The organism is Nocardia sp. NPDC060259, assembly GCF_042728775.1.
Taxonomy (GTDB): domain Bacteria; phylum Actinomycetota; class Actinomycetes; order Mycobacteriales; family Mycobacteriaceae; genus Nocardia.
On the sequence record NZ_JBHXAY010000027.1, the window covers coordinates 1 to 54982 of the forward strand.

General features: G+C 68.4%; 55 protein-coding genes (1 of these 55 cut by a window edge). 27 read left to right on the forward strand and 28 right to left on the reverse strand.

Translation table 11 applies throughout. The annotated features are described in order from the left end of the window. Positions 1-17 precede the first annotated feature (17 nt). The 3 genes from ACFWF2_RS13380 to ACFWF2_RS13390 all read right to left on the reverse strand — a co-directional run bounded on the left by ACFWF2_RS13380 (position 18) and on the right by ACFWF2_RS13390 (position 4906). Entirely contained in the window at positions 18-1562 is a 1545-nt protein-coding gene (locus ACFWF2_RS13380) for an acyl-CoA carboxylase subunit beta (protein WP_379307725.1), read from the reverse strand. 154 nt (positions 1563-1716) lie between these two features. After that, a complete protein-coding gene (locus ACFWF2_RS13385; RefSeq protein WP_379307726.1) occupies positions 1717-3498 on the reverse strand; it encodes an FAD-dependent oxidoreductase in 1782 nt (593 codons plus the stop codon). After that, positions 3491-4906, reverse strand: coding sequence for an NAD(P)/FAD-dependent oxidoreductase (locus ACFWF2_RS13390; protein ID WP_379307727.1), 1416 nt, complete (start codon positions 4904-4906; stop codon positions 3491-3493). The genes ACFWF2_RS13385 and ACFWF2_RS13390 overlap by 8 nt, the downstream gene beginning before the upstream one ends. A gap of 202 nt (positions 4907-5108) precedes the next feature. Between ACFWF2_RS13390 and ACFWF2_RS13395 the strand changes: the two genes are divergently transcribed. Further along, positions 5109-5747, forward strand: a complete 639-nt coding sequence (locus ACFWF2_RS13395; RefSeq protein ID WP_379307728.1) for a TetR/AcrR family transcriptional regulator — start codon at positions 5109-5111, stop codon at positions 5745-5747. Between the two features lie 12 nt (positions 5748-5759). Here ACFWF2_RS13395 and ACFWF2_RS13400 read toward each other — a convergent pair whose 3' ends face one another. After that, positions 5760-6545 carry an alpha/beta fold hydrolase gene (locus ACFWF2_RS13400; protein ID WP_379307729.1) on the reverse strand — a complete coding sequence of 262 codons (786 nt, stop codon included), beginning with the start codon at positions 6543-6545 and terminating at the stop codon, positions 5760-5762. Between the two features lie 185 nt (positions 6546-6730). On the opposite strand from ACFWF2_RS13400, the gene ACFWF2_RS13405 reads away from it, so the two are divergent. The 4 genes from ACFWF2_RS13405 to ACFWF2_RS13420 are packed head-to-tail and all read left to right on the forward strand — an operon-like array spanning position 6731 to position 8693. After that, complete coding sequence (locus ACFWF2_RS13405; protein WP_379307730.1) at positions 6731-7228, forward strand: STAS domain-containing protein; 498 nt, start codon at positions 6731-6733, stop codon at positions 7226-7228. Between the two features lie 17 nt (positions 7229-7245). Continuing rightward, on the forward strand, positions 7246-7941 hold the full coding sequence (locus tag ACFWF2_RS13410; RefSeq protein WP_379307731.1) for a hypothetical protein: 696 nt from the start codon (positions 7246-7248) through the stop codon (positions 7939-7941). Between the two features lie 26 nt (positions 7942-7967). After that, entirely contained in the window at positions 7968-8201 is a 234-nt protein-coding gene (locus ACFWF2_RS13415; RefSeq protein WP_379307732.1) for a hypothetical protein, read from the forward strand. Positions 8202-8240: 39 nt separating this feature from the next. Further along, positions 8241-8693: an SRPBCC family protein gene (locus tag ACFWF2_RS13420; protein ID WP_379307733.1), complete on the forward strand. Its 453-nt coding sequence runs from the start codon at positions 8241-8243 to the stop codon at positions 8691-8693. A gap of 15 nt (positions 8694-8708) precedes the next feature. On the opposite strand, the gene ACFWF2_RS13425 is transcribed toward ACFWF2_RS13420, so the two are convergent. The 10 genes from ACFWF2_RS13425 to ACFWF2_RS13470 all read right to left on the reverse strand — a co-directional run bounded on the left by ACFWF2_RS13425 (position 8709) and on the right by ACFWF2_RS13470 (position 19745). After that, a complete protein-coding gene (locus ACFWF2_RS13425; RefSeq protein ID WP_379307734.1) occupies positions 8709-9776 on the reverse strand; it encodes an NAD-dependent epimerase/dehydratase family protein in 1068 nt (355 codons plus the stop codon). A gap of 100 nt (positions 9777-9876) precedes the next feature. Then, positions 9877-11502 carry an FAD-dependent monooxygenase gene (locus ACFWF2_RS13430; RefSeq protein WP_379307735.1) on the reverse strand — a complete coding sequence of 542 codons (1626 nt, stop codon included), beginning with the start codon at positions 11500-11502 and terminating at the stop codon, positions 9877-9879. 94 nt (positions 11503-11596) lie between these two features. Further along, positions 11597-12070: a hypothetical protein gene (locus ACFWF2_RS13435; protein ID WP_379307736.1), complete on the reverse strand. Its 474-nt coding sequence runs from the start codon at positions 12068-12070 to the stop codon at positions 11597-11599. Between the two features lie 89 nt (positions 12071-12159). Continuing rightward, positions 12160-13869, reverse strand: a complete 1710-nt coding sequence (locus ACFWF2_RS13440; protein WP_379307737.1) for a glycoside hydrolase domain-containing protein — start codon at positions 13867-13869, stop codon at positions 12160-12162. A 216-nt stretch (positions 13870-14085) separates the two neighbouring features. Beyond that, on the reverse strand, positions 14086-15693 hold the full coding sequence (locus ACFWF2_RS13445; protein ID WP_379307738.1) for an acyl-CoA synthetase: 1608 nt from the start codon (positions 15691-15693) through the stop codon (positions 14086-14088). A 24-nt stretch (positions 15694-15717) separates the two neighbouring features. Next, positions 15718-16956, reverse strand: coding sequence for a hypothetical protein (locus ACFWF2_RS13450; protein ID WP_379307739.1), 1239 nt, complete (start codon positions 16954-16956; stop codon positions 15718-15720). Between the two features lie 5 nt (positions 16957-16961). Beyond that, positions 16962-17513, reverse strand: a complete 552-nt coding sequence (locus ACFWF2_RS13455) for a nuclear transport factor 2 family protein (RefSeq protein ID WP_379307740.1) — start codon at positions 17511-17513, stop codon at positions 16962-16964. Next, positions 17513-17740 (reverse strand): ferredoxin, encoded by a 228-nt coding sequence (locus ACFWF2_RS13460; RefSeq protein ID WP_379307741.1) that lies wholly within the window; start codon positions 17738-17740, stop codon positions 17513-17515. Before ACFWF2_RS13460 ends, ACFWF2_RS13455 begins: the two co-directional genes overlap by 1 nt. Continuing rightward, positions 17737-18540, reverse strand: coding sequence for an SDR family oxidoreductase (locus tag ACFWF2_RS13465; protein ID WP_379307742.1), 804 nt, complete (start codon positions 18538-18540; stop codon positions 17737-17739). Before ACFWF2_RS13465 ends, ACFWF2_RS13460 begins: the two co-directional genes overlap by 4 nt. Then, positions 18540-19745: a cytochrome P450 gene (locus ACFWF2_RS13470; protein ID WP_379307743.1), complete on the reverse strand. Its 1206-nt coding sequence runs from the start codon at positions 19743-19745 to the stop codon at positions 18540-18542. Before ACFWF2_RS13470 ends, ACFWF2_RS13465 begins: the two co-directional genes overlap by 1 nt. 267 nt (positions 19746-20012) lie before the next feature. On the opposite strand from ACFWF2_RS13470, the gene ACFWF2_RS13475 reads away from it, so the two are divergent. The 9 genes from ACFWF2_RS13475 to ACFWF2_RS13515 are packed head-to-tail and all read left to right on the forward strand — an operon-like array spanning position 20013 to position 28632. Further along, positions 20013-20957 (forward strand): ABC transporter permease, encoded by a 945-nt coding sequence (locus ACFWF2_RS13475; RefSeq protein ID WP_379307744.1) that lies wholly within the window; start codon positions 20013-20015, stop codon positions 20955-20957. Further along, on the forward strand, positions 20957-21823 hold the full coding sequence (locus ACFWF2_RS13480; protein WP_379307745.1) for an ABC transporter permease: 867 nt from the start codon (positions 20957-20959) through the stop codon (positions 21821-21823). The genes ACFWF2_RS13475 and ACFWF2_RS13480 overlap by 1 nt, the downstream gene beginning before the upstream one ends. Positions 21824-21827: 4 nt before the next feature. Then, positions 21828-22886, forward strand: a complete 1059-nt coding sequence (locus ACFWF2_RS13485) for an MlaD family protein (RefSeq protein WP_379307746.1) — start codon at positions 21828-21830, stop codon at positions 22884-22886. Next, entirely contained in the window at positions 22886-23884 is a 999-nt protein-coding gene (locus ACFWF2_RS13490; RefSeq protein ID WP_379307747.1) for an MlaD family protein, read from the forward strand. Before ACFWF2_RS13485 ends, ACFWF2_RS13490 begins: the two co-directional genes overlap by 1 nt. Further along, the gene (locus ACFWF2_RS13495) at positions 23872-24894 is read left to right on the forward strand and encodes an MlaD family protein (RefSeq protein WP_379307748.1); all 1023 of its coding nucleotides are present in this window, start codon (positions 23872-23874) and stop codon (positions 24892-24894) included. Before ACFWF2_RS13490 ends, ACFWF2_RS13495 begins: the two co-directional genes overlap by 13 nt. A 2-nt stretch (positions 24895-24896) precedes the next feature. Further along, positions 24897-25997, forward strand: a complete 1101-nt coding sequence (locus ACFWF2_RS13500; protein ID WP_379307749.1) for an MlaD family protein — start codon at positions 24897-24899, stop codon at positions 25995-25997. Next, positions 25994-27082 carry an MlaD family protein gene (locus ACFWF2_RS13505; RefSeq protein WP_379307750.1) on the forward strand — a complete coding sequence of 363 codons (1089 nt, stop codon included), beginning with the start codon at positions 25994-25996 and terminating at the stop codon, positions 27080-27082. The genes ACFWF2_RS13500 and ACFWF2_RS13505 overlap by 4 nt, the downstream gene beginning before the upstream one ends. Continuing rightward, positions 27079-28035, forward strand: a complete 957-nt coding sequence (locus ACFWF2_RS13510) for an MlaD family protein (RefSeq protein WP_379307751.1) — start codon at positions 27079-27081, stop codon at positions 28033-28035. The genes ACFWF2_RS13505 and ACFWF2_RS13510 overlap by 4 nt, the downstream gene beginning before the upstream one ends. A gap of 18 nt (positions 28036-28053) precedes the next feature. Continuing rightward, positions 28054-28632: a hypothetical protein gene (locus ACFWF2_RS13515; RefSeq protein WP_379307752.1), complete on the forward strand. Its 579-nt coding sequence runs from the start codon at positions 28054-28056 to the stop codon at positions 28630-28632. 5 nt (positions 28633-28637) lie between these two features. On the opposite strand, the gene ACFWF2_RS13520 is transcribed toward ACFWF2_RS13515, so the two are convergent. Next, positions 28638-28784 carry a DUF1059 domain-containing protein gene (locus ACFWF2_RS13520; protein WP_379307753.1) on the reverse strand — a complete coding sequence of 49 codons (147 nt, stop codon included), beginning with the start codon at positions 28782-28784 and terminating at the stop codon, positions 28638-28640. Between the two features lie 87 nt (positions 28785-28871). On the opposite strand from ACFWF2_RS13520, the gene ACFWF2_RS13525 reads away from it, so the two are divergent. Continuing rightward, a complete protein-coding gene (locus ACFWF2_RS13525; RefSeq protein WP_379307754.1) occupies positions 28872-29528 on the forward strand; it encodes a class I SAM-dependent methyltransferase in 657 nt (218 codons plus the stop codon). Positions 29529-29535: 7 nt separating this feature from the next. Here the strand turns inward: ACFWF2_RS13525 and ACFWF2_RS13530 are convergent, their stop codons facing one another. From ACFWF2_RS13530 to ACFWF2_RS13555, 6 genes are all read right to left on the reverse strand, one after another. Next, a complete protein-coding gene (locus tag ACFWF2_RS13530; protein WP_379307755.1) occupies positions 29536-30561 on the reverse strand; it encodes a prenyltransferase in 1026 nt (341 codons plus the stop codon). Continuing rightward, positions 30558-31277, reverse strand: coding sequence for a class I SAM-dependent methyltransferase (locus ACFWF2_RS13535; RefSeq protein ID WP_379307756.1), 720 nt, complete (start codon positions 31275-31277; stop codon positions 30558-30560). Before ACFWF2_RS13535 ends, ACFWF2_RS13530 begins: the two co-directional genes overlap by 4 nt. Next, positions 31271-32527 carry a glycosyltransferase family 4 protein gene (locus ACFWF2_RS13540; RefSeq protein WP_379307757.1) on the reverse strand — a complete coding sequence of 419 codons (1257 nt, stop codon included), beginning with the start codon at positions 32525-32527 and terminating at the stop codon, positions 31271-31273. The genes ACFWF2_RS13535 and ACFWF2_RS13540 overlap by 7 nt, the downstream gene beginning before the upstream one ends. Further along, positions 32527-33783 (reverse strand): cytochrome P450, encoded by a 1257-nt coding sequence (locus ACFWF2_RS13545; RefSeq protein ID WP_379307758.1) that lies wholly within the window; start codon positions 33781-33783, stop codon positions 32527-32529. The genes ACFWF2_RS13540 and ACFWF2_RS13545 overlap by 1 nt, the downstream gene beginning before the upstream one ends. Before the next feature lie 41 nt (positions 33784-33824). Beyond that, positions 33825-35177 (reverse strand): cytochrome P450, encoded by a 1353-nt coding sequence (locus ACFWF2_RS13550; protein WP_379307759.1) that lies wholly within the window; start codon positions 35175-35177, stop codon positions 33825-33827. A 102-nt stretch (positions 35178-35279) separates the two neighbouring features. After that, complete coding sequence (locus ACFWF2_RS13555; RefSeq protein ID WP_379307760.1) at positions 35280-35873, reverse strand: TetR/AcrR family transcriptional regulator; 594 nt, start codon at positions 35871-35873, stop codon at positions 35280-35282. A gap of 118 nt (positions 35874-35991) precedes the next feature. On the opposite strand from ACFWF2_RS13555, the gene ACFWF2_RS13560 reads away from it, so the two are divergent. The 5 genes from ACFWF2_RS13560 to ACFWF2_RS13580 all read left to right on the forward strand — a co-directional run bounded on the left by ACFWF2_RS13560 (position 35992) and on the right by ACFWF2_RS13580 (position 40169). After that, positions 35992-37461 (forward strand): aldehyde dehydrogenase, encoded by a 1470-nt coding sequence (locus tag ACFWF2_RS13560; RefSeq protein ID WP_379307761.1) that lies wholly within the window; start codon positions 35992-35994, stop codon positions 37459-37461. Between the two features lie 31 nt (positions 37462-37492). Next, the gene (locus ACFWF2_RS13565) at positions 37493-38242 is read left to right on the forward strand and encodes an SDR family oxidoreductase (protein WP_379307762.1); all 750 of its coding nucleotides are present in this window, start codon (positions 37493-37495) and stop codon (positions 38240-38242) included. Then, a complete protein-coding gene (locus tag ACFWF2_RS13570; protein ID WP_379307763.1) occupies positions 38239-39126 on the forward strand; it encodes an NAD(P)-dependent oxidoreductase in 888 nt (295 codons plus the stop codon). The genes ACFWF2_RS13565 and ACFWF2_RS13570 overlap by 4 nt, the downstream gene beginning before the upstream one ends. After that, complete coding sequence (locus ACFWF2_RS13575; RefSeq protein WP_379307764.1) at positions 39123-39503, forward strand: carboxymuconolactone decarboxylase family protein; 381 nt, start codon at positions 39123-39125, stop codon at positions 39501-39503. Before ACFWF2_RS13570 ends, ACFWF2_RS13575 begins: the two co-directional genes overlap by 4 nt. 72 nt (positions 39504-39575) lie before the next feature. Next, positions 39576-40169, forward strand: a complete 594-nt coding sequence (locus tag ACFWF2_RS13580; protein WP_379307765.1) for a TetR/AcrR family transcriptional regulator — start codon at positions 39576-39578, stop codon at positions 40167-40169. A 346-nt stretch (positions 40170-40515) separates the two neighbouring features. Here ACFWF2_RS13580 and ACFWF2_RS13585 read toward each other — a convergent pair whose 3' ends face one another. Continuing rightward, the gene (locus tag ACFWF2_RS13585; protein WP_379307766.1) at positions 40516-42297 is read right to left on the reverse strand and encodes a thiamine pyrophosphate-requiring protein; all 1782 of its coding nucleotides are present in this window, start codon (positions 42295-42297) and stop codon (positions 40516-40518) included. Positions 42298-42491: 194 nt separating this feature from the next. On the opposite strand from ACFWF2_RS13585, the gene ACFWF2_RS13590 reads away from it, so the two are divergent. From ACFWF2_RS13590 to ACFWF2_RS13600, 3 genes are all read left to right on the forward strand, one after another. Then, positions 42492-42794, forward strand: a complete 303-nt coding sequence (locus ACFWF2_RS13590; protein WP_379307767.1) for a hypothetical protein — start codon at positions 42492-42494, stop codon at positions 42792-42794. Between the two features lie 96 nt (positions 42795-42890). Then, complete coding sequence (locus tag ACFWF2_RS13595; protein ID WP_379307768.1) at positions 42891-43040, forward strand: hypothetical protein; 150 nt, start codon at positions 42891-42893, stop codon at positions 43038-43040. 49 nt (positions 43041-43089) lie between these two features. Further along, positions 43090-43611 (forward strand): DUF2231 domain-containing protein, encoded by a 522-nt coding sequence (locus ACFWF2_RS13600; protein ID WP_379307769.1) that lies wholly within the window; start codon positions 43090-43092, stop codon positions 43609-43611. Between the two features lie 368 nt (positions 43612-43979). Here the strand turns inward: ACFWF2_RS13600 and ACFWF2_RS13605 are convergent, their stop codons facing one another. After that, complete coding sequence (locus ACFWF2_RS13605; RefSeq protein WP_379307770.1) at positions 43980-44207, reverse strand: DUF488 family protein; 228 nt, start codon at positions 44205-44207, stop codon at positions 43980-43982. Between the two features lie 9 nt (positions 44208-44216). Continuing rightward, positions 44217-44975: a uracil-DNA glycosylase gene (locus ACFWF2_RS13610; RefSeq protein ID WP_379307771.1), complete on the reverse strand. Its 759-nt coding sequence runs from the start codon at positions 44973-44975 to the stop codon at positions 44217-44219. A 79-nt stretch (positions 44976-45054) separates the two neighbouring features. Here ACFWF2_RS13610 and ACFWF2_RS13615 point away from each other — a divergent pair, with 79 nt between their 5' ends. Both ACFWF2_RS13615 and car read left to right on the forward strand, forming a co-directional pair. Continuing rightward, positions 45055-46581 carry a carboxylesterase/lipase family protein gene (locus ACFWF2_RS13615; protein ID WP_379307772.1) on the forward strand — a complete coding sequence of 509 codons (1527 nt, stop codon included), beginning with the start codon at positions 45055-45057 and terminating at the stop codon, positions 46579-46581. After that, positions 46578-50081: a carboxylic acid reductase gene (gene car / locus ACFWF2_RS13620; RefSeq protein WP_379307773.1), complete on the forward strand. Its 3504-nt coding sequence runs from the start codon at positions 46578-46580 to the stop codon at positions 50079-50081. The genes ACFWF2_RS13615 and car overlap by 4 nt, the downstream gene beginning before the upstream one ends. Here the strand turns inward: car and ACFWF2_RS13625 are convergent. Beyond that, positions 50038-51462: an NAD(P)/FAD-dependent oxidoreductase gene (locus ACFWF2_RS13625; protein WP_379307774.1), complete on the reverse strand. Its 1425-nt coding sequence runs from the start codon at positions 51460-51462 to the stop codon at positions 50038-50040. The genes car and ACFWF2_RS13625 overlap by 44 nt on opposite strands. A gap of 97 nt (positions 51463-51559) precedes the next feature. Beyond that, complete coding sequence (locus ACFWF2_RS13630) at positions 51560-52486, reverse strand: oxygenase MpaB family protein (protein ID WP_379307775.1); 927 nt, start codon at positions 52484-52486, stop codon at positions 51560-51562. A 118-nt stretch (positions 52487-52604) separates the two neighbouring features. On the opposite strand from ACFWF2_RS13630, the gene ACFWF2_RS13635 reads away from it, so the two are divergent. Continuing rightward, on the forward strand, positions 52605-53276 hold the full coding sequence (locus ACFWF2_RS13635) for a TetR/AcrR family transcriptional regulator (protein WP_379307776.1): 672 nt from the start codon (positions 52605-52607) through the stop codon (positions 53274-53276). On the opposite strand, the gene ACFWF2_RS13640 is transcribed toward ACFWF2_RS13635, so the two are convergent. Both ACFWF2_RS13640 and ACFWF2_RS13645 read right to left on the reverse strand, forming a co-directional pair. Beyond that, positions 53226-53852: a VanZ family protein gene (locus ACFWF2_RS13640; RefSeq protein WP_379307777.1), complete on the reverse strand. Its 627-nt coding sequence runs from the start codon at positions 53850-53852 to the stop codon at positions 53226-53228. The genes ACFWF2_RS13635 and ACFWF2_RS13640 overlap by 51 nt on opposite strands. A gap of 20 nt (positions 53853-53872) precedes the next feature. Beyond that, positions 53873-54436: a TetR family transcriptional regulator gene (locus ACFWF2_RS13645; RefSeq protein ID WP_379307778.1), complete on the reverse strand. Its 564-nt coding sequence runs from the start codon at positions 54434-54436 to the stop codon at positions 53873-53875. Positions 54437-54529: 93 nt separating this feature from the next. Here ACFWF2_RS13645 and ACFWF2_RS13650 point away from each other — a divergent pair, with 93 nt between their 5' ends. Further along, positions 54530-54982 carry the 5' portion of a DUF4334 domain-containing protein gene (locus ACFWF2_RS13650; RefSeq protein ID WP_379307779.1) on the forward strand. Its footprint extends 18 nt past the window's final position, so the window shows 453 of its 471 coding nt (coding positions 1-453); it begins with the start codon at positions 54530-54532; its stop codon lies off the right edge, out of view.

Below are 54982 nucleotides of genomic sequence, written 5' to 3' on the forward strand. Positions count from 1 at the left end.
CACCTGCCCCGGCCGGATCACAGCGGCAGCAGGTGGTGCTTGCGCGGGTAGCGGACAACCTTCTTGTCGCGCAGCAGGTGCAGGGCGCGGCGGATTTCCAGACGGGTGGTCGACGGCTCGATGACGCGGTCGATGTAGCCGCGCTCGGCGGCGATCCACGGAGTGGCGATGGTCGCGTTGTAGAAGTCGATCATCTGCTGGCGGATCGCGCCGCGCTGGTCCTCGGGGGTCGCGTCGAGGATCTTGCGCTGGGTCAGGCCGACGGCGCTCTCGGCGCCCATGACCGCGATGCGCGCGGTCGGCCAGGCCAGGTAGGCGTCGCAGCCCAGCGCCTTGGCGCCCATGACGGCCCAGCCGCCGCCGTAGGCCTTGCGGATCACGACGGTCACCTTGGGGACGGTGGCCTCCACGTAGGCGAACAGGAACCGGCCGCCGCGCTTGATGACGCCCGCCTTCTCCTGTTCCACGCCGGGCAGGAAGCCGGGGGTGTCGACCACGAGCACCAGCGGGATCTCGAAGGCGTTGCAGATATGGATGAAGTGCGAGGCCTTGTCGCTGGCCTTCGCGTCGAGCGCGCCCGCCAGTACGGTCGGCTGGTTGGCGACCACGCCGACGGGCCTGCCGTCGACCCGGGCGAAGCCGGTGATGATGTTCTCGGTGGCGGCCGCGCCGATCTCGTGGAACTCCCCGTCGTCGAAGATCCGCAGCAGCACGTCGTGCATGTCGTAGACCATGTTGTCGGAGTCGGGGACCAGCTTGTTCAGCGTGAGGTCGGACTCGGTGACCTCCGGCTCCAGGCCGGGATTCACGACCGGCGGGAGCTCGGTGGAGCTCGACGGCAGGTAGCTCAGGTAGTTGCGCACCCAGGCGAAGGCGGCGGGCTCGTCCTTGGCGACATGGTGGATGTTGCCGTAGGCGGCCTGGTTGTAGACGCCGCCCAGTTCCTCCATGTCGACCTTCTCACCGATGGCGTCCTCGATGATCTTGGGACCGGTGACGAACATGTGCGCGCTCTCGGTGGCGACCACGACATCGGTGCAGATCGGCTGGTACACCGCGCCCGCCGCGCAGTTGCCCAGGATGAGCGAGACCATCGGCACCGCACCCGAGAGCGGCTCCATCATGGTCGCCAGCTCGCCGTACCAGCGCAGCGACGACACGGCCTCCTGCACGCGCGCGCCGCCGGAGTCGTTGATGCCGATCAGTGGACAGCCCATCTTGCCCGCGAGGTCCATGATCGCGGCGACCTTGCGGCCGAACATCTCACCGATGGTGCCGCCGTAGACGGTCTGGTCATGGGAGAACACAGCGACCGGACGCCCGTCGACCAGGCCGTGCCCGGTGACCACACCGTCGCCGTAGAGGGCGTTCTTGTCGGTGGGATTGCGCACGAGGGCGCCGATCTCGATGAAGGTGCCCGGGTCCATCAACATGTTGATGCGATCGCGGGCGGACGGGATGCCTTTGCGGGCTCGCTTGGCGGCCCCCGCCTCTCCGGCCGGTTCCTGCGCAAGCGCCAGCTTTTCCCGCAGGTCGGCAAGCTTTTCGGCAGTAGCACTCATCTATTACATCCAGATTGTCGCGGTGGGCGCCGTCACCGCGTCCGGTGGGCGTTGTGCCACAGTACCGGGGACGCCGGGGAAGACCCAGTCGCCCAGGGTTGTGAGCCTTCACCAGCCGGCGTTCGATTCCGCGTCGACCCAGGGGACGTGCGGTTCAGCCGTCGAGCAGGTGGGGTAGGCCGGCTCGAAAGCGGTCCGCGTCGATGGCTTTGGCGGCGGCGAAGGCGGGCGGGGAGACCAGCGGGAAGATCTGGGCGCGGGGGCCCGGGTCGTCGGCGGAGTCGAGAACGGCGTTGGCGGCGGCGCGACCGGACTCGTTGGCGCCTTCCATGGTGGCCAGGTCGATATGGCTGCGGACGTGGTCGCCACCGAAGTAGAGGTTGGGGATCGCGCAGTGCGCGTCGGGGCGGTTGTCGTAGGAACCGACGGTGTTGACCAGCAGCGGGGTCTCGTTGTGGATGCCGCCGCCGGACCAGGTGATGCCGGGGTCGAGGTGCCAGGAATGGATGTCCTCGCCGCGTAGCCAGCCGGTGCCGGTGTTGAGCCAGGCCTCGAGCTGGGCCCAGGCTTCGGCGGCGATCTCGTCTGCGCTGCAGTCCTTGGCGGTGCGGCCGTAGAGGATTCCCGGTGTGTCCCAGTCGGAGATGTCGACCGACAGGCATTCCAGCACCGAGCCGTCGCCGTAGGTGGCGGGGAAATCGCCCACCCACATGGGGGCTTGGCGCAGCGCGGTCAGTGCCCAGGGCGAGCCGAGCGCGGCGATGTGTCCTTCGGGGATGTCGGTCGAGCGGCGCAGGTAGTACTGGATGCCGACCATCCAGTCGGTGACCAGGTTTCGCATCCCCTCCAGGCGCGGATCGGCGTCGAGGATCGACCCGTCGAGCAGGTCGACGGCGCGGTCGACCGGCATGGCGCACAGGTAGTGGTCGGCGGTGACCGTGGAGGTGCCGCGCGCACCAGTCACCGTCGCCGAGGAGACGCGGCCGCCGGCCAGCTGGAGTGCGGAAACTCCCTGTCCCATCACGAAACGCACGCCGAGCGAGCGCAGGTACTCCACCCACGGATCGATCCACGCGGCATTGGTCGGGCGGTTGAGGATCCGGTCGACACCACCGGAGAACTGCGGGATCGTGCCGGAGGCGGCCAGGACCAGTGCCTCACCGATCGTGCCGATGGTGCGCGCCGAGCTGGTCTGCGGTTTCGCGGCGACGGTGATCCGGGTGAGCGCGTTCACCAGGTACTTCCGGTACGCCGGCGACTTGCCTTCGGCGCGCATGATCTGTTCCCAGGTCACGTATTCCCACTGGCCGAAGCGCCGTTCGGTGCTGGAGGTGAACCACACGAGCATCTGTTTGGCGAAGAACGCCAGCTCGTGCGCGGGCAGGTCGGGGACGAAGCCGAGCGCGCCGATGATGCTGTTCTGCACCAGTTCCGGCGTCAGCTGACCAAGTCCACCCAGCTCGACGGGTGTGAAGATCGGCGGCAGGCCCTGGAACCCGGCGACCGTGCCCTCGACCCGAACCAGATTGTCCAGCACGCCGTTCGGGTTGCCGGGAAACGGAATTCGGCTCATGGTGTCGGGAACGTGCTGATAGCAGCCGGGGAAGAACCGGAAGCCGTGCTCGCCCGGCAACTCCGCGCGACCGGGTGACGCTGTTCCCGGCACACCCATGCTGCGGGCCTTACCGCCGAGGAACGCCGGTTCGTAGACGGTGACCTCGTATCCTCGCTCGGCCAGTTCGTGAGCCGCGCTCAGACCGGCCATGCCGCCGCCGAAGATCGCGACTGCCTTGCCACCGGACCGCAGCAGTGGCGAGCGGCGGGCGGCCGCGGCACCCGGGGGAGCGACCGCGAGAGCGGCTGCGGTGAGGAGCCCGGCGCGCAACGCGGTGCGCCGGGTGATCGGTGCTGACAACGGTGTCGGCTGATCAGGCATGGTGTTCTCCTGGACCTGCGGTGGTGAGGGTGGCGCGCGGCGGGAACGGTGCCGCGGAGCGAGGTACGGTGCCACGCAAGGTCGTTCGCGTGGTGCGCCATTCGCCGGTCGCGTCGCGGAGTTCGCGCGCCAGATCGGCGAGGACGGCGGGGGTGGGCTGATGGCGTAGCGCGCGCACGGCGAGGCGTAGCGCCCGTGCCGGGGTGTACAGCTCGGCGGGCCTGCGGGTGCGGGAGAAGATGCCGGTGGTGATCGCCGCCAGTTCCGGATCGTCGACGGCGGTGCGATAGAGCTCGATCTCCAAGGGGCGCATGGCCTCACCGCGGGCGAGGCGATTGGTCCAGTGGAAGATCTCGCGGCATTCGGTGATGCGACGGCGCTCCCACTCGGTCAGCGCCGCGTCGAGTGCGCGCGGGTCGTCGAGAACCTCCACGACCGACTCGGCGAGCGTCCGTCCGTAATGCAGTGCGTCCCGGATGCCCTGCGCCGTGACAGGGTCCTTGAAATGTCCCGAGTCGCCGGGCAGTGCCCAACCGGGACCCGCGGAGCGCCGGAAGTAGGAGGAGATGCCGGTGGCGGAGCGAACCCGACCCACCCGTTCGCAGCTGCGCAGCCGCTCGGTCAGGTCCGGAATCCGCGCCAGGGCTTCGACATAGCGGCGTTCCGCTTCACCGGGGCCGCGTGCGCCGCCGGCGACAGCGGGTGGCTGCACCAGACTGAGCACCAGTCCGTCGTCGCACGGGAAGGCCGTGCCGAGGTCGGATCCCTCGCGCCACTGAGCAGCGATGTGGCGCGCAGCGTCGGCGGTGTCACGCCAGTAGGCGAAGTAGCAGTCGCGCCCACTGGGCACGGTCAGGAACGGCTGCTCGGCGCCCACCGCCCGCGCGATGGTGCTGCGCCGACCGTCCGCCCCGACGACGAGCGCCGCGCGGATCTCCACGACCCGGCCCGCGCTGTCGAGATAACGCACACCGGCACAACGGTTTCCGTCCCACACCACCGAGGTGACCCGGCAGCGCGGCCGAATCTCGGCGCCGGCGGCCACCGCAATACGCACCAGTGCCGCGTCGAGTCCGGTACGGCGCACGCACATCGCGTAGTCGATCCCGTCGACCGCGGGAAACGCGGAACCGACACCGAAGCCCGCACCCTGCGCGAAGGCCCTCGTCAGCCGTGGCGCACCGAGGGCTTCGACGGCGGCCAGCGCGTCGAGGCGTTGCAGTTCGGCCAGACCGGCGGGCCAGAGCAGATGGGTCGACAGCGTGTCCGACGGAAAGGCGGCGGCGTCGAGGACGACCACATCGCGACCCGCCCCTGCCAGCGTCGCCGCCGTCGCCGACCCCGCGCAGCGCGCGCCGACCACGACGACATCAGCCCGTTCGACCGCTGTGGCAGGGGAATCGACCATGAGAACCGCCTCGGTCAACAAGTCTCGGACAGTGTGTCCGATTGATGATGAGGTGATCTGAGCGAAGGTGTCAATAGCGAACCCGCGCAACAGGATTGCCGGTGCCCGCCCCCGGCCGCCGAACTGCTCCGGCGCGCGACGGGCACAATGGGCGCATGGTCAATGCCAGCGCACCAGCCTCGACACCGGTAACGGTCCGCCGATGCCCTCGCTGACCCGGGTCCCGCGATCAGCGCGCAAACCCGCCGACGACCGGCGCGCCGAATTCGAGCGCCGTGTCCTGATCGCGGTCGAAGACCTGCTCGCCGACGGCACGCCGTTCACCGAGATCGCCGTGCAGAAGATCGCCGCCGCCTCCGGCGCGGCCAGATCCACTTTCTACCGCTACTTTCCGGACAAGAGCCGGCTGCTGATCCGGATGGCGGAGCTGGCGACCACCGATCTGTTCGCGGCGGCGGAACTGTGGTGGAGCGCCGAGCACACCGATCAGCAGGCCGGTGTCGTGCAAGCGATGCGGGCGATGATCGGCGGTTTCCGCGACCACCGCTATCTGCTGCTCGCCCTGAGCGAAGTCGCCTCCTACGACCGGGAAGTCGGCGCCTACTGGCGCTCACGCGTGACGACTTTCGCCGAACTGGTGCGCGCGCGGCTCGAGGCCGAGCGGACGGCGGGCCGCGTCGGGCAGCAGCTCGATCCGCGGGCCACCGCACTGGTGCTCACCTCGATGGTCGAGCGTACGATTTCCGTCGCGTTCGCCGCCGAAACCGGTATCGGCGACGAGGAATTGGCCGAGGCGCTCGGCCGCGCGATCTGGCTCGTCATCTACGGCGACGCGCCCTAGCGGGACTGCCGGTCAGGCGTGCACCGCCGCTTCTCGCAGAACCGGAAGCAACGCCTTCGCGCCGACCATATGGTTCTGTCCGGCCAGCATGCGATGGGTCGCGTGGGGGATGGCTTCGGCCAGCTGACCGGCCACCTGGTGCAGGCCGGGCGGGCTCTTTTCGCCGACCGCGACAAGCACAGGCAGGTCGATGCTCGTGAACCGTTCCGCCGGTGGCAGAACCTCGGTCAGGCCGATGTCGTACATCAAGGTCGGAGCGAGGGCCTTCATGGTCTTCCAGCCGGGGAACAGCGGCAACAGCGCGACGAACGCGCGCGGCATGCCGATTCCCCGGAGGAAGACCTTCAGCGCCCGGGCGTTCTCGTGAGCTGTGAGAAGGGCACCCACCTCCTCGGCCAACCGGGCGTAGGAAACCCGTTCGGCCTCGTCGTGCACGTAGGACGCGTCGTAGATCGCCACCGAGGCGATCTTGTGCGGCATGCGTGCCGCGGCTTCGAGAGCCAAAACGGCGCCCGAGGAATGACCGTAGAGAATCGCGGTGCCACCGGCGGCATCGACAAGCGCCTCGATGTCGTCGACCTCCCGTTCCATCGCATACGGCATCGTGTTCCCGCTGTCGCCGCGGCCGCGGCGGTCGAAGCTGTAGACGGTGAACTCCGTGGCGAACACCGCGGCATCGGCGGCGATGGGCCGGAACTTACGGAAGCAGGTCGCGCCGGTGATGTAGATCAGCGCTGGACCGTCGCCGGAAACGTCGTAGGCGAGTTCCGTGCCGTCCTTCGATGTGGTCGTCCTCATGGTGGTGATGACGGTTCCGAACGCCGAAACTCATCGGATCTCGCGATTCCGGTGCTCCGCATCAGGTGGATTACAACCGATGACAGCGCCGATCCGGCGTGCTGGAATGGGAAAAACCAGCCGATCTCGAGCAGCCAGGACCGGTGGGGCCGTGCGAGCTTGCCGGTGCCGAGGAATGGGTACTCGTGGACACCAATTCCAGCCGGGGCGATGACCAGCCCGTCGACCTCTCGGCACGCCTGCGTGCCGAGACCGTCCTCGGCGGCGGGGCCACCGTCGTGCAGGTGTACGGGGAGATCGATGCCTGTACCGCGGCCCGGTGGCGGGACATCCTCGACGATGCCGTGCGGATCGCGGGGGAGCACGGGCACCTGGTGGTCGACATCAGCGACGTGACGTTCATGTCGTGCCGTGCCATTTTCGACATGGCAGCCTGCGCCAAGGCCTACCGCCACGGCGGCGCGCTGATGAGCGTGGTCAACCCGGTGCCCTCGACGATCGACCGCATCGTCGCCGTCGCCGGCCTCACCGAGTGGTTGCCGCTGTACACGGACCTGGCCGATGCCACGGCCGATGCTCCGTCCGCGCGCGCGGACCCGGCTGCTCTGCCACCGTCGGAGTACCCGGCCCCACCAGAACTCGGTGTGCCGAAATCGGCGACACCTCGATTCGGGTTCCCGTGATCGGGTACGCGCGCGGTGTGACTGACATGAACCTGCTGGAGATAGCGGAGCGGCGCGGGCCGTTCGCCGTCGTATACATGGACGCGTCACCCGACACCGAGGACTCCGCACAGTCGTTGGCCCTGCGCTGCCGATCCGCCCGGGAACGGCTGGTGACCGCGGGCGCGGGCCAGGGCATGCTCGACCTGTTCGACTCCGCGATCACCGACAGCCCGCCGGGGCGCGGCCGGGCGGGCAGGCTGCTGATCCTGGACGAGAACACCGTCCACGTCGACGAGTACCTGCCCGAGCCACCCGCGCGGGAAGTCGTCCGGGTCTCGGCGCTGCCGTACCTGATACCGCTGCTGCGTCAGCACGCGGTGCAGCAGGAGGTGCTCGACACCTTCGCCGCCGAATTCGGCCGTGCCGGCGGCCTGGCTGTCGCCGGACTCGGCGCGACCGCCGAGGCGCTGCGGATGGCCAATGTCGATCGCCTGCTGATCGACCCGGACCGGCTCGGCGACCGCACCGTCCTGGTCGGCGCCGACCGCGCGCAGGTGGTCGCGGGCCCGGACGGACCGGCGAGCTGGACCGCGGGCACGGCACCACACCAGACCTGCCGAGCCGATGAAGCTCTTCCCGTCGCCGCGCTCCTGATGGGCGCCGAAGTGACCACGGTATCCGGTGGCCTGCCGTCGGAAGACGGCGTAGCCGCGCTCGTCCGTCAACGCTGACAACGATTCGAGAGAGGTAATCACCCATGGCCATCTGCGAAACCTGCGGCAACGACTACGCCCGGTCCTTCACCGTCAGCCGTAATGGCGACAGCTGGACCTTCGACAGCATCGAATGCGCCGCATCGAAACTCGCACCGAGCTGCGCGCACTGCAGCTGCCGGATCCTCGGCCACGGCGTCGAAGCGACCGGCACCGTGTACTGCTGCGCCAGCTGTGCCCGCATGGCCGGCCACAACGAACTGGTCGACAGTGCGTGAGAAGACCCAGGACATGACGTCCCGAGAATCGGAGGCAGCATGGTCGAGGTGACGCACAGGGCGCAAGCCCCGGTGAACGACGTGTTCGCGGTGCTCGCCGACGGATGGTTGTATTCGAGCTGGGTGGTCGGCGCTTCCCACATCCGCGAGGTCGACGACGCATGGCCCGCGGTGGGCGCGCGGATCCATCACAGTGTCGGCCCGTGGCCGTTGACCATCGAGGACACGACCTCGGTCCGATCCGTCGACCCGCCGTACACGCTGGAACTGGAAGCCCGGCTCTGGCCGGTCGGCGCCGCCGTCGTCCGGCTGGAACTGCGCGCGACCGGCCCGGAGTCGTGCGAGATCACGATGAGCGAACGCGCGGTACGCGGGCCCAGCCGGTTGATCCCGCACGCGGCCCAGGCGGTTCTGCTCGTGCCGCGCAACCGCGAATCCCTCACCCGCCTCACCGACCTGGCGGTCGGCCGGAACCCGAGCACGACGCCATAGCCGCCGCGGGACACCTCAGACCCGCAGAGCGGTGTCTTCCCGGCTCCCCATTCCCGTGGCGAATTCGTGGATGCGCAGCGGTCCGCTCGCGTGCGGATCGAGCGGCGGCGTAGCGCTGCCCGCACCGCTGCGCAGACCGCCCAGCATGTGGTGGATCGCCTCCGCGGAACTGAAATGAGGTTGCCACCCGAGTTCGGCCCGTGCCCGGCTCGTGTCCATCAGGGGCAGATGCAGCATCGCGTCGAACAGGTCCGGTGAAGCCGGAACCAGGCGTGCGTGCCATCCCGTCGCCAGCGCGGTGCGCACCAGCATCGGCGGGACCTCCACAGTGCGGGCTTCGAGAGCGGCGCCCAGCGCGGCCCGGTCCACCACCGGCTCGGCCGCCAGATTGAACGGGCCCCGCGCCTGGGTGGTGACGGCGAGCGCGTAAGCCTTCCCGACATCGCGGCTGTGCACGGCCTGGAACCTCAGCCCGCGGGGGACCAGCAGGATCGGCACGATGCCGGGCCGGACGAGCCTGTTCGGCAGCAACGGGCCGAGGAACAGTCGCCGCTGTTCACTCGCGGCCTCCCGCCGGAAACTGAACGCCGGTCGCATCCGCACGACCCGGCGGTCGGGATATTCGGCTTCGAATCGGTCGAGAAGCCGTTCGGCATAAGCCTTTTCGCGCATGTATCCGGCGGCAGGCCAGCCGTCGGTCGGCCAGCTCTCCGGCACCCGGCGCTGGTCGTCGCAGGGTGAGTACGCGCCCACCGACGAGGCATAGACGAGTGCGGGAACCTGCGCCGCGGCGACGGCACGCAATACCCGTTCGGTTCCGCCGACATTGGCGCGCCAGGTAGTGAGCGGTTGATGGGACGGCTGGAACAGCCAGGCCAGGTGCACCACCACGTCCGCGCCGTGGAACAACGACTCCAGGTCGTCGGTGCGCACGTCGGCGCGCTCCCACCGCACGCCCGGCCGCTCCTCGGCGGGCATCCGGCGGGCGATGCCGACGATCTCGTCGACCTGTGCTTCCCCTGCCAGCGCTTCGATGACGCTGGTTCCGATATTTCCGGTGGCTCCGACAATCACGACACGCATGCCTACTCCTCAGGTCGTCAGCGAACCCCCTCCTTCCTGCGCGCCTACCCGCAGCGGCCGAGGCGAAACCGGCGCCCCGTAGGGCTTCGAGCGGGGCCGGTCAGGTCGTTTTCAGCGGGGCGAAGATCGTGGCGAGGTGGTGGGTGACATCGTCCGAGGAGACAGGGCAGGCGGCGTATCCCAGGTAGCCGTCGGGGCGAACGATATAGACGGCGCCCGGTCCCGCGTGATACCGACGGGCGAAGTCGCCGTCACGGTCACGGATGATCGGCAGCGTGGTCTGCGCGATGACGGCGTCGGGCGCGGCGATCAGGTAGGTATCCAGCCTGCCCCCGGTCACTGCCCGGATGTGCTCGACCCAGGCTTCGATGGTGTCGATCGCGGCGGCGTCGCAGGTTCCGTCCACATAGGCGAGGACGGTGTGGTCCGGGCCGGTGAGCAGGGTGAACAGCCGGAAGGAGTCGGTCACCGCCGCCCGGGTCAGTCCGGCCGCGTCCGGTGCGCGGCTGCCCGCCGACGGTTCCGGCGCGGCGGCCGCGGATTCGGCCACGACGGGACTGTCGCGATAGTCGATCAACAGTTGGGCCTCCCGGCGCAGAACCACGTCGGGGTCCGACTCCCCGGCACCGATGCCCTCCCTGGCATGGCGCACGGTGCGGCCGACGACTTCCTCCCCGACGGGCCTGCGTTCCGCGTCATAGCTCGCCAGCAGGTCCGGCGCGGCCACACCCGCGACCGCGAGGGCGAGTTTCCAGGCGAGGTTGTGCGCGTCCTGGATGCCGGTGTTCATGCCCTGGGCGCCCGTGGGCGGATGAATATGGGCCGCGTCGCCCGCGACGAAAACCCGCCCCCGCGAATAGGAGTCGACGATGCGGTGGCTGATCCGGAACACCGACGACCAGCGCATCCGCGACGCCGTCGTCGGTTCGGGTGCCAGCCGGTCCAGGACCGCCTGGATGTGGGAGAGCTCGGGCGCGGGCCCGCTGCTGATGCCGTGCGCCGTCTTGTCGCCGTCGGTGATCTCGAGCTCCGGCGGCACGCGCATCGACACGCGGTAGCGGTGGTGGCCCGGCAGCGGGATGCAGACCAGCACGTCATCGGTGACGCCGTCGGTCCGGTGCATCGCCCGCACGCCGTAGCCACGCGGTTGCGACCAGTCCAGTTCCACATCGCCGAGCATGTACTGCTCGGTGAATGCCGCGCCTTCGAAGCTCAGGCCGAGTGTCTTGCGGACGGTGCTGTGCGCGCCGTCGCAGCCCACCAGATAGCGCGCTCTGACAGTGTGCTCGCCGTCGGGTCCGCGGAGTGTGGCCTCGACGCCGTCGTCATCCTGGGTGAACCCGGTGAGCGCGACGCCACGCTCGATACGCGTCCCCATCGACGCCAGGCGCTGCCACAGAATCCGTTCGGTCTCGTACTGGGGGAGGCCGATGAACCCGAACGGCACGTCGGGCGGCAAGCTCAGCTCCAGCCGGTCCGCTTCGACCCCGTTGACGTAGACGAGCTGACCGCGCAGCTGAATCGAGGCGTCGAGGATCTCCCGCAGGACACCCATCGCCTCGAAGAGTTCCAGCGTGCGTGGCTGGATTCCGACCGCTTTCGCATACCGCGGTGGACTGGCCAGCGCGTCGACGATCCGGCAGCGCACCCCGCGCCGAACCAGTTCGACGGCCGCTGCCGATCCCACCGGACCGGCGCCGACGATGAGGACTTCGGTGTCCACCATGCGACATCACCTCGTGCTGGAAGTATCCGCGTCAGTGTTGTGTGCCGATCGTACGCCGGGGGGTCGTGGGGACACTACGACCGGATTCGGTCGCTCAGGGCATTTCGACCGTTTCGGCCCTGGCGATCTCGTCGATGGCCCGCCGAATGCTGTCCTGTGCTGGTACTCGCGCGAGCCCGGCCAGATAGGCGATGAGCAGCACCGCGGCGGGCTGCGGGTTCACCGCGGGATGGTCGGGTTCGTTCGCCTCGTGGACCCCGAGTGCGCCGGTGAGCGCGCCGACGATCGCGGTGGCGTCGATGCGGGCGAACCACGTCGCCGACTGGCGCACCACCGCCTCCAGCACGGCCCGCACGTCGTCGCCGGTGAGCCCGTCGGGATGCGCGATCTCCAGCAGTTCCCGCACGATCGCCGCCAGCACCGAGCTCACCTGGTCGGCGGGGAGCTCGGCGAGGTCCGCCACCGTCTCGGTGAACGCGGGTTCGTCGGCCGCGTGCGCCGCGGCGACCGCGGCCTCGACGGCGGTAGCGATCGTGCGAGCTGACGACGGCCAGTCGGTCGGCCACATGGCGCGGTTCTCCTCACGGGTCGGCGTGCCACGTCCGCGCGCGGCACGCCGCCAGCGTAGTCAGTGCGGCCACACGGTCGCTCGTCCGCTCACGCGGGACGCTCGAGCGGTGTGTCGGGGTCGCCCGAATTGCGCAGCGCGACAATCTGTCCCGGCACCCAGTAGATCCGGCCGGACTCGAACTCCTGGTAGACGCCGTCGTCGTGGGTGATCTCGTCCGAGGCGGGCCAGCCGAGCTCGCCGTTCTCGGATCCGGCCGCCGACCATCGTGCGCCGATCGCACCGTGGACGCGATACGCGGGGTGCCCGGCGCGGCGGTAGACGGTGCCGCCCTGGAAGGTCTGCGCGAGACCGGGACCGGTGCCGCGCGGGTCGGGCAGTTCGGCGTGCTCGGCGATCGGGTAGCCCAGTGGTCCTGCCTCCCAACCCAGTTCGGCGTACTTTGTCATGATCGCCGCCGGGATCGCGTGGGCGTCGGTGGCCGGGTGCCAGTAGACGTACCCGTGCTCGAACTCGGCGAAGCGGCCGAGGCCGTCGGGAGTGGCGAGTTCGCCGTCGGTGCGCCGGGTGCCGAGCCAGGGCGATGCCGCCGCCCTGTCATCGATGGCGTTCGGTGCCGTGCCGGCGAAGGCGGCGACATAGCCCGCGAAAACGTCCCAGGGAAAGTTCGGGCCCACGTCGGTGTGCGTGCCGATGCCGAGGGCTCGGGTCACGTACTGGTGATCGGCGATGCCGTCGCCCACGTGGTAGTCCGGGGCGATGACCGCCGTCGAATAGCCGTGCCGGTGTGCACTGCGGACGGCGAGGTAGGCCGCGATCCGCAGGTCGTCGTCGATGGACAGCCAGTTCGCCCGCGACCACGCGACCCGGCTGCCCGCGAAACACAGGTTCACCGTGAACGGATTGGCCGACAGCACCGACCAGGAAGCCAGCTCCTCCGGCACGACCCGCACCACGATCGCGTCCCGCAGGGTGTAGTGGTAGGAGACGCCGTTGGCGGGGTTGTTGAGGTAGGCCGCCAGCGATTCGGCGGTGCCGTTTCCCTCCTGGGTGTGCAGGAGGAAGTTGGTGATCCGCGCCCCGTCGCGCGGAGAGTGCGACGGCCCGAGCCGGTCGATCTCGGTGAACTGCGGCACCGGCACCGAGCGATCCAGGTTCCACTGCCCGAAGTCGGGCGCCAGGATGTCGTCGACGTCGACGTGGGTGCCGTCGATGATCGGGCCGGGATTGCTCGGGGTGTCGATGATCCGCTGGTACAGCACGGCTCTGGGCTCGCGCTCGGCCCCCGACCAGGCGCGGGTCTGCCACACCCAGCTGAATTCGCCGCGACGGCCGACCACATTGTCCTCGATCGCCCACGCGCACACCCGCGAATGCCCGTAGATGCCGGTCCATTCCGTGCCGAGCACCGCGTTGACGCCGCGGAAGAACTCGACGGCCGTCTGGTTCCACTGCGCGAGCGAGATGTCCTCGTCGACGGCGAAGAAGATCGGCGCCTGCCGCGGCCCGCCGACGCTCAGATGGGTGGCCAGCGCCTGCTCGGCCATCCGCCTGCCGCCGTCGAATCCCGTCGTCCAGTCCGAGGGGGTGGCATTGCCGGGTTTGCCGTACTGCCAGATGGATACGACGTCCAGGCCCGCCGCGGCGAGTGCGCGTGCGTACTCGGCGGTGATCGGTTTGGCGCCGAAATTCGCACCCGGCCTGCTCGGTGCGACATAGGCGAGGACCGCCGAGTGCCCCGCTGCCACGATCGCGGCGGGATCGATGAGACGGGCGGCGAAATCGACAGCTGTCGACATGGTTGACCCCCTGCATGACTTCAGAACTGTTGGCATGACTCACGCTGGTGCCCGAGAATCGGCACCGGGTGACCGAGGATCTCACCCAGCACCCATTCTAATCGAAAGACTCGGCACCGCATCAAGATTGATAGACGATCAGTCTGACAGTCTGGACTTACGCAGTTTCACTCCGATCGGGATGTTCGTCCTGCTGTGGCTATCGGGCGCAGTGGGTCAATCGGCCGCGTGATCGGCGGCGCGCCCGGCGACGTAGTCCTTGGCCCAGCGGTAGTCCGGCTTGCCGCTGGGCGAGCGCGAGATGCTGTCGACCACCCAGATCCGTTTGGGCACCTTGTACCCCGCGAGATGATCGCGGACATGCGCACGGAGTACGTCGAAGTCGACCGACCGGCCCGGACCCGCGCAGATCACGGCGGCGACCTGCTGACCCCACCGCTCGTGCGGAACCCCGACGACCACCGCGTCGTAGACAGCGTCGTGAGATTTCACGACCGCCTCGACCTCCTCGGGGAACACCTTCTCGCCGCCGGTGTTGATCACCATGTTGCCCCGGCCGATCAGCGTGATCGAGCCGTCCGACTCCGCGCGGGCCCGGTCGTCGGTCACCACGATGCGCGCACCGTCCACCGTCTTGAACAGCCGCGCCGTGCGTTCCGGGTCCTTGTAGTAGCCGAGGGGAACCGCGCCGGTCTTGGCCAGCCAGCCTTCCTCGCCGGGCGCGACGACCCGCCCGTCCGCATCGACGACGACCGCGCCGCGACCGGTCTGGACCCGGGGTCCCCGGGCGGGATTGTCGTCTTTCTGCGCGAAACCGATACCGCCGAAACCGGTTTCGGAGGACCCGATCGAGTCCGAGACCATCGTCGACGGAAACTTCTCCAGCAGCGCGTTCTTCACCGGTTGTGACAGCAGCGCCGCGCCGGAGGCGATGACCAGCAGCGAGGAGGCATCCACCGGTTCGGCGTCGAAGGCGTCGATGAGCGGTCGGGCCATGGCGTCGCCGGTGATCACCATGACGTGCGGCTGCTGGGCGGCGACGGCACGCCACACCAGGGCCGGGTCGAAACGCGGCTCGAACATCACCGCGTTGCCCGACCACAGTGCGGTGAAGGTGGGCATCATCGCCGCCGCGTGGATCAGCGGCGGCAACACGAACCAGATACTCGGCACCGCCTGCGCACCGGTCTCGGACTGCTGGAATTCGTCGCGCACCGGTTCCCCGGAGTAGAAGTCGACACCGCCGCCCAGGACCCGCCACATATCCTCTTGGCGCCACATGACGCCCTTGGGCATGCCGGTGGTGCCGCCGGTGTACATCATGAACAGGTCGTCGCCGGTGCGCTGGACCGCGGGCCGGAACGGCTTGCCTGCGGCAGGCAACGACTCGTACGGGATCGCGTCGGAGGCGGGCGTGCCGCCGAGATCGTCGTCGACGCAGATCGACCGCCGCACCGTCGGGGTGAGTGCGAGCGCCGCGCCGACGGCATCGGCGTAGGTGGCGTGATACACCAGCACGTCGAGGTCGGCATTGTCGTAGACGTAGGCCAGTTCGGCCGGCCCGTACCGGTAGTTGATATTGATCGGGACTGCGGCCAATTTGAAGCAGGCGATCAACGTCTCCATGGTCTCGATGCTGTTGTGCATCTGGAAGCCGACGTGGGTGCCGCGCCGGACACCGGTCTCGGCGAGCTGGTCGGCCAGCCGGTTGGCCCGGATGTCGAGCTCGCGGTAGGTCGTTCGGCGATCGCCCTGGATCAGCGCCACCCGGTCGGGCATGGCGTCGACGGAGTGCTCGAACAGGTCGGCGAAGTTGTTGGCCATGTCAGTCCATCTCTCGGCGACCGCTCACACGACGGTGAGCGGCAAGGGCTTCCCGCGATCGGTGAAGGCGAAGCCGGCGCCGGTACTGAACCGGGTCACGGCCACCTCGGACGCTTCGCGGAAGGGTTCGTCGGCCAGGTCGATCGCGACGGTCCAGCCGTGCTCGTCCGCCGCGCTCGCCCGGGCGACGAAGCGGGGGTTCACCCCGCGGACCAGTGCGTTCAGCGGGCGCAGGTCGTCGGGTGTCAGCAGGGCGGGCCATGCGCCGTCGTCCAGGGCGCCGCTCACCCGCGGAAAGCGCAGGCGCACACCCGAGCACGCGACCGAGATGTCGATTCCCGTGTAGCGCACCGGGTTCAGCGCGGGGTGGACGCGCAGGACCGTGGCGAGCGCAGCCGGACCGTCTCCGAGCGCCAGGCAGCGCCTGATCCGTTCCGAGGTGAGTCCGGCGATCCCGGCGAACTGCTTGCGCCCGATGCCGAGGGCGGTCGCGGCATCGGCGCGTTCCCGGATCGCGACCAGGAAGCCGAGGGTCAGCAGATGCTGCTGCAGGCAGATCTCATCGGCCATCCGTCGCAGCGCGGACTGCGAGAAATCGGTGAAGCGCAGATCGCTCAGCAGCGGGCCGGTGTAGTCGGCCAGCCCTTCGTCGGCCGGGTCGATCTCGGCCAGTTCCAGGTTCGCCGCAACGGAATTCGCCAGGATCGCGGCATTGCGGGGGACGGCGGGCGGGACGTGACCGGGGTCGATGACGACCGTCCACGCACACACGGGCGTGCGGTCGGCGGGCTTGCGAGGGGGCCGGTGCACGGGCCGCACCTGGGCGTGCGGGTTGGTGGCCAGTGCCGTCGCGTCGAAGGTGGGGTCTTCGATGTCGTGACACATCGCCACCACGAAGTCCTCGCCCATCGGCTCGACATCGGCCAGCGCACCACAGTGGTCGAGCCAGAACTCGCCGTGGTCGTGGTCGTCGACCCGGAAGCGGAAGTCCATGAACTGCGGGGGCGCACCGATATCGAGTTGCAGCCCTTTGAAGATCGTCTCGACGCCGTCCCCGGTGATGCCGAGTGCGCGCCGCATCCGGCGCGTGTAGACGGGACTGGCCAGCTGCCATTCCTCGATGGCGACCGCGGTCATCCCCTCCCGGCCGAAGGCGGCGATGGTGTGCGCCATGCCGGATCGGTCGATGAGGTGACCGCTCAGCAGCAACTCCGGGACCAGCGCCGCCAGCTGGTCCCGGGACAGATCGGCGTACCCGCTCACCGATGTCACCACAGAGACGCGGGCGATTCGCCGACGCGGTACCAACCGGGGAGCGGATCACCCGACACCGAGCGCTCGATGCGCTTCTGCATGCCGGGAGACAGCGCCTGGTCGGTGATCATGTCGAGGAAAAGTGCGGAGACATTGCCGAAATCGAAGAAGTCGCGCTGCCACGACCATTGGAAGTCGCCGCCGTAGCGGAACCAGCTACCGCCGATGCCCGCGGGGGAGTAGTGGCGGCCGTCAGGACGTTGGCCCTCGTTGACCTGCTTCCAGAACCCGATGACGGTCCCGCTGCGATCGTCGACGACGAACTCCTGGTACGGATAGGTCCAGCCCTCGAGGCCCGCCATCTCCTGGCCGAGCGCGAGATCACGGATCTCCTCGCGCCCGACCGCCATGAACTCCTGCTTGGGGCCGTAGTTCCACCCGTAGGTCGCGTCCGCCGTGTACATCTCGGCGAGGGGCTTCCAGTCGCCCTTCTCCTCACATCGCTGGTTCTCCACCACCCAGCGCCGAACCATCTCGTCGAGTTCGGCCCGCTCGAAACCTGCCATCAGTCTGTGCCTTTCGATGTGGAGTCGGCATCGCCACCGTCGGCGATCGACAGAGCTTGCGTGGGACACCAGCGGATCGCGGCCGTGACGGCATCGCGTTCGGCCGGGCCCGGGCTGGGATCGGTGATCTGGACCGTGCCGCGCTTGGGCACCGTGAAGACCGCGGGCGCCTCGTCCTGGCACACCCCGTGCCCCTGGCACAGGTCCGCGTCGACCACGATTCTCATGACGAGCTCCCTTCCTCCGTCGGCAGCGGACGCAACGGCGCCTCTGGCTGCACTTCGACGAGCACCATGTGCGCGCCACGCGGCACCGAGACCACGGTCGCGACCGCGTCGGCCAGATGCTCAGGGCGCAGCATGTACGGGTGGCGGGCGAAACCCCAGTCCTTCCAGTCCTGCAGCAGCGGCCCGACGACCTCGGGTGTCGAGTCCATCCCCATGCCGGTCAGGGTCGGGCCGGGGCGCACCAGCGAGGCCCGGATCCCCGAGCCCTCGAGCTCCATCCGCAACTGCCCGACCATGGCTTCCAGACCGTTCTTCGCCGCGCTGTAGGCGCCGCTGCGCGGGCGCGGGTTGTCGGCGCAGTCGGAGCTGATCACCACGAGATCACCGCGCCTGCGCGCCGTCATCCCGGGCAGGACCCGGTGGATCAGCCGCTGCGCGCCGACCAGATGGACCTGCACCTGGTGCAGGAATCGTTCCGGATCCATCTCGCCGACGAGCGCGAATTCGATGTCGCCCGCGCCGGATACGAGGATCTCGGTGGCACCGAGCGCCTCTTCGGCGGCGGTCACGAAGGCGTCGACGGACGCCGCGTCGGTGACGTCGAGATGGTGGGCGAAGGCCGCGCCGCCACCCGCGCGGATCTTGGCGGCGAGGTCTTCGCACCGCTGCACCCGGCGCGCGCCCAGCGCCACCGGATGGCCGAGTTCGGCCAGGGCCACCGCCGTGGCGGCGCCGATGCCGGAGGACGCGCCCGCTACCAGCGCGGGCCTGCGTTCGGGGTTCGGTTCGAATCGGGGCACTAGCGGACCTCTACTGTGATGGGGAGTTTGGCGAAACCACGGACATTGGTCGAATGCACGCGCACGATCCCGCCGGGGTCGACGGCGAAACTCGCGACCCGGTCGGCGAATTCGCCGAGCACGACGCTCGCCTCGAGGCGGGCCAGGTGCGCGCCGAGGCAGAAGTGCACGCCCGCACCGAAACTCGCGAGCGTGCCACCGTCGTTGCGATCGATCCGGTAGCTGTCGCCGTCGGTGAACGCCGCCGGATCCCGGTTGGCCGAGCCGATCAGCAACAGCACCTTCGCCCCGGCCGGGATCGTCCCACCGTGGTAGTCGAGCGCGACCGCCGCGGTGCGGGCGACGATCTGGCTCGAGGTGTCATAGCGCAGCGTCTCCTCGACCCAGTCGGCGACCAGCTCGGGGTCGGCGGCGACCTTGGCGTATTCCGCGGGGTCGGCGGCCGCCCAGTACAGGGCATTGCCGAGAAGCTTGGTGGTGGTCTCGTTTCCGGCGACGACCATCAGGAACATGAAACCGATGATCTCGTCGTCGGTGAGGGTGTCGTCGTCGATCTCGGCCTCGAGCAACGCCGAGGTGAGGTCGTCCCGGGGCTGCGCCCGGCGCCGGGCGACCATGTCGGCGTAGTAACCGAACAGGCGGATCGAGGCGTCGATCGCGTCGGCGGGCACGTCGAGAACGCCCTCTTCGCGGTGCACCACCAGGTCAGCCAGCCTGCGGATCTCGCCGCGATCCGACTCGGGGACGCCCATGAGCTCGGAGATGACGTCCATCGGCAGCTTGCCCGCGACCTCGTCGATCCAGTCGAAACTGCCACGCGCGAGGGCGGGCTCGAGATGCTCCAGCGTGATCTGCCGGATCCGGTCCTCCATCTCGGCCACGCGTCTCGGCGTGAATCCCTTGTAGACGAGCCTGCGCATGCGCATATGCCGTGGATCGTCCATTGCCAGAAACGACATCACCCGATGCGCGTGCGGTCCCCACGCCGCCGGGTCAAGGGAAACACCATTGGCGCTGGAGAGCCGATTGCTGTCCCGAAAAGCCGCGATCACATCGGAATGGCGGGAGAGCGCCCAGAAATCGAGATCCGGATTGTGGTAAAGCGGCGCCTCGGTGCGCAGCCGGTGGTAAGTCGGATACGGATCCTCGTGGAATCGATAGTCGTACGGGTCGAAATGCACGGGCTCCACAGCGGCGCTGGTCATCGCGAACACCCCGGTTCCGATCGGACGTCCCCGACAACATCGGGACTGATCGGACCCGAGGGAGACACGTAGCTGGACATGTGTCTGGACGGTACCACCGACATGCGCACGACACAACGGTTTCGGGGAGGGCCGACTCGAGAGGGCGGGTCGGGGGCGGATCGTCGAGCGCCGTGAAAAGTGCTGGTACTGAACATATTCACGCTTACTGGACGAGGCCGGGGTTGGCCGACGACGTCCGGTCCGGGAGTTGGTCAGCAATCTGGAATGGTGTCTAGAATGTGGTCTAGATCATATGGTACGGTCACCGGCATGGCACGCGTAGACGGCGAAGTCGCACCGGCCGGCGGTGGTGCGGCGGGATTCGGTGGCCTGGATGTGCCGGAGCCGGAACAGGGCAGTGCCGCGCAGATTGTCCGGCGGAATTTCTCCGTCACCGTCCTTTCCAGCGTGGCCACTCTCGGCCGTGCGCTGCGAATCGGCGCCGGCGCCGTTTACATCGGTACCGCGGATGCGATGCGGTGGCGTTTCCAGGTCCACGAAACACTCGCGCAGGCATGGTTTCTGATCAGGGTCACGGCGGTGCCGAGTATTTTGATGGCCATTCCGTTCGGTGTCATCGTTTCCGCGCAGGTCGGCAATATCGTGTCCGAACTCGGCGCCGATTCGATGATCGGCGCGGCGGGCGGGCTCGGTGTCATCAAACAGGGTGCGCCGATGGCCACCGCGATGCTGCTCGGCGGCGCGGGCGCCGCCGCCATCGCGGCCGATCTGGGCGCGCGGACCATCCGGGAGGAGGTCGACGCGCTCCGGGTGATGGGGGTCGACCCGGTGCAACGCCTGGTCGTGCCGCGCATCGCGGCGATGATGCTCGTCGCCCCGCTGCTCAATATCCTGATCATCTTCATCGGCGTCGCTTCCGGTTTCGTGGTCGCGGTCTCGGCACTGAACGTCACGCCGGGCAGTTACTGGCAATCGTTCGGGTCCTTCACCACGCCGGTCGACCTGTGGGTCTCGCTGATCAAAGCGCTGATCTTCGGTTTCCTGGTCGTGGTCATCGCCTGTCAGCGGGGGCTGGAGGCCACCGGTGGGCCGCGCGGTGTCGCCGACGGTGTCAATGCCGCCGTCGTGATGTCCATCGCCGCGGCCGTCGTCCTCAACACCGTGATCACGCAGGTGGTCACCCTGTTCTTCCCGGTGCGGATGGCGTGATGACCGCGGCTCCCTACTTTCCCGTCGGCCTGCGCTGGGTCGGTCGGCTGCGGCGTGCCCGGATCCGGCCGCTCGGCCCGATCGAATCCATCGGGTTCGTGCTCGGATTCGGTTGGCAGGTCTTGTCATCGGTGCCGTACACGCTGATGCGTTACCGCCGTCAGACGCTCACGATGGTGACGGACATGACCTGGGGCCGCGGCTCGGTGATCATCGGCGGCGGTGTGGTGCCGCTGATGCTGTTGCTCGGCGCCGCCATGGGCGCCTCCATCGGCATCGAGGCCTTCAGCGCGCTGAACCTCCTGTCGCTCGGTCAGCTCAGCGGACTGATCTCCGCCTTCGGCGTGACGCGGGAGCTCGCGCCGATCGCGGCCGGGATCGGATTCGCGGCACAGGCCGGGTGCCGGATGACCGCCGAGATCGGGTCCATGCGCATCTCCGAGGAGATCGACGCACTCGAATCCCTCGGCATCCGGTCGGTGCCGTTCGTCGTGACGACCCGGGTGATCGCCGGAATCATCGCCGTCGCACCGGCATTCGTCGTCGCCCTGATTCTGAGCTACGCCTCGTGCGCGCTGATCGTCACCACGATCCACGGCACGCCGACGGGGACCTACGACCACTACTTCGATCAGTTCGTGGTGGGCTGGGACGTGTTCGCCGCGACCGTGAAGGTGATGGTGTTCGCGGTGGCCGTCGTGCTGATCCACTGTTACCAGGGCTATTTCGCCACCGGCGGACCCGAGGGCGTCGGGATCGGCTCTGGGCGGGCCATTCGCGCCAGCCTGGTGTCGATCATCGCCCTCGACATGGTCGCCACCATCGTCCTGTGGGGATTCCAGTCTCCCGTCACGTTCACCGGGTGATGCCATGCCTGCCTATGCCCTGCCCGGAACAGAAGTCGGGCCACGTCGTGCCCGCCTGCTCGGCGCGAGCGCTGTCGTCCTCGCGCTGCTGGCTCTGCTCGCCTGGCGCGTCGCGCCCGACAGCCGCCCCGTCGACGAGATCCGGGTCGCGCTCCTGGTCGGCCAGATCGGTGCCGGGGTCGGAGCGGGGACCGATGTCCGGCTCGACGGTGTGCGGGTCGGATCGGTCGACGCGATCGACTTCGCCGGGCACGGCGCCCAGCGAATCGACCTGACACTGGACGGGTCTCAGCTGTTCGGGCTGACCGACACCGTGACCGTCGACTATGCGCCGGGCAATCTCTTCGGCATCAGCGCCGTCGAACTGCATTCCAGCGAAGGCGGCACCGCCTTGGCCGACGGATCGACCGTCGACCTGACCGACCGCGCCGCGGACCGGGTACGCGATGCCACGCTCTCGGCGCTGCTGACCGCGACCGGGCAACTCACCGACGAGGTGCTCACGCCGAAGCTCGCCGAACTGCTCGCCACGTTCTCCCGCGACCTGGCCGCGTTCACCCCACTGCTGCAGGCTATCGGCGCGACCGCGCGCTCGTTCGCCGAAACCCAGCAGCTGGGACCGTCGCTGCTGTTCGAACAGTTCGGCTCGGCACTCACCGGCCTCCCACCGATGCTGACGGGCGGTCTGACGCTGCTGTACGCCGACTACACCAACGAGTATCTGAGTACACCCGAGCACCTCGAGAAATTCGGCCGGATGTTCTCCGGCATCCAATACCAGCTGCTGCCCACCGTGACCCAGCTGCTCAGCACCTCCCGGGAGCATTTCGGCGGATTGCTGCCCATGACGACACTCGTCCTCGACCAGCTGTCCGGGTCGGTCAGCACGCCCGAGCGCTCCGGCCGACAGCTCGCCGAACTCCTCGCCCGGCTCGGCACCGCCTTCCAGGACACCCCGCAGGGACCGGTGCTGCGCGCCGCGGTCGAACTCGACGCGGTACCAGGACTGGCCGCACCACTGGCCGCCACGCTCGGGCTGCCTCCCACGGCGGGTGGTCGCTGATGACGACACGATCGCTGCTGCTCCGGGTCGCCGTGGCGACAGCGCTGATGGGTCTCGTGCTGGTCGGCGTACTCCGGGTGATCGAGCGGCCCGTGGACGGCGAAACCGACACCTACACAGCGATGTTCACCGACGCGAACGGGCTGCGCCGCGGCGATGACGTACGCCTCTATGGCGTGCAGGTCGGCAAGGTGCGTGACGTCGAACTCGACGGTGCGCTGGCCCGCGTCCGTTTCACCGTGCTGCGGGACCGGGTGCTGTACACCGACGCCACCATCGCGATCCGCTACCAGAATCTCACCGGCTTCCGGTATCTGGAGATCCGGCAACCGGCGCGACCGGGCGGCCGCCGGGACCCGGGAGCGGTCTTCGGTACCGCCGAAACGGTGCCGGATTTCGACATCACCCGATTGTTCAAGGGGCTCCAGCCGGTCCTGGCGCAGCTGTCGCCGGAGGACCTCAACCGCTTCGCGACGAGCATTCTCGCCGTGATCCAGGGCGACGGTACGGGTTTGGGGCAGGCGCTGGGCGCCATCGACACGTTGAGCCGCTACGCGTCGGACCGGCAGGCTGTCCTGTCGACATTGGCCGCGAACCTCGCCCAGGTCGCCGATCATCTCGGCGGGAAGTCGGGCAACGCTATGAAGCTGCTGACGAATCTGACCAACCTGTTCATCACCATCACCGAGAAACTGCCCGGCCTGGTCGACTTCGCCGTCGGGATTCCGGTGGTGCTGCAACCCCTGCGGAGCATGCTCACCGTGCTCGGAGTCACCGGTGAACAGGACAGAGATCTCGATGCCGCGCTGAAGCGGGCCTTCCCGGACCCGCGCGACGCGGTCGCCGCGTTCGAGAGCCTGCCCGGCCTGATCCAGGCGATGGCACAGGCTGTTCCGCAGACCGGACCCGACCTCGTCTGCGCTCACGGCACTACCTCGGCGCCGGAACCACTGCAAGTGCTGATTGCCGGGCAGGGGGTCGTGCTGTGTCGCCGATAGCGTTGCGCAGGCACGGTTCCCGACGTACCGCCCGTGACCCACAGGCCGTCGATCTGCGCTGGGGGATCGCGGGACTGTGCGCGGCCGTGCTCCTGCTGATCGCGATCGGCGCGGTGTACGTCACCGGAACCTCGCCCGAGCGCACCTATTCCGCCGAGATGACCCAGGCGGGCTCGGTCCGTCCCGGCGACGACGTCCGCATCGCGGGAATACCCGTCGGCGAGGTGACCGCGCTGACCCTGCTGCCCGATCGGGTCCGGATGGATTTCACCGTCGCCGCCGAGGCGTTCCTCGGCGATCAGACCACCCTCGACATCAGGATGCTGACCTTCGTCGGCGGCTACTACGTCGCTGTCCTCCCGGCAGGCACGAAGCCGCTCGGTGCGGCCGTGATCCCGCAGGAGCGAGTCATCCTGCCCTACAACCTGACTCAGGCATTCCAGGACGCGGTGGAACCGGTGCGCCGGATCGACGGGAACATCCTGCGTCAAGACCTGGCCGCACTGTCCACCTCGATCGACAAGAGCCCCGATGCCGTGCGCGCCGCGGTGCGGGCGGCAGGGGACGTGGTCACCATCCTGGACGAGCAGAACGCCGACATCTCGCGCACCCTGGCCATCGCCGACGAGTACCTGACCGCACTCGACACGAACGCCGATGTGTTGGCCGAGCTGCTCATCACCCTGGGCACTCTGGAGCAGATCATCCAGACCAACAAGGTGCAGGTGGCCCAATCGCTGCGTGACCTGGCCGTGGTGCTGCAGGACGTGACGCCGCTCGGCCGGGCCTGGGATGCCTCGTTGAAGCAGCGCGCACAGCCGCTGGCCGACGCGATCCCCGCGCTCGAGCAGTTGGGCGGCCGCCTGGGGGAGTTGCTGGATTCCGTTCGCGCGCTGCAAGAGCGGTTGCTTGCGCTGCTGCCCGCCGACGGCGGGGTGACCGTCGACCAGTCCGGTGCGACCATCCAGGTCCCCGCCGTGTGCATTCCCCTACCGGGAGGTGGGTGTTGACGATGAAGTCGATCCTGGGATCGCGGGGATTCATGTCGGTCGCCGTGGTGCTCACGCTCGTGCTGGCGGGTGCGCTCGGTCTGCGGCTGAGCACGCCGAACCCGCCGATGCTCGGCTACTGCGCCGACATGCCCGACAGCATCGGGCTCTACGAGGGCAGCGCGGTCACCGTCATGGGCGTCCCGGTCGGCCGCGTCACCGGGATCCGCATCGCCGGAGCGGCGGCGCGTGTCGAATTCACGGTCAGGGCCGACCGCAAGCTGCCACCCGATGTCGGCGCGGTGACGGTCAGCGACACCGTGATCGCCGATCGGCGGCTCGCGCTCATCGGCGCCGAACCGGCGGGACCCGGCCGTCCGCCGGGGGAGTGCATCACCAAGACGCTGACACCCAAGAGCCTGTCGCAGACCTTCGACGCCATCGCCGGACTCGCCGATCAGCTCAACGGCTCGGGAGATCCGGCGCAGCGCACTGCTTTCGGCGCCGGGCTCGATGCCTTGGACCGCGCCACCGCGGGGTCGGGCGAGCAGATCAACGACATGATCGTCGCCCTGAGCCGGGCGCTGGCGGCGCCCGACGCGGCGATCGGGCACCTCGGCCGGTTGCTCGACGCGCTCGCCGAACTCGCCCACCGGGCGCGCGGCGGCTGGTCGCAGGTCGAGACCACGGTCACCGGGCTGCCGCAGACGTTCGACGACATCGTCACCATCGCGTTCCCGCCCATCATCCAGATCGTCGCCACCCTCGCCGACCTGCTACCCCAGCTCAACGACGTGATCATGATGTTCGGCTCGCCCGCCCTGCGCGCCCTGGATGCTGTCCCCGACCTGTCCCGCATGATCGCGGCAGGCGTCGCCTCACTGGCCGACGTGATCGCCATGACCCCGGTCCTCGCCACCGGATTCGCCGGTGCGATCGACCCGGGAAGCGGACAGCTGACCATCGGTTACGCGCCACCGAAACTCGCACTCGCCCAGCAGGATACGAGCCAGATCTGCGCGGCGGTCCAGGCCGTCATCGGTCAGCGATGCGAAGCCGCCGCCGACGGAACGACGACGATCCCGGCGCTGCCGGTACTGCTGGCGGCGGTGAGCACCCGATGACCCGACGTCTCCGGCACACCGCCGTCCACGGCCTGTTGGTGCTCGCGATGATGTTCGCGGGCACCGGATGCGGCTTCCAGCCCGCCGACCTGCCGATGCCCGGTTCCGGTGTCGGCCCGACCTATCACCTGCGGATCGAATTCGCCGATGTGCTCAACTTGCCGCAGGGCGCCAAGGTGATCGCGGCGGGCGTCCGGGTGGGCAGGCTGACCGAGGTCACCCTGGTCGACCCCGTCGCAGCCACCCCGGATCGGGCCGCACAGCCGGGGTACGTCGTGGCCGATGTCGAAATCCGGGAGTCGGTCCGCTTACCGGTGGGCACCACCGCCTTGCTGCGCCAGGAGACCCCACTCGGTGACGTGCACATCGCGCTGAGCGAACCCGCCGACGCGACCAGGGGCACCCTGCCCGCCGGCGCGACCATCCCGCTGTCGGACACCACCCAGGCGCCCCCGATCGAGGACATCCTGGCTGGGCTGTCGACCTTCCTCGGCAGCGGCGCGGTGAGCGATTTCCAGAGCATCGTCCGCACGGCGAACGGGCTCATGCCCGAGGATCCACGCGACACCGCGCGCATCGCAGGCATTCTCGGCGCCGACCTGACCGACCTGGGTACGCACCTGGGCTCGATCGACGCCCTGCTCGACGGGATGGAAGCCACGGTCGAGGAAGGAATGCAGCAGAACCTGCCGATGCTCGACGAACTCCTCACGCCCTACGGCGTCGACCACACCACCGACGCCGTGAACGCGCAGATCGGCGTCATCTTCGTCCTGACGGCGCTCGGTCCGGTCGCACCCAGCGCGCAATGGCTCGGGCCGCTGCTGTCCGGACTCGACGACACCACCCGTGCCGTGGTACCGATGCTGTTCGGCAGCAGTGTGTTCGACACAGGGTCGCCGTCGAACATGAAGACGCTCGTCGACCTGATCAACACCAAGCTCGTTCCGTTCGCGGCGCGTGGTCCGAAGGTGGACCTGGTGACCATCGGCATTGCGCCCGCACCGGGCCAGACCGCGAGCACACCGGAGGACCGCACCGCCCGCATCGTCGACACCCTGCGGATGATCGGAGCGGTGCGATGAATCTTCGTGCGGCGATATCACTCTCCGCGATCGCGGCGGTCCTGGTTCTCGGCGTCGGGTACATGTCGATCGGGGTGCTCGGCTTCGATCCACGACAGAGCTTCATCACCGCCGACATGCACCTGGACAACTCGGGTGGGCTCGGCCCGAACTCCCCGGTGCTGCTCGCCGGTGTCCGGGTGGGCCGGGTCGAGTCGGTGCGCACCCGATCGGCCGGTGTGCTTGTCCGCCTGCGGATCGACGGCAGACATCGCATCCCGATATCCAGCGATGTCCGGATCGAACAGCTGTCGGCACTCGGCGAGCCCTACATCGCCTTCGCACCGGAATCCGGTGCCGGGCCGTATCTGGCAGACGGACAGGTCGTGCCGACGAACCGGATTCGGCTGCCGATGACGATCACGGCCCTGTCCGCCAAGCTGGTCGCACTGCTCGACCAGATCCGGCCCGAGGCGATCGCGCACCTGGTGGACACCTTCGATCGCGCGTTCGCCGGCACCGAGACGGCGATGCAGACGCTGCAGCGGTCGTCGAACCTGCTGGCCGCCACCCTGCTCAGCCGCACCGAAACCATCCGCCGCCTGTTCGCCGACATGCAGGCACTCGGCGCCGACATGGACTGGCTCGGACCGTCCTTGGGCGCGGCGGGCCCGAAGTTCGGCGAGTTCGGCGTCACGCTGAGCGCCATCGTCGAATCGGGGTCGGTGCTCGTCGAAAGCCGCCCGCTGGACGACTACTTCACCGGCGACGGACTCGTCCCGTTCCTAGCCCGCTTGACGGATCTGATCAACGAGATCGGGCCGAGCATCGCCCCGCTGGGACAGCTCCTCGGACCGGTGGTGACCGACGCCGCGGCGCGGGCACCCGCCCTCGACATCAGCACCCTGATCGACCAAGCCCTGCAGAGCGTGGGCGCCGACGGCACCGTGCACTTCCGCATCGCCGTCAAGTAGCCCGACGAAGGACAGAACATGAGCACAGCGACCGCCGAAGCCACCACCACGACCGGCAACGGCGACCAACAGCCGCGCACGGTGTCGTTCCGGCTCTCGACCGTCCTGGTGGTCGTCACCATCGCGGTACTCGCGGCCGCGGCCGTCACGTTCGCGTCGCTCTACTTCGCGGCACGGTCGACGATCGCCGAGCGTGACGCCCGCGCGGCCGACACACGGCACGCGGAGCAGATCGCGACGGACTACGGCGTCGGCGCGTCGACCATCGACTACCGCGACGTCGCAGCCTGGTTCGCCCGGCTGCGGTCGGGTACCAGCCCGCAGCTGGCCGCGAAGTTCGAGGCCACCGCACCGCAACTCGAGCAGATTCTGCTGCCCTTGCAATGGACCTCGACCGCGACTCCGCTGTCGGCGACCGTCACCTCGGAATCCGGCGGAATCTACAAGGTCAACGCGTACTTCACGGTGGTCTCCACGAGCGCGCAGACCCCCGGTGGATCGGCGACCACCGTCACCTATTCGCTGACCATCGACCGCGCTGCGGGCTGGCAGATCACCGAGGTCGGCGGGCTGCAGAACACCCTGCCTGCGAAGTAGCCGGATCAGTAGGCGATGAAGAGGATCTCGTCGCGGGTGTAGTCGTGGTCGGGATGGTTCTCGGCGAGGTGTGCCTGGGTCTGCGTGACCAGGTCGTCTTCGTCGACGCCGGTGATCTGGGCTCCGCAGGGGCAGTTGAGGCGTGTCTTCATCGGTGTTCTCCTGTGTGATTCGGCGCGTCCGGCAATTTGCTGGACAGTAGTCCGGATTGTATTCCAGTTCCTGTGTTAGCGTGAGGCATGGGACCTGTAGACGAGATTTCCGCCGAGGCCGGTGCGCTGTTCGCCCTCGCCGAGCAGGTCACCGGATTCATGCCGGCCGACGAGGGGCGCGCGCTGTATGCGGCCGCCCGCGACTACGCGGGCACCGGAACCATCATGGAAATCGGCACCTACTGTGGCAAGTCGGCGATCTATCTGGGCGCCGCCGCGCGCGAAACCGGCGCCACGGTGTTCACCGTCGATCACCATCGCGGTTCCGAGGAGCATCAGCCCGGCTGGGAGTATCACGACACCACGCTGGTCGACCCGGAGACCGGCGTCTTCGACACCGTGACGGCCTTCCGGCGCACCATGATTCGCGCGGGCCTGACCGAGACCGTCATCGCGATCATCGGTTCCTCCTCGGCCGCCGCCCGCATCTGGCGGACACCGCTGCGCATGCTCTTCGTCGACGGCGGCCACACCGAGGAGGCGGCCCAGCGCGACTACGACAACTGGGTGCACTGGGTGGCCGGTGGTGGGCTGCTGGCCATCCACGACGTCTTCCCCGATCCGGCCGACGGTGGCCGCGCCCCGTTCAACATCTATCGCCGCGCCCTCGACAGCGGAAAGTTCCGCGAGCTCTCCGTGACCGGTTCCCTGCGAATCCTGCAGCGCACCGCCGCCTGCACCTGACCCGGGGTCAGTCGACGACGCCGTCGCGGAAGATGCCGTTGGCGGCGGAGGTTCGGCTGAGCGCGTCGGCCGCCAGCACGACGGCCGCCGCGGTCCAGGTGGTGCGCTCCTCCGGCCAGCGTTTGCCGTCGGTGAAGACCAGTCCGGTCCAATAGGAACCGTCGGGGTCGCGCAGATGCTGTACATCGGTGAAGAGTCTAGTGGCCGTGGCGGTTTCGCCGATCGCGTCGAGTGCGAGCACCAGTTCGCAGGTCTCCGCGCCGGTGACCCACGGTGCGTCGGACACGCACCGAATGCCGAGGTCGGCGACCACGAACTCGTCCCAGTGCCGAGCGATCCGCTCGTGGGCCGCCGTGCCGCGCACCGCGCCGCCCAGGATGGGGTAGTACCAGTCCATCGAGTAGCGGCTCTTGTCCAGGAACGCCTCCGGATGAAGGCGCAGAGCCCGGCCGAGCCTGCGGCGCGCCGCGACCCAGTCCGGACGCGGGTCGCCCATCCGTTCGGCCAGTGCCACCGCGCAGCCCAGACTGTGAAAGATGCTCGAGCATCCGGTCAGGAGCGCCTCCCCGGAGGTCCCCGATTCGTCGGCAGACCAATGGATCTCGCCGTGGGTTCCTAGTTGCAGGCTGAGCACGAAGTCGATACCGGCGCGGACGGTCGGCCAGAGCTCGGCGGCGAACCCGGTGTCGCCGGTGATCGTGAGCGCGTGCAGCACACCGGTCGCCAGGTAGGCGCAGAAGTTGGCGTCGGCATCGTGGTTCTCGATCACGCCGTTCCGCGTCTGCATCGGCCACGAGCCGTCGGAGCGCTGCGATTTCGCCGACCAGATATAGGCCTCGCGTGCTTCGTCCCACAATCCGGCCACGGTCAGCGCCATCGCGGACTCGATGTGATCCCACGGATCGGTGTGGCCACCGGTGAACCAGGGGAGCGCACCGTCGGGTTCCTGTGCGGCGGCGATGGTTTCGGCGGTGCGGCGGATGTCTCGTGCCGAGACGACGCCGGGAACGGCCGGTAGGTCAGCGGCCGTCACCGGACCGTCGGCTTCGTGAAGTAGAGGGCCACCGACTTGCCCACCAGCGGATTCAGCAGCCGCTCGGTCGTGCGGGTCAGCGCGGGCGCCGACATCATGTCCCACACCAGCAAGCGGTGATAGGCGCGGACCAGGGGGTTGTCGTCGTCGCGCACGCCCACCGCGCACTTGAGCCACCAGTACGGCGAGTGCAGCGCGTGCGCGAAATCCCGGTGGTCGTAGCGCAGACCGCGCGCGGTGATCTTGTCGCGGAGCTCGTCGGCGCGATAGATCCGGACATGGCCGCCCTCGTTGGCGTGATATTCGTCCGACAGCGCCCAGCAGATGCGTTCGGGCAGCCAGCGCGGCACCGTGACAGCCAGCGTGCCACCGGGTTTGAGCACTCGTGCCAGCTCGGCGACGGCCCGGTCGTCCTCGGGGACGTGCTCGAGGATCTCCGAGGCGATGACCACATCGAATTCGCCGTCACCGTAGGGCAGATCGAGGGCGTCGCCGCGCACCGTCTCGGCCTTCGCATACTCCGGTGCCTCACCCGCCGCGGCCATGGCCTCGAACATGACGTCAACGTCCGCCAGGTCGGCGGCGTTCTGGTCGAACGCCACGACGTCGGCGCCACGGCGGTAGGCCTGGAACGCGTGCCGTCCCGCGCCGCAGCCGACATCGATCACCCGCGTTCCCTGGCCGACGCGCAGGCGGTCGAAGTCGACGGTCAGCATGAGGTCTCCTGTCGGTGCGGGGAGTCGGGGGAGTGGTAGCGCTCGATCGCGTGCTCGTAGACGGCGACGGTCTGCGCGGCGACGGCCGCCCAGCTGAACAGGTCGAGGACACGGCCGCGGCCCGCCGCGCCCATCCGTTCCCGCCGGTCCGGGCTGTCGAGCAGTGCACCCAGGACCCGGGTCAGCGCGTCGACGTCGCCGGGTTCGATCAGTTCCGCGCAGTCGCCGACCACCTCGGGCAGCGCACCGGCCCGGCTGGCGACCAGCGGTGTTCCGCTCGCCATGGCCTCGACCGCAGGCAGCGAAAACCCTTCGTACATCGACGGAATACAGGCGATCTCGGCGGAGGCGAGCAGTTGCGCCAGCTGTTCGTCGCTGACGCCGCTGACAGGAGTGACGACATCGGCGAGGCCGAGTTCGGCGATCAGTTTCTCGGTCGGCCCGTTCGGTTCAAGCTTCGCGACCAGGCTGAGCTCGACCTCGTGCTGATGACGCAGCCGGGCAAGGGCGTTGAGTAGATGCGCGATGCCTTTGAGCGGCTTGTCGGCACTGGCGACCGCGACGATCCGCCCGCGTACCCGGGGCGTGTCGCGGGGCCGGAACAACGTGGTGTCCACGCCCAGGGGGACCGTGCGCAACTGACCGGGATCCACCCCGAAGTCCTCGGCGATATCCGCCGCGGACGAGGAGGACACGGTGATCAGGTCGGGAATCTGACGTGCCACCTGCTGCTGCATGCCGAGGAACCCGTACCAGCGCCGGACGAAAGGTCGCCGCCGCCACGGCGTCGCGGCCAGGTCCACCGCGCGGTCGCGGGTGATCGGGTGGTGGACCGTCGCGACGAGCGGTAGCAGGCGGGCGATGTCGAGCAGGCCGTAGCCGAGGCACTGGTTGTCGTGCACCACGTCGAAATCCTGTGCGCGCGTGGCCAAGAGCCGGGCACTGCGCAGGCTGAACGTGCGGGGCTCGGGGAAGCCTGCGGTCCACATGGTGGCCAGTTCGAGCAGGTCGATCCGGTCGCGGATCTCGCGGGGATGCGGCGTGCGGAAGGGATCGTCGTCCCGGTAGAGGTCCAGGCTCGGCACCTCGGTGAGCCGCACCCGGGGGTCGAGGTCCTCGGGATAGGGCTGACCGGAGAACACCTCGACCTGATGACCGAGCTCGACGAGCCCCTGACTCAGGTACCGGATGTAGACCCCTTGCCCGCCGCAGTGGGCTTTGGTCCGGTAGGACAGCAAGGCGATCCGCATCAGCGCGCCCCGGTTCCGTAGTCGACCTGCCAATGTTTGATGCCGTTGATCCAGCCCGACCGCAACCGCTGCGGCTCCGCCACCTGGGTCAGGTTCGGCATGGCCTCGGCGACGGCGTCGAAGATCAGGCCGATCTCGAGCCGGGCCAGATTCGCGCCGACACAGAAGTGCGCGCCGGTACCGCCGAAGCCCAGATGCGGATTGGGGTCGCGCAGGATGTCGAAGCGGAACGGCTGCTCGAAGGCGTCGTCGTCGAAATTGGCTGAGCTGTAGAACAATCCGACGCGGTCGCCCGCACGGATCCGCTGTCCACCGAGCTCGGCATCGGCGGTGGCGGTGCGCTGGAACACCGTCACCGGCGTCGCCCATCGCACGATCTCGTCGGCCGCGGTCACGGGACGCTGCTGTCGATAGAGCTCCCACTGCTCCGGATGGTCGACGAAGGCCTTCATGCCGTGGGTGATGGCATTGCGGGTGGTCTCGTTGCCCGCCACCGCGAGCAGGATGACGAAGAACCCGAATTCGTCCGAGCCCAGCGCCTCGCCGTCGAGATCGGCGTGCACGAGCCGGCTGACGATGTCGTCGCGCGGGTCGGTGCGGCGTTGCTCGGCCATGTTCCAGGCATAGCCGAGGATCTCCATCGCCGCGGTCGACGAGGACTCGGTGGTCGTGGCATCGCCGTACTCGGGGTCGTCGTAGTTGAGCATCTGGTTCGACCAGTCGAACAGCTTGCGCCGATCCTGCTGCGGGACACCGACGAGCTCGGCGATGGCCTGCAGCGGCAGCTCGCACGCCACCTGCTCGACGAAATCACCGCCGCCCGTCTTCGCGGCCGCGTGCACGATGGCGGCCGCCCGCTCGGCCAGTGCCGCGCGCAACCCCTCGACCGCGCGCGGCGTGAAACCCTTGGCGACGATGCGCCGGATCTTGGTGTGCTTGGGCGGGTCCATGTTCAGCAGCAGTGCGCCGGTCAGCTCGATCTGCTCGGGCGTCACCTCACCGGGCAACCGGATGACCGAGCCCTTGCGCTGTGAGGAGAACAGGTCAGGGTTGCGCGAGATCTCTTTGATGTCCTCGTGTTTGGTGACGACCCAGTAGCCGCCGTCACGGAAGCCGCCCGACTGCGCGTCGGTCTGCGGGTTCCACCACACCGGCGCGGTCCGGCGCAGTTCGGCGAATTCCTGGACGGGGTTGCGGGTTTCCCAGAGTGCCGGATCGGTGAAATCGAATCCGGCGGGTAGCGACGGCGCTGACACGTTTCCTCCTGGAGGCCGACGGCGGTGGTGACCCGGGGCGTTCAGCGGTGCCTGCGGCGGTAGCGGACGCGGCAGGGCTGTTGCAGCTGGACGACCATCTTGGAATGGTCGTTGCGGTAGGTGTCCGACGGCTGGGCCAGTTCGAACTCCCAGTCCCGCAGCAGGATCGAGAAGATCGCCTTGAGCTGCATGAGCGCGAACGGCGCCCCGACGCACCGGTGCCTGCCCGCGCCGAAGGGGATCCAGGTCCAGCGGTTGACGATGTCGTCCTGGCGCGGATCGAGATAGCGGCCGGGATCGAAGGCGTCCGGGTCGGGGAAGTCCGCCGGAATCCGGTTGGAGATCGCGGGCGTGGCGGCCACCATGTCACCCGGCGCGATCCGGTGCCCGCACACCTCGAACTCACCGCGCGCCAGGCGCATGAGCACGATCAACGGCGGATGTAGCCGCAGGGTCTCCTTGAGCGCGGCTTCCAGATACGGAATCTGACGCAGCGCATGATGACTGACCTCCGACCCGTCGGCGTACAGCTCGTCGAGTTCGGTGACGACATCGCGCAGCGTCTCGGGATGGCGCAGCAGCTCGATGATCGTCCAGGCCGCGGTGCCCGAGGTGGTGTGATGGCCGGCGAACATCATCGAGATGAAGATGCCGGTGATCTCGCTCGCCGGAAACCGCGGGGCACCGTCCTCGTCCGTGACCGACATCAGCACATCGAGCATGTCGCGCTCGGCCTTGCCCGTCGGCGGATCGGCCGCCCGCTGGTCCATGATCGCCTGCACCAGCTCGACCAGCGCCGCCCGAGCGGCATCGCGCCGGGCGAAACTCTCGATCGGCGCATACGGGTCCACATAGGCCAGCGCGTCCGTGCCCTGCTCGAGCTCGTGGTAGAGGTGCGCGAAACGCGCGTCCAGCTGGTTGCGGAACTTCACGCCGATCAGGCAGGCCGAGGAGGTGTAGATGGTCAGCTCCGCGAAGAACGCGAGCAGATCGATCTCACCCTCGTCGTCCCAGCCCGCGATCATCCGATCGACCTCGCGGGAGATCGTCCCCGCATGCCCGCGCATATGGTCCGCGCGCAGCGCCTGATTGTGCAGCATCTCCTTGCGGCGTTCGGGTGGCGCGTCGAAAACCACCCCCTCACCGAAGATGGGCTTCATGAACGGGTAGGCGGCACCCTGATCGAGGTCGTCGTCACCGGCCCGGAAGAAGAACTCGTTGGCCTCGGCCCCGGACAGCAGGACGACGGTGCGCCCGGCGAGCTCGAACGTCCCGACATCGCCACACTCGGCACGCACCCGCCGCATCAGCGCGATCGGATCGGTACGGAACTCGGCCAGATGCCCGTGCTCGTCTTCGCCTCCGGACACGCGCCGCGGTATGACCAGCGTCATTGGGGAATCCTTCCCGGAACACTGTCCAGATATGCAATGGACACGTGTCTGGACAGTACTACGGTTGATGCTGTCCGACAAGGCTCGGCGAAGCGGTGTGCGCTAGTCGCCGATGGCCGGCTCGGCCAGCATGCGGCGCGCGCAGACCTCGAGCAGGTCGGCCACTTCCGCGTACGACAGCAGGCCCATGCCGCCCTGGAGGAGTGCGCCGGAGTACAGAAGTTCCAGCGCCGCAAGCTGTTCCGGGTCCTTCGTACCCAGGGCATGCGCGAGTCGGTGGCGGATCTCCTTGCCGATGCGCAGCCGCAGGTGCTGGACGTCGGGATCGTCGCCGAGCAGGGCGCTGCTGACCGCGCCCGCCAGCGCGGGTTCGTCGGCCACCAGCATCGAGACCTGCCGCAGGACGGCGACCACCCGCGTGGTCGGGTCGGCGTCGCGGTCGTCCAGGGGTGGCATGGCGACCAGGCGGCGCCAGAAGACCTCGGAGATCAGGTGCTCTTTGGAGGAGAAGTACGTGTACGCGGTGGCGGTGCCGACGCCGGCCGCCGCGGCGACGAGCCGGATCGTGGTGCCCGAGTAGCCCTCCCTGGAGAGCACCTCGACCGCTGCCACGGTCAGGCGGTCCACGGTATCGGCCTGTTTCTCGGTCAAGCGTCGTCGAGTTGCTTCGATGCCGGTAGGCGCGATTTCGGACATGTGTCTGGATGCTACTACAGCCTGGTGTATGGACAAATTGCCGCGCCGACCCTTGCGTCTGTTCTAAACTCCGAACTATATTCCGTACACCTGTCCAGACATGTATCGGAGCCTTGCTATGAATGGCCTCGTCCCTGCCGAAGGCACGCCCCTGTTGATCGGCGGCAAGCTGATTCCGGGTGGCTCCGGCGTCTTCGCGACGATCAACCCGGCGACCGAGGAGGTGCTCGGTTACGCCGCCGACGCCTCGGCCGAGGACATGGACGCGGCCATCGGTGCGGCGCGCACCGCCTTCGACGAGACCGGTTGGTCGCGCGACCCCGCGTTCCGCGCCCACTGCCTGCGTCAATTGCGTGACGTCCTGGGCGAACACCTCGAGGAGCTGCGGGCGATCACCATCGCCGAGGTCGGCACCCCGATCATGCTCACCAGCGGACCGCAGCTGGAAGGCCCGATCGCCGATCTGGCCTACGCCGCCGATCTGGCCGAGAACTACACGTGGGAAACAGATCTCGGCACCAGGGACTTGATGGGTGTCGCCAGCCGCCGGGTGATCCGGCGCGAGGCCGTCGGTGTCGTCGGCGCCATCACGCCGTGGAACTTCCCGCACCAGATCAACCTGGCCAAGATCGGTCCCGCGCTCGCCGCGGGAAACACGGTGGTCCTCAAGCCCGCGCCGGATACGCCGTGGTGCGCAGCGGTTCTGGGCCCGCTCATCGCCGAACACACCGACATCCCCGCGGGCGTGATCAATATCGTCACCTCCGCCGATCACGGCATCGGCGCGCAGCTGGTCGACGATCCACGGGTCGACATGATCACCTTCACCGGATCGACCAGGACCGGCCGCTCGGTGATGGCGGGTGCCTCGGCCACCCTCAAGCGCACCTTCCTCGAACTCGGGGGCAAGTCGGCGGCGGTCGTGCTCGACGACGCCGATATCGCCGCGGCCGCGAGCTACACCGCGTTCACCGTCGCCGTCCACGCCGGCCAGGGCTGCGCCCTCACGACCCGGCTGCTGGTGCCGCGCGCCGCCTACGACGACGCGGTCGCCGCGGCGGCCGGGACGCTGTCCGGGCTGGCGGCCGGTGACCCGACGAACGCCGGAACCGTCTGTGGGCCGGTCATTTCCGCGCACCAGCGCGCGCGGGTGGAGCGCTATCTCGAGATCGCGAAGGCCGAGGGCGGGCAGATCGTGGTCGGCGGTGGCAGGCCGGCGAACCAGGAACGCGGCTTCTTCATCGAGCCGACGCTCATCAGCGGCCTCGGCAACACCGCGACCGTCGCGCAGGAAGAGATCTTCGGGCCGGTGCTCGTCGTGATTCCGCACGACGGCGACGAGGACGCCATCAGGTTGGCCAACGAATCGCCCTACGGTCTGTCGGGTTCGGTCTGGGGCACCGATCCGGATCGCGTGGAACGGGTGGTCGCGGGAGTGCGGACCGGGACGCTGAGCGTCAACGGCGGGCTCTGGTACCACGCCGACGCGCCGTTCGGCGGCTACAAGCAGTCCGGCATCGGCCGGGAGATGGGCGTCGCGGGCTTCGAGGAATACCTCGAGACCAAGCTCGTCGCCACTCCCGCCTGACACCGACACCATTCACAGGAGCTGAACAACCATGGCACGTTTCACCGGTCGCACCGCGATCGTCACCGGCGCGGCACAGGGCATCGGCGCGGTCTACGCCGGTGCGCTCGCCGCCGAAGGGGCCAATGTCGTCGTCGCCGATCTCAACGCCGAGCGCGGCGCCGAGGTCGCGGCGAAGATCGTCGCGGAAGGAGGCACCGCCGCCTTCTGCCGCGTCGACGTCGCCGACCCCGAATCCGCCGTCGCGCTGGCGGAATTCACCGTCGCCGAGTTCGGCGCCATCCACCATCTGGTGAACAACGCCGCGATCTACGGCGAGATGAAGCTCGACCTGCTGCTCACCGTGCCGTGGGATTACTACAAGAAATTCATGGGCGTGAACTTCGACGGCGCGCTCAACGTGACGCGCGCGGTGTGGAAGCCGATGATCGCGGCGGGCGGCGGTTCCATCGTCAACCAGTCCTCCACGGCCGCCTGGCTGTACTCCGGGTTCTACGGGCTGGCCAAGGTCGGGATCAACGGACTCACCCAGCAGCTGGCGACCGAGCTCGGCGGTTCGAAGATCCGGGTGAACGCCATCGCGCCCGGCCCGATCGACACCGAGGCCACCCAGACTGTCACGCCCGGAAACCTGGTGAAGGACATGGTGTCCCGGATTCCGATCAAGCGGATGGGCACGCCGCAGGACCTCGTCGGCGCCTGCCTGTATCTGCTCTCGGACGACGCGAGCTGGGTCACGGGTCAGATCCTGAATGTCGACGGCGGGCAGATCATCCGATGACGACCGAAACAGACTGTCTCCCGGTCGGATTCATCGGACTGGGCAATATGGGCACACCGATGGCCCGGCGACTGCTGCAGTGGCCGGGCGGTCTCACCGTCTGTGACGTCCGCGCCGAGGCCACCGCGCCGTTCGTCGAGGCGGGTGCGCGGACGGCCGTCGATCCGGCGGCGCTGGCGGCGGACGCGCGCGTCATCTGTGTGACGGTGGTCGACGACGCGCAGGTGCGGGAGGTCGTCACCGGTCCGGCGGGCGTTCTGCGCACCGCGGTTCCCGGCACCGTGGTCGCGGTGCATTCGACCATCGGCGATCAGACCGCGGAAGAGCTCGCCGCGCGATGCGCCCAGCAGGGGGTCGAGTTCGTCGACGCACCGGTGAGCGGTGGTGCGCCCGGCGCCACCCACGGCAGCCTGGCCGTGATGGTCGGCGGCAGCGCCGCCGCGGTGGACCGGATCAGAGCGCCGTTCGGGTGCTTCGCCGACCTGATCGTGCACGCAGGCGAGGTCGGTGCGGGCACGCGCATGAAGCTGGCGCGCAATCTGTTGCACTTCATCTCGTTCACCGCCGCCACCGAGGCCCAGCGCCTGGCCGATGCCGCCGGGCTCAGTCTCACCGCGCTCGGCAAGGTGGTGCGCCACTCCGACGCGGTGACCGGCGGACCGGGTGCGATCATGCTGCGCGACACCTCCGCGCCGCTGGACCCCGACGACTTCTGGTTCCCGATCCTCGGCCATGTGCGCGACCTCGGCGAGAAGGACCTGTCCCTCGCCCTGGAACTCGGTGACCGGCTCGGGGTGGATCTGCCACTCGCGCAACTCGCCATCGTCCGGCTGGCCGGTGGGCTCGGCGTAGCCGGTTCCGTGCTCGACAAGGAGACATCATGACCACCGACGGAAACACCCCCACCGATGCCAGGCAGCGTGGGCTGGCCAAGATGAGCGAGGTCTACGGCTGGGACTTCGCCGACGGCCCCGGTGACTACTTCGCGGTCACCGCCGACCACCTGTTCGGCGAGATCTGGTCGCGCCCCGCGTTGACCGTGCGGGAACGGCGGTTGCTACTGCTCGGCGCGCTGACCGCGCAGGGGCATCTGGATATCGCCGAGATCCAGATCGGGGCGGCGCTGCGCAACGGCGAGCTCTCGGAAGAACAGCTTCGTGAGATCGCGCTGTTTCTGTGCCATTACGTCGGGTGGCCCGCGGGCACGAAGCTCGACGGCGCCGTCGGCAAGGTGGTCGCGCAGGAACGTCGCGAGAAGTAGCCGACGGCGCCGGTACACGCCACACGGTGTGGTCGGACGACGGTCCTGGGTCGCCGAGTAGCATCCAGACGCATGTCCGAAAGCGATTCCATCAGCCTCGAAGCGACGCGGCGGCGTTTGACCGACAAACAGGCCGACACGGTCGACCGGCTCACCAAGGCCGCGCTGCGGGTGCTGGCCCGCGACGGCTTTTCCGGCATGACGATCCGGCTGGTCGCGGCCGAGGCCGGCGTCGGCACGGCCACCGCCTACACCTACTTCTCGTCCAAGGAACACCTGGTGGCCGAGATCTTCTGGCGGCGGCTGCTCGCCTCGCGGTCACCTGCCAGCGAGGATCCGGACTCGACCGTGCGCGTACTCGCCGAACTGCGCAATATCGCCTTGCTGGTAGCCGACGAGCAGGAATTGTCGGGCGCGGTCACCAGCTCGCTGCTCGGTGGTGACCCGGATGTCGAGCATCTGCGCACCCGCATCGGGATCGAGATCCGCGGCAGGATCGCGCGAGCGCTCGGTCCCGAGGCCGACGAGGAGGTCATCGAATGGCTCGAAATGATCTACGCGGGGGCGCTGGTGCGAGCGGGGATGGGCTACGAGTCGTACTCGAAGATCGCCGACCGGATCGAGCGGGCCGCCCTGCGGATTCTGCGGAGCCCGGCCGGCGATTGAGCCGATACCGCGGTCTAGGTCACGGTAGGTCAGAACGAGTTTGTCGTATCGGGTAGCGACGCCGGCGATCAGCTGGTGACACCGGGGATCGGCACAGGCGCCGTGGCTACGCGGTTGGTTGCTCCTGCGGCGGGGCCATGGTGGGGATCGGGGGAATCGGGTCGGGGCTCGGGCCGGGCGGGGCCGGGTCAGGGGCAGGTCCGGGTGGGACCGGTGCGGGGGGAACTGGGTCGGGGCGGGGTGGGGGAGGCTGGGCGGGCTCCGGTGGTGTCGGCGGAATGGGTTCCGGTGGGTTGGGGAGCGGGGGTTGGGTCATCGACATCGGCCTCCTTCGGGTGGTGGGCGGTTAGTGGAACAGTTCCCGCGCTTTGGTTTTCGCGCCCTGAACCAGCAGGTGCCAGGCGTTGGGGTCACCGCGCAGGACGGCCGCCGCGGTGTGCTCGATCTGTTCGAGGGTGGCGTGTGGGGGGATCGGTGGCACTTCGGGGTCGCAGCGCACGTCCAGCAGGACAGGTTCGTGTGCGCTCAGGGCCTGGTCCCAGGCCGGTCCGACCTCCTCTGGACGATCCACCGCGATCGAGGTCAGGCCCTCCGCGCTGGCGATCTCTGCATACGACACGTCCGGAAGCTCCTGTGAATCAGTGAATTTCGGTGCTCCCGACATGGCGCGCAGTTCCCAGGTGACCTGGTTGAGGTCGTTGTTGTGGAAGACGCAGACCACCAGCCGTTGGTCGGGCCAGCGGTCGCGGTAGCGGCGGATGGTCAGCAGTTCGGTCAGTCCGTTCATCTGCATCGCGCCGTCACCGACCAGCGCGATCACCGGGCGATCGGGATGGGCGAATTTCGCGCCGATCGCGTAGGGCACCGCCGCCCCCATCGATGCCAATGTGCCCGACAGTGATCCGCGCATTCCGTGCCGCAGCCGCAGACAGCGGGCGTACCAGGTGGTCGACGATCCGGAGTCCGCGGTGACGATCGCGCCCTCGGGCAGCCGGCTCGACAGCTCCCACACCACTCGCATCGGATTGACGGGGTCGGCATCGAGCATGGCCTGGCGTTCGACGGTCTCCCACCAGCTCGCCACGTTCTTCTCGATCTGGTCGCGCCAGCTCGGGTCGCGATCGGTGGAGAGCTGTTCGGTCAGTGCGGACAGGGTCGAGGCGGCGTCGCCGATCAGATTCACGTCGGTGGGATAGCGCATGCCGATGCGGGTTCCGTCGGCGTCGATCTGCACGGCCCTGGCGGTTCCCGGTTCGGGCAGGAACTGGGTGTACGGGAAATTCGAGCCGACGATGAGCAGGGCGTCGCAGTCGCGCATCATCTCGTAGCTGGGTCTGGTGCCGAGCAGGCCGATCGAGCCGGTGACGAAGGGGATGTCGTCGGGCAGGACGTCCTTGCCCAGCAAGGCTTTCGCCACGCCTGCACCGAGCCGCTCGGCGACGGCGAACACTTCGTCTGCCGCGCCGTGGGCGCCCTGGCCGATCAGTATCGCGGGGCGGGTGCAGTGGTTCAGTACGTGGGCGGCCGCGGCGATGTCCTCCTTCGGCGGCAGGGCGCGGGCCTGGTGCAGGTCGCCGGGCGGGCTCGAACCGACATGTCCGAAGCCGACTTCCGGCGGGCGGAACTGTTCCTGCTGTACATCGGCGGGCACGATCACCACCGCCGGCGCGGACCGCGTGGTGGCTACCCGGATCGCGCGGTCGAGCGCGGCGGGGAGTTGGTCCGGTACGTCGATTTCCACGAGGTATTCGGAGGCGACATCCTTGAACAGGCTCTGCAGATCGATCTCCTGCTGGAAACCGACGCCGCGCGCGCCGCGTGCGGTCTGGCCGACCAGCGCCAGCACCGGTGCGTGATCGAGTTTGGCGTCGTAGAGGCCGTTGAGCAGATGGATCGCGCCCGGTCCCGAGGTGGCAGCGCAGACGCCGATCCGGCCGCTGAACTTGGCGAAGCCGGTCGCGGCGAACGCCGCCATCTCCTCGTGCCGGGTCTGCACGAACGCCGGGTTGCCTGCCCGGCCGAACGCGGCGACCAAGCCGCCGATTCCGTCACCGGGATAGCCGAACACCTGCTCGACTCCCCATTCCCGGAGCCGGGCGACTATGTGGTCGCCCACTTCGATACCCATGGCCACCTCCAGCTGTTCGGGAGCCACCACGTCGGCGGGAACCCGTCGGCCGTCTTCGGATCGGCATGTCTCCTGGTGCCGATATGCCCAGGTCGGCGCCGACGAAACCGCAGTCACCGAACGGGGTGGTGATTGGGCGACGGCTGCACGGGTATGTGCCGGATGCTGAATTGCCGAGTGAAGGCAGATCTTCGGTGACCGAAAGGATTCCCGTGAACACTCAGGAACCCCCGAACGACCACTTCCCCGACGACGCGCGAACCGCACGACCCCATGCCGGCGAATCGATCGAAGACACCCGCAACTGGCCGGGCCTGATCCTCGTCGCCCTCGGCATCGTCCTCTTGGGGGTGACCCTGACCGGTGCGGGCTACGGATTCGAGGGCTGGGCCTTCATCACCGGCACCCTCTGCGCAATCTGCCTGATCGGCGGCGCCCTTCTGGTCTTCGGCGAACACCGCCGAGTAAAGGCCCGCGAGCGGCAACAGACCGGCTAGGGCCTGTAGGTGGGAGTAGTCCTCGGTGCCTAGCCTCGAACTCCTCGCCGAGATCCACACCCTCATCGACCGCCCCATCGAGACGATGCGCGGTGCATGATCGCACCGATTCGGGGTAGGGCGAAGGTGGGTTGGATTTGGGTGTGTGAGGAGGTGATCCTGATGATGATGCCCGAGATGTGTATGCAGATGATGAACATGTTCATGGGGCTGTTGAACATGATTCCCGGCATGCCGATGATGTGATCACAGAGCGCCATCAGTAGCAGCATCACCGACGAGTACGGAGGTTGTTGTGAACACTGATCGAGGACAGGGCAAGCGACCTGTCAGTGCGATCCTCGCGGGTCCGTATGGGCACCCGTTCCATCCGATCCTGGTCACCGTCCCGATCGGGGCATGGGTGGCGAGTCTGATCTTCGATGTGGGTTCCCACATCGTGGATGATCCCGCGTTCCTGGTTCAGGGCGCACGGTGGTTGATAGCCATCGGTGTGCTCGGTGCGCTGGTGGCCGCCGCGGTCGGTTTGCTGGATCTGCTGGCGATTCCGACCGGCACGCGCGCGTTCCGCACGGGCTTGGTGCATATGAGCCTGAACCTGGTCGTGACGATCGCCTTCGCGGTCGGTTTCTGGTGGCGAGGGTCAGAGGTGGACGGGTCGGTGCCTGCCGGTCCACTGGCGCTGTCAGCGGTGAGCCTGGCCGTTCTGGGGGCCTCCGGCTATCTCGGCGGAGAACTGGCCTATCGCTACGGCGTTCGGGTAGCCGATGAAACCACCCAGGCCGCCGGATTCACACGGGACACATCACTGCACTGACTGCTGACTTGCGTCGGCCGCAGCTACTTCATAATTCTGCTTGTGTCTTCCAGCCTCCCTGGGGGAGCGGGGGAGTGGCGACCGGCATTCAACTCCGGGGGCGGGCGGGTGGTGTGGGGGTTCGGGGAGGCGCGCGCCGTGCGGAGACTCGTTGGTACTGGGAGGTTGAAGCCATGGGGCGACCGGGCAGACGAACGGCTAATAAAACATCATGATACGTGGATATGCGCATCTACTAATGAATAATCCCTCTCCGGTCTGATCGCTAAAAACAAAACCAGACAACACAAGACAGCTCAGGACGGCAGGGGGTCAGCCGGGGAGGGGTAGGTGATCGTCGTTCCCTCGACATGAGCGAAATTCGTCAGCTAGTGTTCCGGCGCGCGAGTGGCCGACATGATGTCGAGCACGCGCACGCCACGGACCAGCAGCGCATCGCCGACGAGCGAGCGATGGCACCGCCACGGAACGGCTTCGGCGCACATGATCGCCGTCTGTGCGACGCCGGCCAGGTCGACGAGTTCGTCGATGCCCTCGGCGAACTTCGGTGACTGCATGTAGTCGGCGTAGGCGCCGATCGTATACACAGTCAGCACTGGTCGACCCTAGGCGACGGTGCGTTCGGCTGCGGCGATCCGCTTCGCGGCCAGGAAGACGTTCTCCAGCATGGCTGGGGTGAGCCGTCCGGTGAAAGTGTTGTGTGGGCTCACGTGATAGCAGCCCAGGACGGTGATCGCGCGTCCGTCGGGGTGGGTGATGGTGACCTGCGCGCCGTGGGCGAAACATGGTCGCGGCCTGGGTACATGCCAGCCGCCTTCGGTCAGGACGGTGAACAGCGCCTGCCACCCGAAAGCGCCGAGCACGACAATCACCTTCGCCGACCGCCGGAGCAGTTCGAGTTCGCGGCTCAGGTACGGCGCGCACCGGTGCCGTTCTTCGCTGGTCGGCTTGTTCTCCGGCGGCGCGCAGTGCACGGGCGCGGTCAAACGGGTGTTCACGAGTTCGATGCCGTCGTCGATGCTGACCGGGTGCGCACCGGTCGCCAGGCCGACGGCGTGGAGTGCGGAGAACAGGACGTCGCCGCTGCGATCGCCGGTGAACATCCGTCCGGTGCGATTACCGCCGTTGGCGGCCGGTGCCAGGCCGACCACGAGGATCTCGGCATCGTCGGGTCCGAATCCTGGTACCGGCCGGGCCCAATACTCTTCGTCGCGGTAGGCGGCTCGTTTCACGCGGGCGGCTTCTTCCCGCCAGGCGACGAGGCGAGGGCAGGCTCGGCAGGTGGAGACGAGGCAGTCGAGTTCGGCGATGCTCTGGGTGTTCCCTGCTGCGAGCGGGGCTTTTTCCGGGTCGTCGCCGGCCATCGGCTCAGTCTAATCCGTGCAGACCGTTAGACGACCGAACTGCCTGCGCGGTACCGCTGGTACCACGTACTGTGAGGACATGGTGTCCACCGAGATCGTGACCGCCGACGGAGTCGTGCGCGGTCGTGCGGGCCGTCGAGTCCTCAGCTGGCGTGCTCTGCCCTATGCGGCCCCGCCCGTAGGGAAACTGAGGTTCCGTGCCCCCCAGCCAGTGCAACCGTGGACGGGGGTGCGTTCGGCGACGGAGTTCGGTTTCGCCGCGACGCAGCATCCCAATGGTGCCCGCACCGGGCCGCGCACCTGGCAGCCGATCGGCGAGGACTGTCTCACCCTGAATGTGACCGCCCCCGCGACGCCGTCGACGACCCCGCGACCGGTCATGGTGTTCATTCACGGCGGCGGCTACCTCATCGGTGCGGCCAGCATGTATTCGGGTGCGCGGCTGGCGACGCGTGGTGATGTCGTGGTGGTGTCGGTGACCTACCGGCTCGGCGCGATGGGCTACGTCGACTTCAGCGAGTTCTCCACGGCGGACAGGCCGTTCGAGTCTAATCTGGGCCTGCGCGATCAGGTCGCGGCGCTCGAGTGGGTGCAGCGCAATATCGCCGCGTTCGGCGGTGATCCCGACAACGTGACGATCTTCGGTGAATCGGCGGGTGCGCACGCGGTGATCACGCTGTTGGCGACGCCCGCGGCGCGTGGCTTGTTCCACCGTGCGATCGCCCAGAGCGCACCGGCGGATTGGACGGCACAACCGGAGGAAGCTCGCCGGTTCGCCCGCAGTTGCCTGCAACGGCTCGGCGCCGATCCTGCCGACGCGGCGAGCGTCCTGTCCACGGCCAAGGCGAGTGAGTTGTGCCGGGCGGCCGACCGGGCGCTGGGCCGGTCCCTGCGTGAGCTGCCGGGCAGCTTCGCTTACTCCCCGGTGGTCGACGGTGACTTCCTGCCGGAGGCGCCGATCGATGCGATCACCGCGGGCCGTGCGCATCCGGTGCCGCTGATCATCGGCACCAACCGGGACGAGGCGACGCTGTTCCAGCGGTTCGCGAAGTCGGTCCCGCATACTCCCGAGCAGCTGACGACGATCTTTGGGCGCTGCGAGCCCGGCGCCGAGCAACGCGTGATCAGGAGTTACCCCGGCTATCCCGCGGCAAGGACCGCGGTGCGGATCGGTGGTGACTTCATGTTCTGGCGCCCGACACTGGCCGTGCTGGAAGGCCACAGCAGGTTCGCGCCGACGTATGCCTACCGCTTCGACTTCGCGCCGCGCGCGGTGCGGCTGGCCGGTTTCGGTGCGACCCACGCGCTCGATCTGGTTCCGGTGTTCGGGTGGGTCGATACTCCGGTCGGCCGGGCGATGACGTCGGCGGGTGGGCGGCGCGCGTTCCGGTCCGTGCAGGATCTGGTTCAGGACAACTGGCTGAGTTTCGCCCGCACCGGCCTGCCGCTGCCGAACTGGACGCCCTACACGGCCGAGCGCAGGGCGACCTGCATCATCGACCATCCCTGCCGCGTGCTGATCGACCCCGATGCCGCGCAACGGGAAGCGTGGCAAGGTGTTCGGATCGCGCTGCCGGGTGCCGCCGATCGGAAGACCGAGGCATGACCGTCGATCTCGACGCGGATCAGCTGGCTCACCGCATCAAGACCCTCTACGCGGAGGACGCGCAGATCCGCGCGGCGACACCCGACGAGGACGTCTACGCGGCTGTCACCACTCCCGGTCTCCCACTGGCCGAGATCGTTTCGACGGTGATGACCGCGTACGCGGACCGGCCCGCGCTGGGAGTCCGGCGCACCGAACTGGTGTCGGAGGGCGGACGCGCGACGCGGCGTCTGCTGCCGGAGTTCGACCTGCTGACCTACCGCGAGGTGTGGGACCGGGCCCGTGCTCTCGCTGCTGCCTGGCACGCCGACGGTGTCGCGGCGGACGACTTCGTCGCGACACTCGGTTTCACCGGCGCCGACTACACCGTGCTCGATCTGGCGACGATCCACCTGGGCGCGGTGGCGGTTCCGTTGCAGGCGGGTGCGGGTCTGGCGCAACTGCGCTCGATCCTGGACGAGACGGAGCCGCGGATGTTCGCGGTGGACACCGCGCATCTGGCGATCGCGGTCGACGCCGTTCTCGCCGGTGCGTCACCGCGCAGGCTGCTGGTGTTCGACCAGCACGCCGACGACGACGGTCACCGCGACGCGCTCGCCGCGGCTCATGCCCGGTTGACAGCGGCAGGCTCCACGGTCGCGCTTCACACCATCGACGAGACGATCGACCGAGGCCGGACACTCGATCCCGCACCGCTGACGGTGCCCGCGGCGGGCGAGGATCCGCTGGCGATGCTGATCTATACCTCCGGCAGCACCGGTACACCAAAGGGTGCGATGTACACCCATCGCCTCGTCGCGGCGGGGTGGCAGCATGCCCGGCCGAATGCCGTCATCACTCTGAATTTCCTGCCCATGAGTCATATCGCGGCGCGGCTGACTCTGAACGGTGTGCTTGCCCGCGGTGGGACCGCGTATTTCGCTGCGGCACCGGATATGTCGACCCTGTTCGAGGACATCGAACTGGTGCGGCCGACCGAGATCTTTCTGGTGCCACGGGTGTGCGACATGATCCTGCAGCGCTACCGGCGCGAGGTCGATCGGCGCGCGCGGCCAGGGGCGGATCGGGACGTGCTCGGTGACGAGGTGAGAACCGAACTGCGTGAACAGTTGCTGGGTGGCCGTCTGATGACGGTGCTGTGCGGGAGCGCGCCGATCGCGCCGGATCTGCGCGGTTTCGTGGAATCGGTGTTGCAGTTGCGGCTGCACGACGGGTACGGGTCGACCGAGACCGGTGGGGGCGTCATCTTCGATACCAAGGTGATGCGGCCGCCGGTGCTGGACTACAAGCTCGTCGATGTGCCGGAGCTCGGCTATTTCCGCACCGACAAGCCGTATCCGCGTGGTGAACTGCTGTTGAAGACGACGACCATGATCGCGGGCTATTACCGGCGTCCCGAGGTCACCGCCGAGGTGTTCGACGAGGACGGTTTCTGCCGTACGGGGGATGTGGTCGCCGAGCTGGGACCCGACCGGCTGGCCTATGTGGATCGCCGCAACAACGTCCTGAAGCTGTCGCAGGGCGAGTTCGTGACGGTGTCGCGGCTGGAGGCGATCTTCGCCGGTGCCGATCTGGTGCGCCAGATCTATGTGTATGGCAGCAGCGAGCGCGCGTATCTGCTGGCCGTTGTCGTACCTACCGAGGCGGCGCTGGCCGGACCTGCCGACGGGTTGCGGGCGGCGGTGGGTGCGTCCTTGCAGCGCGCCGCCGCTGTCGCGGAGTTGGAGCCGTACGAGATCCCGCGGGACTTCCTGATCGAGCCCGAACCGTTCTCGATCGCCAACGGTCTGCTCTCGGGTGTCGGGAAGTTGTTGCGGCCCAAGCTGAAGCAGCATTACGGCGAGCGACTGGAGGCGCTATACGACGAGGTGGTGCGGGATCAGGAGGCGGAGCTGGCGAGTCTGCGCCGTGACGCTGCGGGCCTTCCGCTCTTCGACACCGTCGCTCGCGCCGCGCGAGCGGTGCTCGGCTGCGCGGCTTCCGATCTGCGCCCGGATGCGCGGTTCGGTGATCTGGGCGGGGATTCGCTGGCAGCCCTGTCGTATTCGACATTGCTGCGGGAACTCCTGGGTGTCGAGGTCCCGGTGAATGTTCTGCTCGGACCTGACAGCGACCTGACCCGGATCGCCGATTACATCTGTCGTGAACGTGAACCGGGCACGCGCAGAATCGATAGCGACGCGGTGCACGGCGCGCACGCGACCACGATTCGTGCCACCGACCTGACGTTGGCAGGGTTCATCGATGCCGGGACGTTGGCTGCGGCGCCGGGCATTCCGGCGGCGACGGCGCCGGCGAACACTGTGCTGATCACCGGCGCGAACGGCTATCTCGGCCGGTTTCTGCTGCTGACCTGGCTGGAACGGCTGGCACCGGTCGGCGGCCGGGTGATCTGTGTGGTCAGGGGCGGCGATGTCGCTGCCGCCCGTGCACGACTCGACGCGGCCTTCGATACCGACAGCGACCTGCGTGAGCGTTTCCATGGGCTCGCCGCAGGCGCGCTGGAGGTGCTGCCCGGCGATATCGGGGAACCGAATTTCGGTCTCGACTCCTCGAAGTGGCAGCGCTTGGCCGAGGACGTCGGCCTGATCGTGCACTCGGCGGCATTGGTGAATCATGTGCTGCCCTATGCGCAGCTGTTCGGCCCGAATGTGGTCGGCACCGCCGAGGTCATCCGGCTCGCGTTGACGTCGACGCGCAAGCCGGTGAGCTATCTGTCGACGGTGGCGGTCGCGGCGCAGGGGGAGTCCTTTGCCGAGGACGGTGACGTGCGGGCCATGAGCCCTGTGCGCCGCCTCGACCGGAGCTACGCCAACGGTTACGGCAACAGCAAGTGGGCGGGTGAGGTTCTGCTGCGGGAGGCGTCGGACCGTTTCGGGCTACCGGTGGCGGTGTTCCGTTCGGACATGATTCTCGCGCACAGCACCTATCCGGGTCAGCTCAATGTGCCCGACGTGTTCACCCGCTTGCTGCTGAGCGTGCTGGTGACCGGTGTCGCGCCGATGTCGTTCTATGTCACCGATTCCCGTGGTCAGCGGCAGCGCGCACATTACGACGGGCTGCCCGCCGACTTCGTCGCGGCCGCGGTCACCGGGCTCGGTGCGGCGGCGACCGAGGGATATCGCACCTACGATGTCGTCAACCCGCACGACGACGGCATCTCGCTCGATGTGTTCGTCGACTGGCTGATCGAGGCGGGTCATCAGGTGGACCGCATCGAGGATTACGACGAATGGTTCGCCCGCTTCGAGACCGCCTTGCGAGCCCTGCCCGAGGAACAGCGCAAACACACCCTGCTTCCGCTGCTGCACGCGCATCGGCGTCCCGGCCGTCCGCTACCCGGTTCGGCGTTGCCTGCCGACGGTTTCCGGGCGGCGGTGCGGGCGGCGCGGATCGGGGCCGATCACGATATTCCGCACCTGGGTCCGGAATTGATCGAGAAGTATGTCCGTGACCTCACCGGCCTCGGGTTGCTCGACCTTCGGGAACAGGCGGGGTAGGCCGCCGGACGCGTGTGCGGGGCGGCGGAGGCAGCGTGTTGCCGCGCAAGGCAGTCCTGTTCGTGAACCAGTTGCGGGTGCCCGTGCGGATCTCCAGAGCAAGGTCGAGGAGTACCGCACGGGTGTTCGCGCGCTGGTGGCGCATCGCGCGGAGGACCAGCCGTGCTGCGCGCGACGGGGTGTGCAGCTCGGCGGGTCTGCGGGTGCGGGAGAAGATGCCGGTGGTGATGCGGGCCAGTTCCGGGTCGGTGGCGGCGCTGCGATACAACGCGATCTCCAAGGGGCGCATGGCTTCTCCGCGAGCGAGCCGGTTGGTCCAGTGGAAGATGTCGCGGCATTCGACGATGCGGCGTCGCTCCCATTCCAGCAGTGATCGGTCCAGTGCGTGCGGATCGTCGATGACCGCGGTGACGGCTTCGGCGAGTAGTCGTCCGTAGTGCAGGGCGTCGCGGATGCCCTGGGCGGTGACGGGATCTTTGAAGTGCCCGGCGTCGCCGGGCAGCGCCCAGCCGGGGCCCGCGGATCGCCGGAAGTAGGAGGTGATGCCGGTGGCTGCGCGGACCCGGCCGACGCGTTCGCATCCGTGGAGCCGGGCGGCGAGTGCGGGAATCCGTTCGACCGCTTCGGTATAGCGCCGTTCGGATTCGCCCGGACCGGATCGGCCCGGTGCCGAGGGTGGTTGCACGAGGCTCAGGACGAGGCCGTCGTCGCAGGGGAAAGCGGTGCCGAGGTCGGTGCCGTGGCGCCACTGGGCGGCGGTGTGGCGTGGCTTGCCGGTGGTGTCACGCCAGTACGCGTAGTAGCAATCGCGTCCGCTGGGCGTTGTGAGGAACGGCTGGTCGGCGCCGACCGATCGGGCGACGGTGCTGTGGCGGCCGTCCGCGCCGACGACCAGGGCTGCCCTGATCTCGACGACGGCACCGGACGGATCGGTGTATCGCACACCGGCACACCGGTTCTGCGTCCAGACGACGGAAGTCACCCGGCAGCGCGGGCGGACGTCGGCGCCTGCCTCGATCGCGGCCCGTACGAGGACGCCGTCGAGGCCGGTGCGCCGCACGCACATCGCGTAGTCGATCCCGTCGACGGCGGGAAACGGCGATTCGATGCCGTACCCGGCGCCTTCGGCGTAAGCCTTGGTCAGCCGGGGCGCGCCGAGTTCCTCGACCTCGGCGAGTACACCGAGTCGCTGCAATTCGGCGAGCCCGGCAGGCCACAGTAGATGTGTGGACAGCGTGTCCGACGGCAGGGGAGCGGCGTCGAGGACGACGACCCGATGTCCTGCTCGCGCCAGCGTCACGGCCGTCGCCGAGCCGGCGCAGCGTGCGCCGACTACGACGACGTCGGCCTGTTCGACCGAGGTGACGGGGGAATCGAGCATGGGTACCGCCTCGGGCATCGAGTCTCGGACAAATGTCCAAGAAGATGATCCGGTGGTGGTCAGATGCTGTCAACAGGGCCTGATTCGGCCCTGTCGCTCACGACCTGACGGCGGGGTCCGGCGCGAACGAGGTCAGTCCGACCTCGCGATACTGCGTCACCAGCTTGCGGTACTTGCGCCGGTTGCGGGCCATCGGGGAATCGGTGACCGAGGCGGGCAGCCGGTCGAAGGCGACGCGCAGCACGGCGGTGATCGCCGTGAATTCCCGGTCGTGGCGGCGGGTCCAGGTGATGGGCATGCGGGCGCGTACGTCGGGATGCATGATGCCGCAGCCGAGCACCATCACGACATGGCTGAATATCGGGGATCCCAGCCACCACAGCGGGCCTGCCACGGCAGGGAGGAAGTCCGGTAGCGGCGCCTGCCGGACCGAGGCGGTGGCGGCGGCGAGTGCGGGGGTGGAGCGGAGTTCGTCGGCGGCCATGCGCTCGTAGTGGGCGACCAGGTCGGTGTAGTCCTCGATCGGCCGGGACTTGCCGGGCAGGTGCAGGCCGTCGGTCTTGTGCCGGTAGTGGTCCCAGATCGCCTGATTCTCGGCGGGTGTGGGTTCGGTGCCGGTGAGGGCGATGTAGGCGCCGCGCTGCACGAAGAACGCCGAGTACAGGATCCAGTTCCATGCCTGCGGGTTGAGTGCGGAGTACCGTTCGCCGTCCGGGCCGATGCCTTTGACATCGCGGTGCAGCACCATGAGCCGCTGGGCTTCGGCGGCGCGTTCGGGGTCTTCGCCGTGGTAGATGAGCTGGTCGGCGGCGGCGGTGCGGACCGCTCGTGCCCACGGCTGATTCCGTGAACGTCCGGTGGCTTCCAGTGCGGCCGAGACCGGCGGCAGCATCGGCTGATCGAACAGGCCTACCGCGAACAGGCCGAACAGCACTGATCCGCCCACTCGCTCGAATCGTGCGACGGCACCGGAAAGGTGTTCGGGTGCGGTCGATTCGGTGATGTGTGGCACGGGGCAGGTCATCGGGAACTCCTTTGTTCCAGCGTCGAGTACATGCGAGCCCGATCGACGCCTGGGCATCAATCTGGTGCCGGGCGGCACCAAAAACTCGTATGGTGTCAGAGTGCACCAGAATGGTGGGATGGTCAAGAGCATGGGTGAGTCCTCCGGCGGCACGGCGACACCGCGCGCCTACGCGGGGGTGGCCGCCGACGAGCGGCGGGCCCGGCGTCGTGCCGCACTGTTCGACGCGGCACTCGACCTGCTTGCCGAGGGCGGCGCGCCCGCGGTCACCAAACGGGCGGTCTGCACGCGCGCGCGTCTCAACGATCGCTACTTCTACGAGCAGTTCACCGACCGCGACACCCTGCTGTCGGCGCTGGTCGACGAACTCACCACCGAAGGCATCGCCACTGTCGTCGCGGCCACCCGCGCGGCGGCCCCCGACATCCACAGTCAGGTTCATGCCGCCGCCGACGCCGCGCTGGGGTTCCTGATCGCCGACCCACGCAGGCACGCGCTGCTGCTGACTGCCCACAGCACCGAAGCATTGCAAGCCGCGCGGCTGTCCACCCAGCACTCGATCGCCGCAGCGATGGCCGCGGTCGCCCGGGAACTCCTTCCGGATTCCTCGGACGACCTGCTCGACTCGGCGATGTCGGCCTACGTCGTGGTCAGTGGCACCCTGGAGCTGGTGGCGGCGTGGATGCGCGGGGAATTCGACACCACGCGCGAACACCTCACCGACCTCATCGCCCGGCAGCTACTCCAGGTCCCGCGCACCGAAAGCCCCCGCGCGACGCCCGCCCACTGAGGTCACCGACTCGAGCTGGGTCAGCACTCGATCACTGTGCGAATACCTGGATTCCCTGCGGGCGACGTGGACGGTGGCGAGGAGTGCGCCGACTCCCGCACCCGCCGCATTCATGAGGACGTCGTCCACCGAGGAGACCCGGCCCAGGTCGAGGACGTACTGGGCGACCTCGAGCGTGGCCGACAGCAGCGCTCCGACACCGGTCATCCGGAGGGCACCCGAGAGTCGGGGAAATCGCAGGGGGAGAAGGAAACCCAGGGGGACGAACAGCACGAGATTGGCGCCGACCTGCACGAGGGCGGTGGTCGGCGCAGCGCTCAGGGTGTCGGCCAGGTCTCGCAGAGGCACCAGGCTGACGGCTCGTTCGCCGGTGGTAGGCGTGAGAATCATCCAGACCCACGGCAACGTCGCGGTCAGGATGCCGACTTCGGCGATCGAGTGCCTGAGTGCGATTCGCCGCGGCGTTCCCGAACCGATTCGTCGGCGCACCAGCAGGACAGTGGTGGCCAGGACCGTCGGAACGGCCAGCGCCCAGACGGTCAGTACGTGCCCCCACGAATCCCATACGCTCCCCACTGCGCCCACAATAGTGGCGTTCAGGGAGCGACAATGCGGGTGGCGGCGCAGACGGTTGCCGCGCGGCGCGTCGCCAGTTGGTCGTTGTCGCCCTTCTCGGCGGCGAACCTGGCCTGCATCGCGTTGGTGCGGGCGAGGTCGGACAGCATGCGGAGCAGGATCGAGGCCGGGATGTCGGCGGTGATCAGCCCTTCGCGTTGTCCTCGGCGCAGTTCGGTGAGTTTCGCGTCGATCGTGTCGCGCAGGATGGCGCCGAAGAAGGTGCCCGCCGGTTCGAGGTCGGACCAGGCCTGCAGGCGCGCGTTGTCGGGGTGGGCGACGAAGTGGTCGAAGAGCCGGCCGACATAGGCGGGGAGGTCGTCGGCGCTCAGGGCGGTTTCGACGGCCGTTTGGCTGGTCCAGCGCTCGGTGACGGCCACGTAGAGCTCGTTCTTGCCGGGGAAGTAGGCGTAGAGCCGGTCTTTGCTGGCGTTGGCGGCGGCCGCGATGCGGTTGATCCTGGCTCCGGCGATGCCGAATTCGGCGAACTCGGCCTTCGCGGCGGCGAGTATTCGTTCCCTGGTCGCCTCACCCGCTGCCCGCATGAGGCGGATCGTACCTCTTGCCGAACCATCTGGTTCGGAACTATGGTCCGTTCTGGAACCGGATGGTTCTGAAAACGGCGAGACGAGGACACCATGGGCGCGGACAAGCCACGCTGGCAGCAACTGCGGGACGAGACCGACGGCGTCTCCACCGCGGAACTGGACGCGCTCTGGACCCGGCTACGGCCTGCCCGCGCCGAGGACATCCTCGGCGAATGGCGCGGCGGCGCGTTCCAGACCGGGCACCCGCTGTGCCGTGCGCTGCCCGCCAGCCGCTGGTACGGCAAGACCTTCCTGGCCCTCGACGATGCCAAACCGCTGATCTGCCGCGCCGAGGACGGCACCCTGTTCTCGAATGTCGAACTGGGACAGGGCGAGGCGACCCTGTGGAACATCGAGTTCCGCGGCGAGGTCACCGCGACGATGGTCTACGACGGACGCGCCGTGTTCGACCATTTCAAGTGGCTCGACGAGCGGACCCTGATGGGCATCATGAACGGTCGCCCGGAATTGGTGCTCTCCCGCGGCGAATACTTCTACTTCCTG

Excerpts from the sequence above, each read along its gene's own strand:
- ACFWF2_RS13420 (WP_379307733.1), top strand. The coding sequence starts at position 8,241 with ATGGTCGAGGTGACGCACAGGGCGCAAGCCCCGGTGAACGACGTGTTC.
- ACFWF2_RS13470 (WP_379307743.1), bottom strand. The coding sequence starts at position 19,745 with ATGACCAGCGCCGCTGTGGAGCCCGTGCATTTCGACCCGTACGACTAT.
- ACFWF2_RS13540 (WP_379307757.1), bottom strand. The coding sequence starts at position 32,527 with ATGCGGATCGCCTTGCTGTCCTACCGGACCAAAGCCCACTGCGGCGGG.
- ACFWF2_RS13505 (WP_379307750.1), top strand. The coding sequence starts at position 25,994 with ATGACCCGACGTCTCCGGCACACCGCCGTCCACGGCCTGTTGGTGCTC.
- ACFWF2_RS13500 (WP_379307749.1), top strand. The coding sequence starts at position 24,897 with ATGAAGTCGATCCTGGGATCGCGGGGATTCATGTCGGTCGCCGTGGTG.
- ACFWF2_RS13435 (WP_379307736.1), bottom strand. The coding sequence starts at position 12,070 with ATGTGGCCGACCGACTGGCCGTCGTCAGCTCGCACGATCGCTACCGCC.
- ACFWF2_RS13510 (WP_379307751.1), top strand. The coding sequence starts at position 27,079 with ATGAATCTTCGTGCGGCGATATCACTCTCCGCGATCGCGGCGGTCCTG.
- ACFWF2_RS13395 (WP_379307728.1), top strand. The coding sequence starts at position 5,109 with ATGCCCTCGCTGACCCGGGTCCCGCGATCAGCGCGCAAACCCGCCGAC.
- ACFWF2_RS13485 (WP_379307746.1), top strand. The coding sequence starts at position 21,828 with ATGCCTGCCTATGCCCTGCCCGGAACAGAAGTCGGGCCACGTCGTGCC.
- ACFWF2_RS13615 (WP_379307772.1), top strand. The coding sequence starts at position 45,055 with ATGGTGTCCACCGAGATCGTGACCGCCGACGGAGTCGTGCGCGGTCGT.
- ACFWF2_RS13560 (WP_379307761.1), top strand. The coding sequence starts at position 35,992 with ATGAATGGCCTCGTCCCTGCCGAAGGCACGCCCCTGTTGATCGGCGGC.
- ACFWF2_RS13445 (WP_379307738.1), bottom strand. The coding sequence starts at position 15,693 with ATGGCCAACAACTTCGCCGACCTGTTCGAGCACTCCGTCGACGCCATG.
- ACFWF2_RS13535 (WP_379307756.1), bottom strand. The coding sequence starts at position 31,277 with ATGCTGACCGTCGACTTCGACCGCCTGCGCGTCGGCCAGGGAACGCGG.
- ACFWF2_RS13515 (WP_379307752.1), top strand. The coding sequence starts at position 28,054 with ATGAGCACAGCGACCGCCGAAGCCACCACCACGACCGGCAACGGCGAC.
- ACFWF2_RS13575 (WP_379307764.1), top strand. The coding sequence starts at position 39,123 with ATGACCACCGACGGAAACACCCCCACCGATGCCAGGCAGCGTGGGCTG.
- ACFWF2_RS13580 (WP_379307765.1), top strand. The coding sequence starts at position 39,576 with ATGTCCGAAAGCGATTCCATCAGCCTCGAAGCGACGCGGCGGCGTTTG.
- ACFWF2_RS13595 (WP_379307768.1), top strand. The coding sequence starts at position 42,891 with ATGATCGCACCGATTCGGGGTAGGGCGAAGGTGGGTTGGATTTGGGTG.
- ACFWF2_RS13645 (WP_379307778.1), bottom strand. The coding sequence starts at position 54,436 with ATGCGGGCAGCGGGTGAGGCGACCAGGGAACGAATACTCGCCGCCGCG.
- ACFWF2_RS13610 (WP_379307771.1), bottom strand. The coding sequence starts at position 44,975 with ATGGCCGGCGACGACCCGGAAAAAGCCCCGCTCGCAGCAGGGAACACC.
- ACFWF2_RS13475 (WP_379307744.1), top strand. The coding sequence starts at position 20,013 with ATGGTGTCTAGAATGTGGTCTAGATCATATGGTACGGTCACCGGCATG.
- ACFWF2_RS13440 (WP_379307737.1), bottom strand. The coding sequence starts at position 13,869 with ATGTCGACAGCTGTCGATTTCGCCGCCCGTCTCATCGATCCCGCCGCG.
- ACFWF2_RS13635 (WP_379307776.1), top strand. The coding sequence starts at position 52,605 with ATGGTCAAGAGCATGGGTGAGTCCTCCGGCGGCACGGCGACACCGCGC.
- ACFWF2_RS13555 (WP_379307760.1), bottom strand. The coding sequence starts at position 35,873 with ATGTCCGAAATCGCGCCTACCGGCATCGAAGCAACTCGACGACGCTTG.
- ACFWF2_RS13390 (WP_379307727.1), bottom strand. The coding sequence starts at position 4,906 with ATGGTCGATTCCCCTGCCACAGCGGTCGAACGGGCTGATGTCGTCGTG.
- ACFWF2_RS13480 (WP_379307745.1), top strand. The coding sequence starts at position 20,957 with ATGACCGCGGCTCCCTACTTTCCCGTCGGCCTGCGCTGGGTCGGTCGG.
- ACFWF2_RS13625 (WP_379307774.1), bottom strand. The coding sequence starts at position 51,462 with ATGCTCGATTCCCCCGTCACCTCGGTCGAACAGGCCGACGTCGTCGTA.
- car (WP_379307773.1), top strand. The coding sequence starts at position 46,578 with ATGACCGTCGATCTCGACGCGGATCAGCTGGCTCACCGCATCAAGACC.
- ACFWF2_RS13455 (WP_379307740.1), bottom strand. The coding sequence starts at position 17,513 with ATGGCAGGTTTCGAGCGGGCCGAACTCGACGAGATGGTTCGGCGCTGG.
- ACFWF2_RS13400 (WP_379307729.1), bottom strand. The coding sequence starts at position 6,545 with ATGAGGACGACCACATCGAAGGACGGCACGGAACTCGCCTACGACGTT.
- ACFWF2_RS13460 (WP_379307741.1), bottom strand. The coding sequence starts at position 17,740 with ATGAGAATCGTGGTCGACGCGGACCTGTGCCAGGGGCACGGGGTGTGC.
- ACFWF2_RS13425 (WP_379307734.1), bottom strand. The coding sequence starts at position 9,776 with ATGCGTGTCGTGATTGTCGGAGCCACCGGAAATATCGGAACCAGCGTC.
- ACFWF2_RS13380 (WP_379307725.1), bottom strand. The coding sequence starts at position 1,562 with ATGAGTGCTACTGCCGAAAAGCTTGCCGACCTGCGGGAAAAGCTGGCG.
- ACFWF2_RS13550 (WP_379307759.1), bottom strand. The coding sequence starts at position 35,177 with ATGACGCTGGTCATACCGCGGCGCGTGTCCGGAGGCGAAGACGAGCAC.
- ACFWF2_RS13430 (WP_379307735.1), bottom strand. The coding sequence starts at position 11,502 with ATGGTGGACACCGAAGTCCTCATCGTCGGCGCCGGTCCGGTGGGATCG.
- ACFWF2_RS13490 (WP_379307747.1), top strand. The coding sequence starts at position 22,886 with ATGACGACACGATCGCTGCTGCTCCGGGTCGCCGTGGCGACAGCGCTG.
- ACFWF2_RS13570 (WP_379307763.1), top strand. The coding sequence starts at position 38,239 with ATGACGACCGAAACAGACTGTCTCCCGGTCGGATTCATCGGACTGGGC.
- ACFWF2_RS13585 (WP_379307766.1), bottom strand. The coding sequence starts at position 42,297 with ATGGGTATCGAAGTGGGCGACCACATAGTCGCCCGGCTCCGGGAATGG.
- ACFWF2_RS13520 (WP_379307753.1), bottom strand. The coding sequence starts at position 28,784 with ATGAAGACACGCCTCAACTGCCCCTGCGGAGCCCAGATCACCGGCGTC.
- ACFWF2_RS13525 (WP_379307754.1), top strand. The coding sequence starts at position 28,872 with ATGGGACCTGTAGACGAGATTTCCGCCGAGGCCGGTGCGCTGTTCGCC.
- ACFWF2_RS13415 (WP_379307732.1), top strand. The coding sequence starts at position 7,968 with ATGGCCATCTGCGAAACCTGCGGCAACGACTACGCCCGGTCCTTCACC.
- ACFWF2_RS13385 (WP_379307726.1), bottom strand. The coding sequence starts at position 3,498 with ATGCCTGATCAGCCGACACCGTTGTCAGCACCGATCACCCGGCGCACC.
- ACFWF2_RS13565 (WP_379307762.1), top strand. The coding sequence starts at position 37,493 with ATGGCACGTTTCACCGGTCGCACCGCGATCGTCACCGGCGCGGCACAG.
- ACFWF2_RS13630 (WP_379307775.1), bottom strand. The coding sequence starts at position 52,486 with ATGACCTGCCCCGTGCCACACATCACCGAATCGACCGCACCCGAACAC.